The following is a 41,840-nucleotide window of genomic DNA, read 5'->3' on the forward strand; positions in this document are numbered from 1 at the left end:
GGCGGGAGGGAGCGCAGCATACGGCGTGCGGGAATGGGAAGCCGGAAGCTTTTTTTGTTGCGGGGGGGGGGCGTTTCGGTGACTTTCTTGGTCGTATAAGCTACACTAGAGCCAATTACGGGATGGGTTAGGGGCAGTATGGAGCGCTTGAAGGAGCTGTTCGTCGGCGTGAAGGCGCGCGATGCCGTGTTCATGAGCGGCTATGCGCTGTATTTGGTGTTCGGATACGTGTCGTTCGAGTCTCCGACGATGTTCGTGTCCATGGGCGGCTCGAACCTGCCGGCCCAGTCTTTGTTCCAGGTGGCCACGGTGGGCGCTCGCGTGCTGGTGTACGCATCGATGATCGCCGTCATGCGACGGCGCAGCCGCATCTCCACCCTCGCTTCGGCGTTTCTGTGCGCGGGCGTGGCGGCGGCGGGCTTTCTGGTCACGAGGATGGCGTTCGAGTTCGCCTCGTTCGTGCCATCGGAGGCGCTTCTGCCGTGGCTCATGTTCGGCGGTTTGCTGTACGGGGCGGGCGGCGCGCTGGTCACGCTTCTGTGGGCGCGGTTCTCGGGAACGCTCGATGTGCGTCGCGTCTACTTGTTCGTGCTGTTGAGCAACGCGCTCAGCCTGGTGCTCTACCTGTTCGTCACGCTCTTGCCGACATCGACGATCGCCCCGGCGGGAGCGGTGTTGTTCTTCGCGTCCGTTGCGTTTTGCAAGCGGTGCCTCGACATGCGCAGCCCCATCGAGGAGGAGTGCTCGGTTCCGGTGCTGAAAGGCGCGCTGCTGTCGCTGTGGCGTCCCATCCTGGGGACGGCCATCCTGTCGTTCATGAGCGGTCTGATGATCCAGGTGTCGATCCAGCAGAGCATACCCCTCGCGACGTTCCAGTACACGTCGATCATCACGCAGGGGGCGGTCGTCGTGGTTTTGCTGCTGCCCGCGCTGGTGGCGAAAAGCCAGCCGAGCCTGGGATCGGTGTACAAGGTGGCCCTGCCGCTTTCTGCGGCGGGATTTCTGCTTCTGCCGCTGATCTGGGACGGGGCTGGAGGGCTTGCCAACGCGTGCGCCCAGCTGGGGTCGCTGGTGGCCGGCATCATCTTATGGTGCATGACGGCGAGCGCGGTGCGCGACACGCGGCTTCCCGCAGGGCTTCTGTTCTCGTGCTCGCTTGTGTGCACGAACGGCGCGCAGCTGGCCGGAACGGTGGTGGGGACGCTGAACGCCCACACGTTCAGCGTCGGCGACCTCAAGCTGACGGCGGTGGCGCTGGTGGCGGTGTATCTGGTGGCCATGGTGTCGACGTTTCTGTTCAAGGACAAGGCGTTCTCGGGCGAAGAGGCGGCTCAACCGGTTCCTGCGACGGCCGCGCCCCAGGCTGCGTTGGAGGAGCGGTGTCGGGAGATCGTCGAGGGCTACGGGCTGACGCCGCGCGAGTCCGAGATTCTGAAGTATCTGGGGCAGGGACGGACGGTCCGGTCCATATCAGAGAAGCTCGTGGTGTCGGAGAACACGGTGAAGTACCACGTCAAATCCATTTACCAAAAGCTTGACGTGCATTCTCGCGACGAGGTGGTGGACCTTATCGAGCGTGAGGCATAGGCGCGCCGCAGGGTCGTTGTGAGGGCTGTGCGGTTCTGTGCTGTCCTTGTTCTGCGTTGCCGCTCGGATCGGCCGCTTTCGAGGCGGAAAGCGGCCGATCCGAGCGACCTCTCTGTCAAACCGGGATTGGTATAAGCCGGGTTGCCGAGCGAGGTCCTGCCGGCGCGTCGCAAGGCCCCTTTCCGCCAACGGGCGGGGTCCTCCGAAATGCTGGCAGGGCTTCGCGCGGTACTCGGTGAGCCGACCCGGCCCCTGCCGACCCTGGTTTACATAGGCCGGCCGGCACCGCCCCCTTCCCTTCCTCTCGGGGGCAGGGAGGGGAGCGGCGGAGATGCGGCGTGTGGGCCGCAAGAGGCGCAGCGTGCGGGCTGCAGGAGGCGGAGCGCGGTGGAGGCGTGATGGGTCGTTGGGGCGGGGGCGTCCGCTCGCTGCTGGGAGAGGGTCGTCCGATTGTCTGCGTGAGCGTCGGAGCGGACGGGGCTTTGCTCGTCGTCGGAGGCGGGCGGGGACGTCTGCGTGCCGCCAAGGGCGGGGCGCTCGATTGCCGCGCGTGCCGCCAAGGGCGGGCGGGGCGTCTGCTCGTCGGCCTATGGTTCTTTCCTGGTATCAGTTGACGAAGGGCTGCCTGCGCGTAGTAGGATGGTTGCAATATCGCGAATGCACGAGAGAAGGAGCGTGGAAATGAGTCAGAGCAACGCCGATCGAGCGAAAGAGTACCGAAGCCGTTTGTTTCCCGGGTTCGACTCGCCGCTGGCGGGCACCGATCCCGAGTTCGTCGAGCGCATGGACAGCTTTGCGTTCGGCGAAGTCCCCTACAGCGACGATCTGGACGACCGCACGCGCATGATGGCCATCCTGGCATCGCTTGTGGGCTCTCAGGCGGTCGATATGTTCAAGGCCATGGTGAAAGGCGCGTTCAATTTGGGCGTCACGCCGGTCGAGGTGAAGGAGATCGTCTACCAGGCCACGCCGTACGTGGGCATGGGCCGCATGCTGCCGTTTCTGTACGCGGCGAACGAGCTGTTGGAGCACCGCTTGGTGGAGCTGCCGCTTGAGGGGCAGGCCACCACGACCGAAGAGACGCGCCTTGAGGCCGGCGCGCAGAAGCAGGTGGACATCTTCGGGCCGCAGATGGCCGACTTCCACCAGTCGGGGCCTGAGGAGACGCGCCACATCAACCGTTGGCTGGCCGAGAACTGCTTCGGCGACTACTACACGCGCACGGGCTTGGACGACGCGCAGCGCGAGATGGTCACGTTCTGCCTCCTCATCGCCCAGGGCGGCTGCGAGCTGCAGGCGGTCAGCCATGCCAAGGCGAACATGCGCGTGGGCAACGATCGGGCGTTTTTGATCAAAGTGGTGTCGCAGTGCCTGCCCTACATCGGCTATCCGCGCAGCTTGAACGCTCTGCGCTGCATCGACGAGGCCGCCGAGGCGATGGGGGATGGCGGCGAATAGCACGTGGCGGCTGGTGGCTCCGGCTCTTCCATGGGCCGGAGCCGCCGTTGGCCCAATGCCCGCTTTCGCTCGGAACGCACGTTTGGGGTTGGTCGAGGAGCGCGTTTCGGGCGAAGACGGGCTTTCGCGTGCTGCGGTTTAGGAGGCGCGTGAGGACGTGCGCTCCACCAGGTCGATCAACTCCTGGTGAGAGTGCACGTCGAGCTTCGCGTAGATGTGGCTGACATGGGTTTTCACCGTGTTGTACGACACGGTGAGTTCGTCTTGGATGAATCGGACATTGCGTCCGCGCGCCAGGTACTCGAAGATCTCCTGCTCGCGGTCGGTGAGCCCGGCGGCCGCGCCGATGGCCGCGCACCGGTCGGCGATGGGGGACAGCGGGCTGTCGTCCGCATTTGACGATACGAGCGATGCAAGCGGCTCGACACCTTGGATGGTGTGCGAGAAGCTGAACGATTTCTGCACGAGCACCACGTACGTCACGATGCCGAACACGATGCAGGCCGCTATAAGGGACGTTGTGGTGGCGTCGGCCGCCATCTCGTTCGTGAACCGTCCGAAATTGGCGCCCAGCAGCGTGCCCCAAGACGCCATGGCATTGCCCCAGGCCAGCATCGGCAGCGCGTTCACCGTGTTTTTCGCTCCCAGCGCGATGAGCACGAAGTACATGAGGATCTCGAAGAACCCCGTGCCGCATGATAAGAGCGTGCTGATCAGCGTGCTCTTCGCCGTGGCGATGGACAGCACGAGAAATCCCGCCACCGAACACAGGATGGACAGCTGAAAGAACGCGTCGGGCGAGAAATCCCTGCGGCTGAGCATCACGTATCCCAGCACCAGCGCGAGCGGCACCAACGCGCCGAGCGCTAGCAGCGGCACGCGCTCCACTTCACCGAACGTGAGCGTGTAGCCGTAGATGAAGCGGAACAGCAGAAGCGTGACGAACAGCTGGTGACCGAACGGCAAAAACGACGACGGAGCTGTGACCGCAGCCTGTGCGGGCGAGCCTTCCGCGTACATCTGATTGAGCAGGGGGCGCGCGTACGGCGCGATGACGATCACCGTGACGAGGGGGACAACGCAGAACAAGGTGAGGTTGGCGGCTTCGGGCAGTGTGGCGAACACGCCGCGCAGTGCGTAGGCCAGCACATAGGCGAGCGTGACGCCGATGCCGAGGCGGCGCATGCCGAGGCCGACGCAGCCAATGCCCACGATGATGTTCGCAAGCCCTGCTCCCACGGTGACGAGCGCTGCGCCGCAGACGAGCACGGCAGGCAGCTGTCCGCACATGCTCACGATCACTGTGATCGACCCTACGATCATCGTGGATGTCGCCGCCATGAAAAGCCTGCGGCTTGTGAACGGGCGCGGGTGCCAGTACGACGCGAACGCAAGCGCCGTGAGGGCGAGGCCGCCGACGATGGCGCTGGCTTCGCGTGTTTGCAGATACACATGATCGAACAGGGGAAACGCGCTGTAGTTCAGCAGCCAGTAGCTGACAAACGATCCCATGAGCGCAAACGTGCATGCAAGAAAACGCGCAGGATGGGCAGACGGGGGCGCGTCGTGCGCCCGTGTCCGCGTTCCCGTTCCGCGCGGTATGACGAACGCGGCGGCCATGATGCTGACATCCCCTCCCCGGATCGCATCGTGCGATGACTAGGAGGCTATTCTATCAGGAGCTGTTCGCGCGGGGAGGCGCGGAGGGCAAAATCACCCGACTCGTATGAGGCGTCTCACTCGGGCGGCATGACGATTTTCGAGCGCGTTGCCCGTAAGGTTGAAGGCGACGCGGTCGATGCGCTTGGCCGCTTTGGCGCTGGAGACCAAAGGGATTCGAGCGTCTTGGAGGACTCTGAAGAGTTTGGAAGCGCGCGTTCGAAAGGAAGGGGAGCGTTATGACGAAAGAGGGCAAGGGGCTGAGCCGCCGCACATTTTTGGGATTGGGTGCCGCAGCCGCTGCGCTTGCGGGCGCAGGGTTGGCGGGGTGCGCGCCGCAAGCTGCGCCTTCGAAGGAGGACGAGGCCGCTGCGGCGGCGAACGACTGGCTGGGTGAGGAGCCCGAGATTCCCGAGGACGAGATCGTCGAAACGGTGGACACCGAGGTGCTCGTGTGCGGAGCGGGCACCTCGGGCTTGTTCGCCGCATGCGCGGCTGCCGAGGAGGGCGCGAAGGTCGTCTGCCTTGAGAAGGGTGCCATCGGCGGCGGCGTGCGCGACAACCTCGGCTCGATCAACAGCCGCTTGCAGAGGGAGGCGGGCTGCGAGATCGACGAGAACGAGATATGCAACGATCTCGTGCGTTACGCGAACGGATACTGCAACCCGCGCCTGTACCACTTGTGGGCGCAGAACTCCGGCGAGGCCATCGACTGGTATCAGGATCGTCTGGAGGAGGCTGGCTTCGAGCTGTTCTTCGAGGCTGCGAACAATGCCAAACCTTCGGTCTGCAAGCACTGGGCGACCGGCCATATTCCCAGTTGGCCAGCCGATGCCGAGTTCGCCGGTCTCAAGGACGTGGTGAACGGCAAGATCGTCTTGGGCGACTACGCCGAAAGCGTGGGCGTGGACTTCCGCTTCACCACGCCTCTCGTGAGGTTGCTGCACGAAGACGGCAAGGTGACCGGGGCCATCGCGGAGGGATCTGAGGGCTACGTCAGGATCAACGCCAGCAAGGGCGTCGTGGTGTGCACGGGCGGCTACGCGCGCAACGAGGACATGCTCAAGGCGCTGCAACCCCAGACGCTCGACAAATACTCGCTGTCCATCGCCATCGACGGCACCACGGGCGACGGCATCAAGGCGTGTTTGTGGGCGGGCGCGCACATGGACGAGGTGCATACGGCCATGGTGTTCGACCGCGTTGCCGTGAAGCCCGACGAGTTCGGCGGCTCGCAGACCACGGGCTCGCTGTTCTGGATGGGTTCGAATCCGTGGCTCAAGGTGAACCTCAACGGCGAGCGCTTCGCCAACGAGTCCGGTCCGTACGACTACATCCTGAACGCGGCGCTCACGCAGCCTCACCATACGGTGGTGGACATATGGGATTCGGATTACGAGACGTATTTGGAGCAGTTCGACATCCATGGCTGCGCACGTGTGTATCCCTTCGAGAACGGGGCGCCCACGAACATGACGCTCGAAGCGGTGAAGGGGCTCAACGACGGGCTGCTCGAGCAGGGCTACATCGTGAAGGCCGACACCATTGAGGAGCTGGCGGAGGGGCTGGGTATTCCCGCCGACAACCTCAAGAAGACGGTCGAGCGCCAGAACGAGAACTACGACAACCAGGTGGATCCCGATTTCGGCAAAGAGGCGTTCCGTTTGTCGCCTGTGCGCAAAGCGCCCTTCTACGGAGTGCGCACTTCGGGCTACATGCTGTGCACGCTCGACGGCATCACCATCAACGAGAGTTTCCAAGCCGTCAACGAGGCGGGCGAGGCTATCGAGGGCCTGTACGTGGCCGGTGTGGACTCCGGGTCGTATTACGCGGGCACGTATCCGAACCTGTCCACGGGCAACTGCTGCGGGCGTTCGGTGACGTTTGCGCGCATGATCGGCAAGGCGCTTGCCGCCAAGTAGCTGCGAGGGGGCGGCGTGCGTATCCGGCGTGGGATAGCGCACGCCGCCCTTTGTTGGGCGTTCGTCTCCGGCGCACTGTGCTCGGTGCGGCGTGCCGGCCCTTCTCTCGGGTGAAGACGGACGTTGCGCCGCACCCACCCCAAAAGCACAAGTGCTTTTGGGGTGGGTGCGCAGCGACTACTCCCGCAACGCCATTCGAGTTTTGATGATATGGACGTGCGGGAGGTAAACCGTTCACCAAACGCAAATTTTCCCCGTTTCGTGTCGGATCTGCTGTTAAACCAAGATTGATATAGGCCGGGTCGGCCCGGCGGGCGAGGCCCCGCCGGCATCGCAGAAGGCCCCCGTCCGTCGGGCGGGCGGGGGCCTTCCGAAACCCCGACCAGGGTAAACCCGGTTCAAGGATTGGCAAACATAGGCTCGTGTCAATTCTGGTTTAACAGAGACGCGTCGGATTGGCGTTTTCGGGCTTGGTCGACGCGTGAGCGTGAATGCGGGGGAGGGGCCCCTTCGGGTATTCGCGAGTTCCTTTTTTACGCGGTCTTCCGGTGGGTGTTCGGGGGCGTTTGTGCGCGGGACGATCTCGGCCATCGTTCGCTGAAGTGGCAGCTTTCGGGTTCGGGAGAGTTTCCGACGGGCGTTGCTCTAGGCGCGTTGCTTGCGAACGAGGTGCCCTTGGCGTTTGAGAAGATCTGCCGGCGATGCGCGGGAGCAGCGCGATGCGAAAGAGGCGCGAGTTTGATTTTGCTAGGCAGAACGCAAGCGAGGCCCCTGCGCGCAGGGGCCTCGCCGGACACGTGAAAGCGTGCAGCTTCGGGTTCGAGCGTTAGACGAACGCCACGGGGGCGGCGGCCATCACCACGAGGTAGCGCAGCAGGAAGCCGCCCACCACCACGCCGACGTCCGACAGGGCGCTCACGAGGTGGGCCTTGCGGCTCTCTTCGAATTCCTTGGGACTGACGAACAGAAGCCATGTCTCCAAAGCCGTGGGCAGCACGAGGCCGAACCCTACAAGCCCGAGCCAGAACATCAGCGCGTATTCGCCCGCAACGAGGGACGTCACCGTCTGCCAGCCCGCGTCGGACACGTAGCCGGTCACGAACAGAAGCGAGGCCAGAAGCAGCAGTTCGGCCACCGGCAGGCAGAAATGGAACTTCTTGAGCACGCCCACGCGGTTGAACTCCTCGGCGTGGAATCCCACCGAGGCGAGCAGCACCGAGGCCGCGCCGCTTGAAAACGCCGATACGAGGAACAGGGTGGGTAGAAGCGCGCTATTCCACAGCGAGTAAGGACGGCACACGCCCAGAAGCGCGCCGGTGTACATGGCCACGCACACCGCCAGCGCAAGGCCCGCCACGTTGACCCACTTCGGCACGCTGCGGCCCGCCAGGGTGAGCACGAGCGCCGCCAACGCCGCCAGCATGAACAGCGACAGGAACACCACGCCCCAGGTCATGACCGACAGGGGGTTGGAAAGCAGCAGGGCGAAGCGCAGCGGGTCGTGCAAGCCCGCCTCGGCGTCGAGCATGAGCAGCACAAGCCCGATGCCCACGGCGATAGGGGCGATCAGGTAGCCCGTGCGGCGCATGGAGGTCGCATCGGGATGCCGCCACGAAAGGAAGGCCGACGTGGCGAACGCGCCGGCTCCCAGTCCCGCGAGGAACAGGTACCAGATAATGGGGGCGCCCCATACGGGTTCAAAGGACATGGCTTCATCACCTCACGTAGTAGAACTTGGCATGGGACAGGTTCGGGGCGAGCGGCTGCGCGTTGTGCGCGGCGACGGCCTTGGCCACCTCGGAATCGGGGTCGTCCAAGTCGCCCCAGATGCGCACGTTGGCAGGACAGGCGGTCACGCAGTTGGTGGACGTCTCGTCGCCGCCAGCCACGCAGTAGCGGCACTTGTCGACGATGCCCGTGGCGTGGTCGAGCGTGCGTGCGCCGTAGGGGCACGCCGCCATGCAGTAGCGGCACCCGATGCAGCGGGTCGTGTCCATGTGCACGCCGCCGTCCGCGTCCTGCCACGTGGCCTTGGTGGGGCACACCTGAGCGCAGGGAGCGTCGTCGCACTGCATGCACTGCGTGGGGATCGTTTCGGTGTGCAGGTTGGGGTACTGGCCGGTCTCGCGCTCGTGGAACGTGATGAACGACACGTCGGCTGGCAGCCCGTTTTGGTTCTGGCAAGCGAGGCGGCACGCGTGGCAGCCCACGCACGCCTTCGCGTTGATGAACATTCCGTACGCCGTCATGGGATCACGCACCTTCCTTCTGCAGGGTCACGAGCGTTTCGTTGAGCATGGCCGCACCGGTGCCCGGCTCGTATTGGCAGGGGATGAGGCTTTGCAGGCGAGCGGAGAAGCCCTGGTCCTCGCGGCCGTAGTGGGGCGGCAGGTACACGGCGTCGGGGTGGATCTGCCCGGTCACCCGTGCTGTCGCCACCGTCTCGCCCGTGCCGGAGGTCACCTTGACGCGGTCGCCGTCGGCGATGCCGAGGGGCTCGGCTGTCTGGGGATTCACCCAGAGGCGATCGAGGCCGTTGTCGACGGCGTCTTTCCGCAAGCCCTCGGCGGCCAGCGTGTACGTGCGCACCTGGGTGAACTGGTCGCCCGTGATAAGGCGCAGCTTCCCATCGGAGGGCTGCACGGCGGGCTCCACCCACTCGGGCGTGGCACTGCGCTCGGCGGCGGCGAAGGCGTCGCAGGAGAACTCCACCTTGCCCGATGCCGACATCATGAAGGGCATCGAGCCGTACTGGAGGGTGCAGCCGGGAAGCTCCGCGACGCTCGCGCGCCGCAGCTCGTCGTAGGACACGCCGTAGGCTGCGCAGAGCGCTTCGTTGTAGTCGTCGAGCGTGAACGCGAAGTACTCGCTCAGGCCCAGATGGCCGGCCAGGTCGGTGACGATCTCGTAGATGGCCTTCGCATCGGGCGCCACCGGCTCGATAACCTGGTTGCGCAGCGTCGCCATGGACGTGACCGAGGTGGCGGTGCCCACGATGCCGGGGCGCTCGAGGAAGGTGAGGGCGGGCAGCACGTAGTCCGCGCGCTTCGCGGCGGGGGTGAGCTCGGTGGCGATGACCGCCTTGAACGGGATGGCGTCGAACGCTTCGGCCGTCCCTGCGGCGTCGGGCCAGTCGCTTACGGGGTCGCACTCGCAGAACACCGCAGCTTGCAGCCCCGCGCGCAGGCCGGCCTGGCAGCTTGTGGAGCGCGAGAGCGCGAAATCGCCCTCTCCGGCGGCCGGTGCGGAGGGCTGCCCGGTGGGGATGAACATCGTCTGGTCGAGCGCATCGTCGCCCAACCACGGCGAGGTGGGAAAGATGAGGCCGCCCTCTTGGTTGAAGTTTCCGAGCAGCGCGTTTAAGAGCAGAAGCGCGCGGATCTGCTCGGCGCTGTTGGCGTAGCCCGACCCGAGCGTGCCCGCCCACTGCAGATCGACGTAGCAATGCGGCGCGGCCTCGGCGAGCGCGCGGGCGATCTCCTCGATCTTCTCGGCGGCGATGCCGGTCTTCTCGCTTGCCCACGCGGGGGTGTACTGGGCGATGGCGCGGGCGTAGTCGTCGAACCCGTTGCCGTTCGCTTCGACGAACGCCTGGTCGTGCAGCCCGTTTTCCACGAGGAAGCACGAGACGCCCAAGAGGAACGCCAGCTCGGTTCCTGGCTTGATGGGCACCCATTCGGACGCGAGCGCGCCGAAGGAGCACAGGCGCGGATCGACCACGTACACAGTGCCCCCGTTCTCGCGCGCCTTGATGATCTCCTCGATCTCATGTGGACGGACACCCTCGTAGGATGACTTGTCCAGCAGCACGATGCACCTCGATTTGCCTGCGCTCGGCGCGGGGTAGGCTCCCATGACCGTGGGGATGACGGTGGAGATGTCGATGTCGGCGAGCGCGCTTTCGTCGTAGTAGTTCGCGGAGCCGAAGGCGCTCATGAGGCGCTTGGTGTAGTAGCTGTCGGTGCCGCGGCCGTCTTGGAACCAGCCCGTGCTTTGCGGGCCCGCCTCCTGCATGTGCTGAGCGATGTCGGAAAGCGCCTCGTCCCACGAGACTTCCTGGAAGCCGCCGGAGCCGTCTGCTTTGAGCGGCGTGCGCACGCGGTTCTCGGCGTAGGGCACCTTCACATAGCCCTGCCCGCGTCCGCACAGATAGCCTCCCGTGTGCGGATGCTCTTTCAGACCTTGCGCGCGCACGATGGTGCCGTTCTGCACGTACACGGCCATGCCGCAGAAGTTACCGCATCCCGCGCACAGCGTGGTGATGCGATCCTCTTCGACGTCTGCGCTTCCCCATGACCCTCCTGCGGCAAACGCTTGACCGGATGCGAGCGGTCCTCCCGTTGCGATCGCTCCTCCTGCGGAGGCGAGCATCGCGGCGCCCGCGCTCGCGGCGAGGAACCCCCGTCGCGAAACTGCCGTTTTCACCATACCGATCTCCTCTTCTTGCTCGGTTTCTTCTGGTGGCGGCTCCGGGCGGGTTCGATGCGGAATCCGCCCGAGCCGTGCGCACTGCAGCCGTGCGCGGGTTTCATTGTGAGGCTGCGAGCGGGTTGCTTCGTACCCTCTTCCCCGGTACGAAGCGCGTCTTCTGGGAACTTACCCTGAAAAAGGGTACACTTCCGCGGGCGTGCCAAGGTGTAACATGGGACAAGGGACGGTGATGCCGACGTGGCGTGCGGGCGTGCGGTGCGAGCGGGCGCTGCGCTTGGGGGCGGGCATGTTGACAAATCGTCTTGGCGAGCGTGCGGCGCGTCGTGCGGCCTTGCGGCAATTGGCGCAGCGTGTTGGCCGTTCTTGGGAATGCGCGACACGTTTGCGGTGCCATGGCGGTTGCGGGTGCGGCTGCGCACGCCATGTGGACGTTTCGCGTGAGGCATCTGGCATGGCGCGGACGCATGGGAGGCATCTTCGGCTATTGTCGGTGGTCATGCGAGGCGTGCCGGCGCGAGCGCGACGATGGCGATGCGATGCGCACGGACGTTGATCGCGCTTTCGCGGGATGCGCGTGCGACGTGGCGGTTGCGCGCGGATGCGCGGGTGCGAGGCGCGATGCGGACATGGCCGTCGCGGCATCTGCCCGCAGCACGCGTGCATGGCGTTCGCGGCACGTGAGGCAGTGTGGAGCGCAAGGCTGACGAAGGGGTACGGCCATGATGGATTCAGCATCGACGGTGGGGCACCGATGCGGGAGCGATGCCGCTTCAGGCGTTCGGCAGAATGCCCCATCGGGCAAGGGCGCGTCGCTTTTCCAATCGCGTTCGACGCGAAGATCGGTCAAGCGGGCGGTGCGCTCCTCTCTTCCCGTGATGTTGGGGCTTGCGTTCTCCAACGTGTGCTTCAACGTGGCGTTCAATGAGAGCACGGCCCACTTCGAGGATGCCCTGCGGGGCAACGCGCCCGTGTTCGTGGCGCTTGCGCTGATGGGGCTGTTCATGCTGGTGCTGTTTCGGCGTGCGGAGCCGTTGCGCCCCGAGACGGCGGCTGCGGGTGCCGTGGCGTGCATCGCCGCCCAGATTCTGTCTGCCGCGATGCTGGGATTGCTCGATCCGGTTTATGTCGACACCGATGCGGCGCGCATCCTGGCAACTTCGGTGATGGACGTGGGCGCTTTGGGGGCGCTTGGGTACTGGCTCAGGTGCGCGAGCGGGGCGTCGGCGACGGTGGCGGCGATCGTGGTGTTCGGCGCTGTCATCGTCAGCGCGCCGTTCATCTGCGCGGCGGCGTTCATGCCCTATGGGGCGGTGTACGTCATGTTGGGTTTGCTGGGCATCGCGCAGGCTGCGCTGCTGCTCTGGGCGAAGCGCCGTCCGATTCCAGCCGATGCGTCTGAAGGGGGGAGCGGGACGACGGCTTCGGCAGTCGGGTACTTCGGTTTGGCGCGCATGTTTGCCGACGATAAGCGGCTGCTTGTGGTCACGGCGGTAGGTATTTGGATTCTCGCGTTGGCCAAGGCTGTGATCAGGGTGTTTCCCTTCGGCACGCCCATTCCCTACACGACGTTCACGATTGCGGTGTACTTCGTGCTGAGCGTGGCGGTTGCTTCGGCGTTTCTGTGCGCGACGCTCGACAAGCGCAGCAATGCGATGTCCACCGGCATCTGGCTTATCATGCAGGGATTGGCCGCGTTGGCGCTGGTGCTGTGCGGGTTCTTTCCCGATCGCTTGGACGTAGGGCTTTCGTTCACCTATGTGCTGGATGTTCTGCTTTTGGCGTACACGTGGTACGTGGCGCTCGCGTTCATCGGGCACGGACGACAAGATCCCTACTACTATGTGGCTGGTGGCCTGATCGCGTTTCTGCTGCCTCGCTCGTTGACGAACGTGGTGATGCCGGTGGTTTTCGGCGGCATCGATTCTCCTGCGGCGACGGCGGCTGTTGCGGCGGCGCTTTTGCTGGCGTGCGCTCAATATCTGTTCTTGAGGCTTCCCCGGTTTCCCGTCGTGGCTCGGGGATTGGAGGCGCACGAGAAGCCGATGGGCCGCGCGGTCGAGCGCGTGTTCGGCGTGGAGGAGCCGCCTGACACGTCCATGGCCATGCGCATGGCCATCGCGCGAAGCCATGCGGGGCGCATGCGAGAGCGGTTTTTGCTGTCCGACCGTGAGACGGAGGTGCTGGCGCTGTACCTGCTCGGCTACACGCAGGAGAAGATTGCCGGGGAGCTGTTCTTGTCTCCCGGCACGGTGCACACCTACATCAAGCGCATATACGGCAAAACGAACTTCCACTCGCGCCAGGATGCGCTCGACTACATCGAACGTTACGCCGACTGAAGGGCGTCGGAAGACGCCGAGGGAGAGTGACGGGAGGCATCGGGGGGCGTTGGGAGACGCTGGGGATTTGAGGGGACGGGCTGCGGCTGCTTTTGCGTGCGAGCAGGAGATGATCGCACGATGTCGCCCAAATGCGCCGCCTTGTCCGCCGCGACCGCTTTCGTGTGCGCGCAGGAGATGATCGTTCGTTCGTGGGCGTTGGCGACGGAAAGCTTCGCAGCCTGTTTTGCGGTGCGGGATATCGATGCTACACTGATGGGCTAATCGCGTAGAACAGGATTGCAACACAATGGAAAAAGCGCTTTTCTTGGCGGCGTTCTTCTTCGCCTATACCGTGCAGGCCATCACGGGGTTCGCTGGCAACATCTTCGCCATGCCGGTGGGCACGACGCTTCTGGGGTTGGAGTCCACGGTGGCCGTGCTCAATGCGATGGGGGTCTTCGCATGCGGTTTGCTTGCGGTGACGAACCTGAAGAGCGTGAACTGGCGGGAGCTGGGGAAGATGCTCTCGGTGATGGCGGTGTTCATGTTTGTGGGCATCTGGCTGGACACGGTCATGCCGCTGCACGTGCTGTTGAAGCTGTACGGAGTTGTGCTTGTGGCCATCGGCGCGAAGAACCTGCTGCGTCCGCGGACGGGGTTTCTGCCTGAATGGGCGCTGTGGGTCGTGCTGGCGCTGGCGGGCCTCATCCAGGGCATGTTCGTGTCGGGAGGCGCGCTGCTCGTCATCTACGCGGTGCAGAAGCTGCGCGACCGCCAGCAGTTCCGCATCACGCTTTCTGCCGTATGGACTGTCCTCAACTTCCTCTACGCCGTCATCGCGTTTCGACAGGGGCATTACACGGGGGACGTGCTGCAGGTGGTGGCGCTTTGCATCCCGTTGGCCGTTGTCGCCACGGTTTTGGGTAGCAAGCTGCAGAAACGTATCAGCCAGGAGAGGTTCTTGAAGTTCACGTACGTGCTCATCCTGTGCATCGGCGGATTGCTGCTGGTGACGGGGTAGGGGCGGCGAGGTGAAAGAGCCCGTCTGCTTCCTGCTGCGTGGAGCGGATGGGTTGCGTTCGGGCGGGCGAATCCGGGTCTCGTGGTGGAGGGGTGAAGCCGAATCTCGTGGAAGAGGGGCGATATCGGGTTGCGTTCGGGCGGGCGAAGCCAGGTCTCGTGGCGGGTTTTGACGGAAATCCGCGTTTCGCCCCGCCGCGTGTCCCAAGGCGAGCGTTGCCGACCAGGGGATATGCGAAGCTCTTGCCGCATGGGCGATCAAAACGCCGGGGCCAATGATGGTTTTCCGTCAGAACCCGCCACAAGACCCGGCATTTTCTGGCGCGAAGGGGCGCGGGGCGGGAGAGCGCTGCGGGGTTCGGCGAAAAAGGGAGGGGCGGGAGCTCGAGACTCGTGTGTTGCTAGTTGGGTGCGAGGTGTTGCGGATGCTTTCATTGAAGGGGTGCCGGGGGATGCTTTTGCTCTACGAGGTCGATGAGCTCTTGTTTTGAATGAACGCTCAATTTCGCATAGATATTCTTGGTGTGCCCGCGCACTGTGTTGGGAGAGAGGTACAGCTCCTTGCCGATGTAGGTTGCGGATCGACCGCGTGCAAGGTACGACAGTATCTCCCTCTCGCGATTGGTGAGTCCTTGGCGTTCTGCGATTTGCTCGAAGTCGAGGTTGGGCGCGTTGTCGAAGGGGGTGTCGGTTCGAGGGGCGTTCTTGAGGGATCGTGCGCTTTCGATCAAATCGTTTTCTTTGGCGAAGCGCGTCGTGGGCAAAAGGGCGAACGAGAGGATCCAGATGGCCAAAGCGGCCACAAGGACGGCGGCAAGAGGTAGATCAAAATGTCCTTTTGTTCCTAGAAGAGATCCCAATTGCATTCCCAGAAGAACGGAAAGCCGAATGAGCACGATGGCGATGCCCATGAACGTATAAGGATTGAGTCGAGCTCGTGCTCCCTCATTCACAATCAGGCACATGACAGCGCACGATACGAATTTATGTCCCATGACGAGGGCGACGCTCAGAAACGGCAAATATTCTTGTCCGAGAAACGGCCACAGGATCAGCAAACCCGTGAATACGGGAAACAAGATTCGATACACGATGCTCACGTGCGGCAATCTGGGGGCGAAATGCACGACAAGGCAGAATACCACTTGGGCTATCAGCATGCCGAGATTGGAGGTGGAGGCCGATCCCTCGAAATCGATTCCCCCCACCAGCATGAAGCCCGAAACCGCATTCATGGCGCATCCGAGGACGAGGAGGCACACTAAGCCATCGCTGATCGAAGCGAGCGAACGTGCGTAATCGGGGACGGAGGCCGGTGGGGCGGCAGATGTTGAGGGATCGTCGCTGTTGGAGAGGCTTCCGAGGGCGTCTGCGGGCTTTTGACGATTCAGCATGCGAAATAGCAGCATGCTTACGATGGCAAGGCATGTGATTGCCGCAAGGTTGACCTCTGCGCAAGACCGTGAAAGCGCCAGAGGGAAGATGGTCCCCACGAGCATTCCGAGGGCAATGGCTTTTGGACTGACCGTCGATTCCATGTCGGCAAATGTTCCCATCCAGGCAAGGATGAGGGGAACCGACCCTACGGCGTACATCAGGCAGATGAGAGCAAGCCTGGGTATTGGCTGCATGGTGTCGAGAAGCCCCGAGAAGGAGAGCAGGTTCGTTGCAATGAAGCAAAGGGTAGGGGCAACAATGGGCATGCGGGGATGCTGCATCTGCTTTCGGTACGCGGCAATTGCAATGGCAAAGTTCAACCCGATGATGAAAAACGAACTTACAATGTTGAAGTCAATGTCCGACAGCAACATAAACGATTCCGATCCTGATGACATAGCTGTGGTGTATGCCATGATCTGAGCCGATTTGAAGAACCCAAATCCTGCTGCTGCGGCGAGCATCTCATGAGACCCTACGCGGCCCTCGGGACGTTTTCCTCGCATTCGTGAACTCATACCGCTCCCTCCTTGGCGCACAGTATACAAGGTGAAACGGTGACGGAAAGGGTGGTTGCGCACCAAGGCGGAGCAAATGCGAGCGATATCGAGAAAACACCCCAAAATGGGTTGGTGGATGGGGCGAATCAATGCAAAACGGGAGAAGGCGGGCGCGGCGCCGCATGTCATGCTTTTCGAGCGCACCGCGTGCAGATTCGGGCCCAATGAGGCGATTGCTTGCGGGCGCGCTCAAAGAAGGCGAAAGTCAAGGAGGTAGACAGTATGGTCAAGGCTATGACGCGTCGCATGTTTGTCGGAGCCGCGACAGGCGTTGGTTTGCTTGCGCTCGGGGGGCTTGCGGGCTGCGCACCTCAGGAAAGTGCCGAGACGGGTTCCTCTGCGCAGGGAACATGGGATGAAGAGGTTGATCTGCTGATCGCGGGTTGCGGTGGAGCTGGCATGGCGTGCGCCATCGAGGCGAAAGACAGCGGCGTTGAGAATGTCCTCATTGTGGAAAAGATGCCGCAGACGGGCGGCACCACGACGCTTTCCCAAGGCATGATCGCCGGATATGACACCAAGCTCCAAAAGGAGCAGGGCGTGTCGCTGACGTACGATGAGATGTACGCAAATCTGATGAATAACGCTTCGTACCATTTGGACCCCCTGTTGACGAAGATCACGGTGGAATCGTGCGGCCAGACGATCGATTGGCTGGCTGATCGTGTGAAGGTTCCTTTTACGGACAAGCTTGTGACCACGTACGGACCGCTGCCCATGATGCACGTGGTAGAGGATGGCGGCATGGGATTCAGCAAAGCCTTTACAGCTGTTCTTGAAGAATTGGGTGTAGAAGTGCGCATCAACACGCGACTCATGCGCATCGTGACGAACGCCGATGGGAGCGTAGCCGGTGTCGAAGTGGACGAGGACGGCAAAACGGTGCGCATAGGTGCGCGGGCCGTTATGGTGGCGACTGGCGGATACGCGCACAATCCTGAATTGGCCGCACGTCTTGACCCTGAGAAAGCGGGAACGTTCGGCATTGGCAACATCGCATGCGAGGGCGACGGTCTGATCGCCGCGTCGAACGTTGGTGCGGGGTTATCTCACACCAATGATATGATGTGCGTGCTGAAAGACTATACGATCATGAGCGAGCATGATGGCACGTCTGCTTCTGCCAACGTCAACGGATTCACCAACCTCGAGAACATGATCTTGGTAGGAGCCGGAGGAAGGCGGTTCTGCAACGAAGGAGGCAAGGGGTATATGAGCCAAGCGCTCAATGAACCCGTTTTCGACCAAATGCACCGTGACGGCAAAGGGTACGTTTGGATGATCTCGGATCAGGCGACCGTTGACGCGACCGAGGGAAAAACCCATCGTGGCGAGGACCTTTCGTATCTTACGGGTTCTGATGTCGTTGAATTCGCGCGAGCGCTTGAGGTGGATGCCGATGCGCTCGGGACTACCATCGACGAATACAACGCTGCGGTTGATGCCGGTGTGGACAGAGAGTTCGGTCGGTTCCCCACTGCCAAGCTCGTTGCGCCCTTCGTTGCGCTTCCTGTGGTGCCATGCGAGATCATCACGTACGGAGGGCTGATGCGAAACGAGAACGCCGAAGTCATTCGTGCCGATGGGACGGCTATTCCCGGCTTGTACACCGGAGGAGAAGCCAGCTGCAACTCCGCCTACATGGGATTCACCTTGTCGAATTGCTTTACGTGGGGGCGCAGAGCCGGTGCGAGTGCTGCTCGATATCTGGGAGTCGCAGGGTCGGAAGCCGTAGAATAAGGCTCGTCTGATACTGGCGGCTTTCGAGGCGCAGCAGCGAAGATCGTCCACGATTGGAGGAGGGGGTCATGAGACCCCCTCCTACTTCGTTTGCTAAGCTCCATGGTGTGGGCGAAGCCGGGTCTCGCGATAGGGGGGGATGAAGCCGGGCCTTGTAGCAGAGGGGCGAGACCGAGTTTGTGCTCGGGGGCGGGCGAATCCGGGTCTCGTGGCGGGTTTTGATGGAAATCCGCGTTTCGTCCCGCCGCGTGTCCCAAGGCGGGCGTTGCCGACCAGGGGATATGCGAAGCTCTTGCCGCATGGGCGATCAAAACGCCGGGGCCAATGACGGTTTTCCGCCAAAACCTGCCAAAAAGCCGGGGGGGGGGGGTGGCAGTGCGGCTTACTGGCGGTAGCGACGGCGTTGGCGTCAGATGCAGGAGCGCTGCCGCAGACGGCGAGCGTGTCGGCGCACGATAGCATCCATGTCGTACTCTTCGCCGATGTTGGTGACGTCGAAGGTGCTCGTGCAGTCGAGGAGCCATTCGTGCGTTTCGTACAATCGCGAAGCCAAGACGATGGCCTCGAGGTCGGTCAGCGCCGAGGTCGAGCGGTAGCCGGAACCTTGCCGATGCTCGAACCCATGCTCCGAGAGAAAAGCGCCGATCTGCCGATAGGCTTTGCGGCGACCGGGTTCGCCGAACGCTTTGCGCAGCTCGTTTGTGCGCAGGTCGAAGTTGACGGCCTTGTGGTGCCTTATCGAGCGCGCTGGACGGATCATGTCAGGCGGTCTTTCTGCGATTGCGAAGGAAGAACTCCTTCGCGTCCTCGACGCATGCGTCCTCCGGGTAATCGTCGCTGTTGTACCAGAGCCACGTGTCCACGTTGTCGAGGAACCAGTCGTAATCGCTGAGAATGAGCGCAGAACTCATGAATGCGACGAAGCCGTCTTCGTAGTCGTTGGGATAGTAGAAGCCGTTCTCTCCCTTCACCAATTTTCCTTCGTCCACAAGGATCTCGTCGATGAGGGCTTGCATTTTGTCGAGGTCGTGCATTCCCTCGCGGAGCACCTTCTCTTCGTCGAGCACGATCTGCATCTTCTTCATGGCTGCCTCCCTTGCGTTGCTCGCCTCCAGTATACGGCGGGTCGTCCAGCGGAACAATCCACGGAAGTTCTCCGAATGTTCGCACGGAACCGATGCGGTTCCGACGCGGACCCAGCGCGTTTCCAGCGAGTCGCCAACACTCCTCCGGCGCAATCCTCGCGCGGCCCCAACGCGGCTCTGACATCGATCCGCCAAAATCCCTACGCGCGCCCAGTGAGGATGTCGAAAAGCCCGCCCGTGCGGCAGCGTTCGATCGGCATCCAGCGGACGACTGCGCCGATCCGTTCAACATCGCCGAGGCCATCGCGTCGGCCAACCTTGCTGCGCGTGCTCTGTGACGGCTCCTCCTTCCCTCCTTCCCTTCCTTTCGCAGCGCTGCCTTCCTCGAAGGCGGCGCTGCGGTACAATAGGGATGGAACGCGGCGGCGCAAGGCTGCCGGCCAACGAAAGGAGCGGACATGGCACAGCGGTACACGCGTATTTTTGCAGCGCTCGACGGAGCGTCGACGCAGGAGGCGGTGGCTGAACGCGCGGTGGCGCTGGCGGCCGACGATCACGCGGAGCTTGTGTTCGGGCATGTCATCGATTCGGTTCCCTACGAAGCATCCGGCGTCGATTTCGAGGCGCTGTGCGCGGAGGGCAAGAAGCGCATCGAGGCCGATCTTGCCGACATCCTGGCCGAAGCGCGTGCCAACGCCGACATCCCGTCGGTGGAGCTGATCGTGCGGGCGGGCCGTATCACCGACACGCTCGGACACCAACTCATTGAGCCAGCGCAGCCCGACCTCGTCATCTGCGGCGAGCGCGGCCTGTCAAACATCAAGTACGCCTTCGTGGGCAGCGTGTCCACGTTCCTCATCCGTTCCATGCGCTGCGACGTGCTCGTGGTGAAACAAGATTGACGCGCCTGCTTTCGTACGTGCAGTGCCCGATTGTTCGCGAGTCGTTTCCTGCGGCCTTGCAGATCGAAGCGCGCAGGATCCGATTTGGGTGTTCGGCATCGTCGGATAGCGTGGGAAGATGCGAGGAGGCTTGAGCCCTGTGGGGGAGTTCGGCATCGGCCGCATGGCCGAATTGAACTGCGTGTCTGAGAAAGCGTTGCGGCTCTATCATCAGAAGGGGCTGCTCAATCCCGTTCGCATCGACGAGGCCACGGGGTATCGCTACTACTCCTACGAGCAGTGCTCGACGGTGGACATGATCCAGCAGCTGCAGAGCGTCGGCGCGTCGCTCGACGATATCAAACGCCTTCTTGATGGGCGGGATCCTTCCAAACTCGCCGAGATGTTGGAGGTCCGGCTGGCCTCCATCGACGCCGAGTTGCGGCAGTTGGGCATGGCGCGTCAGAACGCGTTGCAGCTGCTCGAAAGCTATCGGGTGTTCCAAGATCGTCCTTTGTGCAACCAGGTGATACTTGAGCATATTGCAGAGCGGAAGCTTGTGACGTTCGGCATATTCAATCCTCGCTCGCTAAGGCTTGTCGATGACACCGAGTCCTTCCTGCAAGAATGGGAGATCAACTTGCGGCTCACGAAGCGCCACATGCGCGATGCCGGCATGCCCCTGTCTCTGTTTCATCGGGTGGGCTGCCGGATAGCGCGGGCCGATCTGGTTCGACGGGACTTTCGCCTGGATGCGTCGTTCGTGTTTTTGGACGACGAGACTGCCGGGATGGTCGAAGGGGTGGAAACGCTTCCCGCAGGCACGTTCCTCACCTTGTACAAGGCTCGCTACACCGATGAGAATGGGCTCAACGCCGAGATGGTCGGGCTGAGCGAAATGCTCGATTTCGCGGAAGAGCGAGGGTTTGAGGTCGCAGGCGACTACTACGGAGAGATAGTGGCCGAAACGCCGGCCTTTCTATACGAGGGGCGCGAGATGCTGTTCAAATTGCAGATACCGGTCGTGCTGGCTCACTGAGCCCGCCCTCCCCCTCCTGCGAAGGCGAGAGGGGGGGGGCGGGCTCGAAGGTCGGCTCACTGCGATTCGACGGTGACGCAGGCAGGTTGTGGAGTGACCCTCCCGTCGAGGCAGACGGCTCGCACCAGCAAGCGGTATCTGCCCTTCTCGGGCGGTGTGAAGGCAAACGACCAGTTCACATTGCAGTCGGGATCGGTATGCGGCGTGGCGAACGAAGTCCAGGTGCGCCCGTTGTCGCATGAGAACTGCAGGGCGGCGATGGCTGCGCCGAAGTCCTGGGCGTATCCCTCGATCGTCACCGGCTGGCCGGCAGTGCCGCGCACCGTCCCTATCATCGCTCGCTGCTTCCGCTGAGAACCCCCACGTTGGGCAGATTCGCTGATTCTTGCGCGCCGGGCGCCGAGGGCGGGTGCTCTTCGTGCGTGATTTCAATGGACACGATGTCGCGCGCGAACGAGCGTGCGGACGTGGATCCGAGCCACAGTTGGTTGCCGCACCCCACGGCAGACGAGGCGTCCTCTCCGTTGATCGCGGTGACGATGATGCTGTAGCGTTGCGTGACGTAGCTCAGCGGCAAAGACACGCGGAATCCGTCGCGCGACGTGAAGGTGATGGTGTTGGCGTCTTCGTGTGGCTCGGCCTCGTCGAGGAGCGCTGCGAGTCTGAAGCCCGAAACAGCGGCGTTGGCGCTTGCCCGACCGTCGGCTGGGTTGCCGCCGCATGTGCATCCCATGGTTTTCGCGATGGGCGCTTTCTCCTCGAAGTCCTCGACGGAGGCAGCGAACTCGTGCTCCACGTCGCCTCGGACGGCGATGACGGAGATAGCCGAGGTGTCGCGTTCGGCCCGATTCGCGCCGTCCGCGGCAATGCCGACGGCTGGGTCGGCACAGAGAAACGCCGAAGGGCGGTAGAGGATCTTTGAGAGCTCAGCATTGCTTGCCAGAGCGTCCTGATTCCACTCGAACGATCCCTGCACGTTGCTGATGGCGCGTTCGTTTGAAGCGCGCGCGGCGTCTTGCATCGCGACGCCGACCGGTAAGCTCGCCTCCGGTGCTTCGAGAAGGGCGGCGCTTGCCGGATTGGCTGCGGCGTTGGCGAACGGTCCGGCAGCTGCGATCAGCGAACCGCCGGCCGCAAGGGCGATCAGGCTCTTTCTTGTGCTCATGGTGCGGCCTCCTTTAGTGCGACTTTGCATTGAACAGCACTTCGATCGGCTCTTCGGTGACACGCCCGTCTTCGGTGACTGAGCGAATGGAAAGCACATAGGCCGAATCGGTTTCCGGGGTGTAAGAGAAATGCCAGATGACCCACTGATCTTTCGTGGCGTCGGGCGTGTCGAAACGTGTCCAGGTCGCCCCTCCGTCCATCGAGAATTCCATCGCTATGATGTTCTCGTCCCACGCAGTGGCGTAGCCGGTGAATTCAAACGGCGCTCCCGTCTCCACGATCTGGCCTTCTTCAAAATCGAACAGGCCGACGTTGGGTTTGTTCTGATACCCGTTTTCGTCGGTGAAGGGCCAGCCGGTGGGCGTGTAGGTGTTGCCGTCGCCGGATTCTTTCGGCCAGCCGTTCCACTCGTGGAGCGATGCGGCCTCTTCCTGCGTGTTCACGACGATGTCCGACACCTCTTTGACGCTTGCGGGCGCTCCCGATCCGGGAACAATGAGCTGCATGGGGTAGCCGTGCTTCCACGACAACTTCTCTCCATCGATCTCGTAGGCGAGGTAAGCTTCCGTGAAGTTGGACATCTGCACGGATTCGGTGAAGCCGTCGGGCGCCATGGTGGTGAACGCGCCTGCATCGGGGCTGATGCCGGCCTCTTCGAACAACGCGCTCAGGGGGATGGCCGTGTACAGGCAGTTTCCGAGCAGCGGGCCGCCTGTGGGGTTCAGTGTGCAGTGCAGCGTGAAGGGGACTTCGACGCTTTCGAACGTCTCGATGAGCTGGGGCAGGGTGTAGGTGATCTCGTGATCGACCGCTCCGCTGATCGTGATGGTCCAGTTGTCGAACATCTCCTGATCGAGCGGCTTGTCGTCGGTCGTGTTCTCGGTGCGCAGGTAGTCGAGGTCGAAATAGTTCCATCCGAAGTCGAAAAGGTCTGACGCTGGTATGAGCTTGTCCTGGTCGTAAGAGAATTCTCCCGTCGCGTTGGCGATGGGCGTGATGCCGCGCAGCTGGTCGTGCTTGGCTTCATCCCACAACTGCATGCCGTCTCCGCTGCCGGTGCCCACGTGGCAGTTCCAGCATTCGGCCTTTTCCGAGGTGTTGTGAATGCCGTGGATGAGCGATCCGAACGATTCTTGATTCGTAAGGTAGCCGTAGCCGTAGGTGTGGCAGTCCTTGCACATTTGCACGGTCGTTTGAATTCCGAAGGGGTTGCGCAAATCGACATGAGGGTACGTCATGGCGGCGAGCGTTTCTGCCAAGTCGTCGTGGCAGGCGTTGCATCCTTTCTCGTCCGCTTTCAGATAATAGGTGTTGTAGGGCACGTTGTTCTCGGGCAGATGATAGGTGTACGAGCTGTCCAAGGCGGTCGTGACCTCTCCTTCGGTGGGCGTGCGTTGGACGAGCGTTCCGTCTTCGCGCTCTTTGACGATGGGGTTGTACGGGTCGGACTCGATGATGCTGACGGTTGACGCCGCCGCCGATAGTCCGGTCGTCGTTTCTCCTTCGTCGGTCTGACCGGGAGATGCTTGCTGCGGCGCGCAGCTCACGCAGACGGTGAGCAGGGTCACTCCCGCAATCGATCCCAGTGCGATGCGCGACTTGGCAAAGCCCATGGTTCCTCCTATCTTCGTTTTTGGTCCCGTCCTGACGACCCGGCGACTTTGCCGCTGCACGGCGTCCCCGTGCCGGTTCGTCTTTGCGAGCGTACTGCTTGACCCAAGGTGAGACTCAAGACTTCTCGTCCCGGAGACGGAGGTTTGTTTTTCGCGATGCGGGGCATTCGGGAGAGGAAACGCCCCTCTTTTTCGGCCGAATCCCGTCGAAGTCGAAGGCTGATGTCCTCAAATGGGTATAAAGATCTGTCCCAGGGGAAGACTTTTTGGAGGGGGAGGGAGCTTTGCGCAAAACGTGCTGCGGGTCGACTCGCTTCGACGGGGCGAGATGAATGCGAAACTCGTTCCGGTTTCTCGCCACTCCCATGAAAGGGCTCGTTTCGCCGTCTGCTTTCTAGGATGCATGGCGTGCTGTCGTCTCCGTTGCTTTTCGGGTTGTCTTCCGCGGGTGACCCTTCCTCTCTTCGAGTTGCGTTTCGCCCCGAAACCTCTGCCGCTTCGGCCCGTTTGTGCTACCCTGATGCAACGACACAACCGCTGGCGACGAGGAGTGATGCTGCATGGTGAACGAGAGGATGCACGGGCTGGGGGCCGAGCCGAGCGCGATTCGCGAGCTGTTCGCGTACGGGATGGCGCGCAAGGCCGAGATCGGCGACGAGAACGTGTTCGACTTCAGCATCGGCAACCCGAGCGTGCCCGCGCCCGACGCGGTGAAGGACGCCGCGCTCGCGCTGCTCGAGCAGCCGGCGGTGTCGCTGCACGGCTACTCGCCAGCGAGCGGCGTTCCCGAGGTGCGCGCGACCATCGCCGACAGCATCTGCCGCCGCTTCGGCATCGAGGCGTCGCCCGAGAACATCTACATGACCGTGGGCGCGGCGGCATCCATCGCCATCAGCGTGTCGGCGGTGACCGAGCCGGGCGACGAGGTCATCGTCATCAGCCCGTACTTCCCCGAGTACAAGGTGTGGATCGAGACGGCGGGCTGCACCTGCGTCGAGGTGCCCGCGCACGTGCCCGACTTCCAGCCAGACATCGACGCCTTGGCCGCGGCCATCGGGCCGAAGACGAGCGCCGTCATCATCAACACGCCCAACAACCCGGTGGGAGCGGTATACTCGCGCGCGAGCCTGGAGGCGTTGGCCGACCTGCTGAGCACGAAGGAGGCCGAGCTTGGACGCGAGCTGTACCTGATCAGCGACGAGCCGTACCGCGAGATCGTGTACGACGGCATCGAGGTGCCCTACGTGCCGAACGTGTACGCGCGCACGCTCGTGTGCTACTCGTATTCCAAGTCGCTCTCGCTGCCGGGCGAGCGCATCGGGTACATCTACGTATCCGACCGCATGGACAATGCCGCGCAGGTGGTGGCCGCCGTGGCCGGCGCGGGCCGCGCGCTCGGCTACATCTGCGCGCCGGTGCTGTTCCAGCGCGTGATCGCCGCGTGCGTGGACGAGCCGAGCGACGTGGCGTCCTATGCGGCGAATCGCGCGTTGCTCACCGAGGGCTTGGCGGCGCTCGGCTACGAGTTCGTGGAGCCGCAGGGCGCGTTCTACCTGTGGGTGCGCGCGCTCGAGGATGACGCGCAGACGTTCAGCGACCGCGCAAAGGCGCACGAGCTCTTGCTGGTCCCATCCGACAGCTTCGGCGTGGGCGGCTGGGTGCGCGTAAGCTACTGCATCGCGCGCGACACCATCGAGCGCTCGATGCCCGCGTTCAAAGCGCTCATGGAGGAGTACCGCGGGTAGTCGGGGCCCTTACAGATACGAGAGCGGAAGCGCCCACACCCCTCCGGGGAGGGGAAGCGGCGCTTTCGTTTGGCAGACAACCGCGCCGGGTTGGCGCTCGTATCCCTTGAACGTTTCGAGAAGGGGGAATGCCTTCGCATCGGCAGGGCGCGCCACCTCGGCTTTCTTTATCTCGACGGGGTACAGCCGCATGCCCTGCTCGATGACGAGGTCTATCTCGTGACCTCCGGAATCGCGGTAATAGTACAGCGTCGGCATGATGCCGCTTGCGTTGAGGAAGCTCTTCGCCACCTCTGCAATAACGTAGCCCTCGAAGAAGGCTCCGGCTTGCTGGCTGTTCTCAATCTCGCGAGGTGACGCGTATCCGCACAGGCGTGCGGCGAGCCCGGAGTTGAGAAAGTAGAGTTTAGGGGTCTTGACGAGCCGTTTCGTTGCGCTCGCGGTGAACGGCTTCAGAAGGTGCACGATGTTCGATGCCTCGAGGACGGAAAGCCACCGATCAATGGTTTGGAAGCTGGCGTCCGTCTTGTTGGCAAGGTCGGATTTGTTGAGCATTTGTCCATGAGACTGTGCGAGGATGCCCATGAAGCGATTGAACTTCGCCAGGTCGCCTACGTGGGCCAAATCGCGCACATCGCGTCTCACGTACGTTTCGATGTACGAATCGTAGTAGCGCGTGATGCTCATGGAATGATCGACGGCGAGCTCGGGGAGATCTCCGCGAAAGATGTCCTCCCAAACATCGGATTCCCCGCTTGCAATCGGGTTACGCCGCTCAACGTAGTCGCCCGTGGGCACAAAGGGCTCCTTGAATGGGTCGCGACGCAGCTCTCTTGAGGAAAGGCCGAGCATTTCCACGATGCCGGCCCGTCCGGCAAGGGATTCGTCGACCCCTTGCATCATTTGGAAACGCTGCGATCCCGTCAGGAAAAGGCGGCCTTTCGTGCGGGGCTGGGCATCTGCCTCCAACTTCACGTAGCGGAACAGACTGGGAGCGTATTGCACTTCGTCGATGATCGCCGGCTTGCTCAACGAACGCAAGAAACGCTCCGGCTCCTGTTCTGCCGAATCGAGCGCGTCAAGCCGGTCGAGGGTCGTGTACGAAGCGTCGGGAAGAAGCTCGCGGAGGAGCGTGGTCTTGCCCACTTGGCGGGGACCCGTCACCAGGGTGACGGGGAAGGTGCGAGCAGTCTCTTCGACCACGTTCGATAGGTGTCGAGGAATATAGTTCAATGCTCGCTCCCTTCGTCGTGCAATTTCACAAGTTGACTTTATGATTTGCATGAAGTGTAGATGCGAATTTGCATAAAGTCAAACACGCGAACTGTTAGCTGGCGGTTTGCTGCCGGGTGGAATGTTGGATGTTGAGGTATCTACAACAGCGCGAGCAGTTCGTCCACGGCTTCCGGTCGGGTGGCCCAGCTGGTGGCGAAGCGCACGACGGTGCGTCCGTCGGGTGTGCGCTCCCAGAAGCCGAACGACGCGTGGCGAGCGAGGCGTTCGCGGGCGGCGTCGTCCAGCACGACGAACTGCTGGTTCGTGGGCGAGGCGAGGTGCAGCTCGTAGCCCTTCGCGCGGAAGCCGTCGGCCAGGCGCTGCGCCAGCTCCACTGCGTGCCGTCCGGCGTTCTCGTAGCGCAGGGCCAGGGTGCCGTCCGGCCCTTCCTCCTGCTCGAACAGCACGTCGAACTGCAGCCCGAGGAAGCGTCCCTTCGCCAGCAGCGCCCCGCGCTTCTTCATGAGCGTGAAGAAGTGGTCGTCCAGCCCCGGCCTCGTGAACACCACGGCCTCGCCGCACAGCGCGCCCACCTTCGTGCCGCCGATGTAGAACGCGTCGCACAGGCGCGCGATGTCGGGCAGTGTGACGTCGGCGCCTGCGACGGCCAGGCCGTAGCCGAGGCGCGCACCGTCCATGAACAGGCGCATGCCGAAGTCGCGGCACACCTGCGCGAGCGCTTCCAGTTCTGCCAGCGAATACACGGTGCCGTACTCGGTGGGATGCGAGATATACACCGCGCCCGGTGCCACGATGTGCTCGCGGTTCTCGTCGGCCCAGTACGCCTCGCACAACGCGCGCACCTCGGCGGCGTCCAACTTGCCGTCGTGCTGCGGCAGCGGCAGCGTCTTGCGCCCGCACGCCTCCACGGCGCCGGCCTCATGGGCGGTGATGTGCCCGGTCGTGGCGCACACGATGCCTTCCCAAGGGCGCAGGATCTGGTCGGCTACGGCGGCGTTCGCCTGCGTGCCGCCCACGAGGAAGTACACGGCCGCGTCGGGCGCTTCGCACGCCTCGCGGATGCGCGCACGGGCGCGCTCGCACGCCTCGTCGGTGCCGTAGCCGCTCGTCTGGTCGAGGTTCGTGGCAACGAGGCGCTCGATGATGGCCGGGTGGGCGCCTTCCAGATAGTCGCTGTCGAAGTGGAGCATGGGGGCGGGTCCTTTCGTGAGGTCGGGTTGCGCTTTGGCGTGCGGTGTCTGCCCTGTCGCATGATACCGCGTTTCGCCCCTTCTTGCGCGTCCCTTGTTTGCTTTCGCCCGTTTCTGCTCGTTTCGCTCGTGTTGGTCGCAGGCGTTTCGGGTTCGCTTCTGTTGCTGCGCGCATCTGGAGGCACGGTGCGGCATTGGGTTGACGAAGTCCGCTTGCGTCCGTTTGCTGCCGCTTGCAGCTGGCCGCTGTCTTGCATGTGCGTCGCGCATGCCGGCTGACCGAACGCTTCGCGCTCGCTGCTCTTCGGGTCGCGCGTCACGCAAGCCGCCGTTGCGCTCTGCGCGCCCCTCCTTGTAGGCCCGCGTGCCGCGTGCTCGGCTAGTGCGTCTGCCGAGCATCGGGGAAGGGGCCATGCGCATCGGCCGTGCTCGCTGGGCGTTTGAGCGCATCGCGCTTGCGCTGCGTCTCCCGCTGCGCTCTCGCCGCCCATCCGCATCGCGCCCGCCGCCCGCCTGCTCGCGCGCCCATCCGCATCGCGCCCGCTGCCCGCCTGCTCGCGCGCCCATTCGCGCCGCCCTCCGTCCGCGCCGCCCGCGCCGTGGGCTACGCGCCCGCTTCGCTCACGACGCGTATTGCTCGAGGTAGTCGATGATCTCCTGCCGGGAGTGCAGACCCGTTTTCGCGTAGATGCGCTTGATGTGCGCGTGCGCGGTGCCCTGCGTGATGAACAGTTCCTCGGCCACGCGTTTCTGCGTGTGGCCGAGCGCGTACAGTGCGAGCACCTCCACCTCCCGCTCGGACAGTAGGAACTGCTTGCCCATCTCCTCGGCGTTGTGCTGCATGGACGCCTGCCGAAGTTCGGACATGCTCTCGTTCTCGTCGAGCGCCATCAGCTTCGCCAAAACGCCCGTGCTCGATTGCCGCGCGCCCGCGTGCTCCTGCTCGTCGGAGCTGCGGAGTGCGATGGCCAAAAACTGCACGAACACCACCTGCGTGGACAGCACGAGGAACCCGCCCATGACGGCGTTCATCAGCATGTCATTGGTGGAGATGGGATATGCCTCCATCAGTGCCACGCGCGACACCGCACGGCATCCCAGCCACACGAGCCAGGCGGCGATGGCGTAGTAGTACGGATCGCGCCAGCCGTAGCTCATGAACGCGATGATGACGTACCAGGTGAACGCCACCATCAGCGCGTTCAGCGTGGTGGTGAACACCGCTCCGATGTCGAGCATGTCGGGAAACGCCGCGTACGCGATGAGCGCCAGGCAGGCAAGAAGCTCCATGACAACGAACGCGCCCACGGTCATGACGTGCTGCTTGCGCATGAGCACGAGCACGATGAGCGTGCCGCTGACGATGACGGTCAGCACGCCGTACGCCATACGTGTGGTCGTTACGAATGCGATGGCCTCGCCGTTGGGATAGCCGCGCAAAAGCCCGATGACGATGGAAAGGCATCCGATGCCTATGGCCGTGGCCGCAAGCAGCTGCTTGCTTTGGATCACGGTTTTCGCGAAGCTGAAGTAATCGTGCGCGAGCGTGGGCGAGGCGATGCGGTAGGGCTGGGCGCGCTTTCGCGCCCACAGCATGCAGGGATACTGCACGAGCACGAGCGCCATGGCCGCCAGGTAGGCGGCGGTGTCAGGCAAAAATGCACACAGGCTGATCTCCACCTCGCTGAGGATGAGCGCGGAGAACACGAATACGACCGCCACCGTGGTGCTCGTGCCGCGCGCCCGGCGCAGCCAGTAGAAGATGGCGCCCGACGCGACGAGCGTGCAGAGGGCGCTCAGCGCGAACTGCGCTTCGTCGCTGCCCCCCCCCCCTCGCCGTTTTGAGCGCCGCCATAGCCAGCAGGCATAGCGCCTCGAGCGCGATGCACGTGCGAGCGAGCAGATTCGTGGCGCGCTTGCCGACGGTCTTTCCGGTGAACAGCAGGATGAAGAAGAACACCGCCAGCACGGCAAGCGCCACCAGCATGGCCCCGTCGGTGAGCAGACCTTGGTCGGTGCTCGTGTAGCTGCCGTAACTGGCTACGATGAGGCCCGCGCGCGAAAACGCCAGCCCCAGCACGAGCGGCCAGAGCATCGCGTAGCGGGTGAGCGCCCGCACCGCTTCTCCCAAGCGGGGTCGGGCGTTGCCGGTGGCATCCGAGCCGGCATGGACTGCGGTTTCCGACTGGGCGGCTCCTTGGGCGCGTCCTGCCGGTCTTGTCTTATCGGCAAAGGCACCGCCGGTTTGAGCGGCCTCTTGAGATGTTCGCGGCGTCAAAACTCGCCCCCCCCCCTCCTTTTGTGCGCATTGTCAAGCCAACGATAAACGCCATTGCGGACTATTGTAGTCAATTTTCCAGGCGAATGACACGTGCTCGGCACATTATCTTCGGGAAGGGGCGTTTGGATGCTGGTTGACTGAGTTGGACTTCCTTTCGGATGCTTCGCGCAGGGGAAATCCTCCTTTTATCCTCAAAGAGGGGATGAGGGACGCGTCCGTTTGGGCACTATGGGGTTGTGCGAGAGGAGCGGTCGGCCCGCGACGTGCGAAGCGCCGGAAGCGCCGGGAGCGCCGAGGGCGACGGCAGCGCTAGAGGGGCCGAGGGCACGGCAGCGCCAGAAGGGCCGAGGGCGCGGCAGCGCCGGAAAGGCTGCGAGCGTTGGATATCGGGCGTCGGGCGTCGGGTGCCGGGTGCCGGACGGCGTTGGGCGCGCGTCTGCGGCACGCGACGCGTGAACATGCGGGTGCGCGAAGCGCCGGGTCCGACCGTCGAGCGATAAGGAGCAAGCGCATGGGAGAGTCGAGAAACGTCTACGTCGAGCCGGATGAGCGCGCGGTCATCCGCACGGCCGACGTGTACCAAACCGAGGTGGAAGCCGGCACGGCGGGGTATTCCGACACGCTGCTGTCGGTGGTGGCCAATTTCAAGAACAGCGGCGCGCCCGAAGGGTTCAACGCCCAGTGCATGGTGGGGAAGTCGAAGCGCGGCGAGGTCGCGTTGCGCCTGTTCGCCGTCATCGACCCCGAGACGGAGACGTTCGTGCGCGCGGGCTTCAAGACGCGCGGTTGTCTGGCCATGACGGCGTGTGCGAGCGTCGTGTGCTCGATGATCGAGGGCAGGACGTTCGCCGAAGCCCTGGCCATCACGCCCGACGACGTGAAGGCGGCTCTTGACGGCGTGCCGTGGGACAAGCTTCACACCACATACTTCGCCGCCGAGGGGGTGCGGGCGCTCATCGGGGACTTCATCATCAACCGCGGTGGCGCGATCGCCGATCTCGATGCCGTGGTGCCGTGCGACGAGCTGTCCCTTTCCTGCGCCATGTGCGAGCACTGCTCGCTGCGCGACGCGCGCATTGAGCTGCAGTTCGGTCCGGCGGCCGACGAGGAGGCGTAGAGCATGGGGAGAGAGGCGGCGATGGGCGGCGCGGGCAGCGACGAGCTGGGGTTCGACGGCGCGAGCGGCGAAGAATGCGCGCCGAGGGCAGTGGGGACGACGGGGGTGTCGGACGAGGGTTCGTGCGCGACGGCATGTGCGCCTTCGCTTGTGCCCGACGCGTTGGATGCGGACGAGGTTCGGGCGGGTGTTGGCGACGGTGCGTTTGCCGAGGCTGGTGAGGATGCCGGGGCTGACGGGGTTGCCGAAGTTGACGAGTATGCCTTGCCCGCTGCCGAGGCCGAGGCCGAGGCCGAGGCGCGCGCCCGCGCGCTTGCCGAGCACAATGCCCTTGCGCGCGTGTTCGACGACGTGCGCGCTCAGTCTGCCAACAGCCGCCTCGTCACGCCCGCTCGCTGGGCCGAAATCGGCCTGGTTCCCGCGCACCTCACGCCCGACGAGTTCGAAATGCTCGTCTACGAGTACCTCGAGGACGATCGGGCTGCGCGTGCCGAGGCGGCCGCCGCTGCTGCCGAGCTCGAGCCTGCGCCCGTGTTCCGCACGGCCACGCGCGCCGTGGGCATCCCCGCTTTTTTGCGCTCTGCGGATGGGGAATCCGAGGGAGTGGAGGAGGAGGCGGGAGAGCCAGCGCGCGCGTCGCAGGACGAGGAGATGTGCGAGGCCGGGGACGGCGAGCCGGTCGGCAGGGGCGATGCCGGTGCGATTGGTGGTGGCACCGAAGGCGATGCGGCTGGTGCCAAAAGCTCCGGCGACCCTGACGGCGCGAGTAGTCCTGACGGCTCCGGCGGTGCCGGCAGTCCCGACGACCTTGGCAGATCTGGCAGCCTCGATGGCGCTGTCGGATCCGGTGGCTTTGGCGGCTCTGGCAGCGTCGGCGATTCCGACGACCCTTTCGCCGGCCTGAACATCCCCGCAGGGTATCGCCTGGAGGAGATCGAAGGCGAGTACGTACTGGTGGAGACTGGCGAGGGCGAGGACGATGTGGAGTTGGACATCGATTGCGAGCACATCGCCACGCTCGTGGGCGCGCACAGCTACTACGTGTACGACCGCACCATTATGACCGACACGTACGCACACTGGGCGTTTCTCGCCGCCGAGGACGACCGCGTGGTCACGTTCGTCGAGTGCGTGCGCGAGGACTCGCGCGTCTATCCGCGGCCGCTGGCGGCATCGAGCTTGAAGAACCCGCCGTTTCGCATGACCGACGAGGATATCGCTGCAACGTGGGAGGCCGTGCAGGCGTCCGGCGAGCACCCCGACATCGAGCGCACCGTCGCTTCGAACGGCGACGTGTACTTCTTCTCTACGAACCATCTTTCGCCCGCTTACGCCGCTTCGCTCGCCGAGTGGGACGCGGTGGAACGCCGCCTCCACATGTAGGCGGCCGCGCGCCTTGGGAGCGGGCGTGCAGCGAGGGCGCGTTCGGGATGGCGCGCGCCGGGGTGCGATGCGGATACGCGCTCGCGCGCCGCGGAAGCGCGTCTGCGTGCGGAGAAGGAGGGTTTGCGCTCGAGGAGTCTCCGCGCGCGATGCGTCTTCGCACCCGCGGAGAGGGGCGTGCGCTTCGCCTGATGGCTCGGCCTTGGGCGCGGGAGCGTGGAGTTCGCTTGTATCCCCGTTGGCGGGAGGGCTGCGGCGCTTTCTGGCTTTCGCGTTCGCCTCCCTGAACGGTTTTTGCTGCGCGGCTCTTCGCCAAGCAGCGCACCTGAGGGCGTCTCTCCGTGCGCCGCTCTGTCTCGTGCAGCCAGACGGCTCGTTTTTGGCCACGAAACCGCGTTTTGGCACGAATCGGAGCGATTTTCCCCTCCATCCGGCAGACGCAAGGGCTTCTCGTCAAGAAAATGCCAGGTCGCAGGTTTCCCTTCTGAGGCGAACGCTCGCAAGCCGTGCCAGAACGCGGTTTCGTGGCCAAAAATCACGAATTTTGCGACATGAAAGGCCGCAAGCGATTGCAGCGACCCGCCGCATCCGTCGCGTCGCCTGTTCCGCTCTGCATTTGCCCTGCGGCGGTGAGAGCGTGCGCGGGAAGGGCGGTAAAGAACGGCAATCGCGCGAATCCGCTCTTTCCGCACTTCTTCCGGGGAGGGGGCTTGCGCGCACGCTTCCAGCATTCCATGCGCTTGCATTCCGCGTCTTGCCGCGTACGCTCCACGTACGCGTCCGTGTGCTTTCGCACCTCACACAAGAAGGCCCCCGGCGATAACGCCGGGGGCCGCAAGAAGAGCCGGCAGACCGTGCGAATAGGGGGGGAGGGGCGCGGTCTGCGGCGTCGAGGGGGTCTGCTACGGCAGCAAGCCCAAGCCGTCGAGCTCTTCCTTGACGTCGGCCATGCCGTACTCGTCAAGGCAGGCAGCCGTCGGGCAACCCAACTGCTCGTCCCATCCGAACTTCGTGTATACCATGCTAAGCGCTGTCTGGAAGTCGTCGCGGTCCATCTTGTCGGTACCTTCGGTGAACGGCTCCTTGTCGGGGTCTTTGTCGAAGGCCCAGGCGGTGATCACGTCGTGGACGTTGCGCAGGTCATTGCAGCCGATGTTGCCGTTCTCGTCGGTCATGCCGCGCACCGTGTTCGCGCGCTGCAGCGTCATGATCTTGGCACCGGCCTTGTACAGGTCATCGGTGGTCATCTCTTCGCCGGTGACGGCCTTGAAGAACTTGGCCTCGAGGTCGAGGTCGCCGCGGTAGTTGCGGGCCTTCGTGGGGCTCATGGTCATCGGCCACACCCAGTTGCACAGCGTGAGCGAGTCGTGCAGCACGTCGGTGACGATGGACCACCACGCGAAGTTCGCCTTGTGGTCGTTCATGGGCGTGTAGTTCTTGTCCGGGTCGCACGCGTCCTCGCCGCCCCACACTTCGGCGGCGATCTCCTTCTTCAACTCGATGGGCAAGCCGCACCCCTGGAAGTTCACCGCGGAGTGGATCATGTCGTCGCGGTTGAACATCATGTTGTAGACGGCGCCCACCTGACCGAAGCACTCGATGGCGTGATGCACGGGCCAGCCGCGGTAGTTGATGAGCGTGGACTTCGAATTGTCGAACCACGCCTGCTCGCCCCAGCGCTCGCACCACACAAGCGGGCCGTGCGCGACGTAGGCCAGCTCGGAGTCGTTGCGCGCGATCTTCTCGAGGATCTCCACCATGACGGTGGGGTCGGCCACGTCGGCATTGAACTTCTCCCAATGGATGGAGTTGTACTCCTCCTCAGGCAGCACGCGCTTGAAAACGCCGGCGGTGTGGCAGTAGGCGATGTCGCGGTACAGCTGGGCGTAGTTGCACCAGATGCCCAGGTTGTCCATCATGTTCGATGTCGTGGTGTCCCACAGCACGGACAGGTCGCCCTTGCCCTCGTCTTTGAGGCCCATCTTGAGGAAGCCCTCCATGTAGGAGCTCACGGGGAAGTTCGCGGCGCAGGTGTTGCCCGCCGTCTCGTAGCCTGTTGTCTCCTTCGTGCCCTCCACGCGCAGGTCGGAGTAGCAATGGATGGGGCATCCGTGGCAGCCGTTCATCTTGACGGTGTACTTCTCGGCTGCGGCGCCCAGGTCCTTCGTGGACTTCATGCAGCGGTAGCCCACGGTGTTGATCTCTCCCGGCTTGGGCTCGCCCGTTTCGATGGGGTCGCCCTCGGCGGCTGCCCAGTACAGGCCCTTGCGCGCCGTCCAGCGGGAGCCCTTGTCGTAGTACTCCGCCCATTCCTGCTGGGTGGAGGGCACCACATGGTTGTTGTTCGAGCCGATGATCTCGCGCAGCATGTAGTCGGACAGCTCGGCCACGGTCTGCGGATCCTTGACGTTCACGGAGCCGTCGCCCTCGACGACGATGGCCTTCACCATCTTGGAGCCCATGACCGCGCCCACGCCGGCGCCCGCCGAGTGGTTGCGCGAGTTGATGATGACCGCGTAGGGCAGCAGGTTCTCGCCCGCCGGGCCGATGGCGGCCACGCACGCCTTGACGCTCTCCTTGCGGCACAGCGCCTCGGTGGCGGCGCGGGTGCCGAGGCCCCACACGTCGCTTGCGTCCTTGATGGTGACCTCGTCGTTCTTCACGTTGAGGTAGACCGGATGGTCGGAAGCGCCTTCCAGCACGATGGCGTCCCAGCCAGCCAGCTTGATCTTCGCGCCCAGCATGCCGCCGCAATGCGCGTCGATGACGAGGTGGTCTTTCGAGAACGTCGAAAGCGAACAGATGGTGGTGCGGCCGGCCAGGGGCACGCCGGAGGCCGTCAGCGGACCGACGGCGAACACGATCTTGTTCTCGGGCGAGAGGGGGTCGGTGCCGGCGGGCACCTCGTCGTACATGATCTTGTTGGCCAGGCCCATGCCGCCGATGTACTCTTTGTAGGGGTCGGTCGGCTGCGTCGTGACCGAGCCCGTGCTCAGATTGACGCGGAGGATCTTACCGGCCCATCCATACGATGTTTCGTCAGCCATGTTGCTTATCTCCCAGTCTGTAAGGATGCATGAGTTCCGTGTTGTGTGGGAACCTGCAGACGCAACGAGCGCTGACGGCATTCGTCGCTCGCAAGTATCGCCGGGTGCGTTTTCCCGCCGTACCCTCTTTGAGGGTAATTTGTCGAAATTCCCGGTCAAAGGCGAAATGCCCCTCAAAGAGGGGAGGGCGGGTTGGCGGGCGGCACCATACTGCGAGGCGTTGTGTGGGAGGAAAAGCAGACGAGCCGAGCGCGTGCGCGGGCTGCGCGCGAAATGCGAATCGCGTGCGAGCACTGCGTGCGGAAAGCTGGCGTGCCCGCGGTTGCGAAACGAGCCGCGGATGCGCAAGGCGGGCCGCAGAGCGCAAGCCGCGAGCCGCGTGCGAAGCGTGAAGCGCAGACGGCGTTTCCAAGACGAGACTCACCGAACCGATGTGAGGGAGGGAGCACTAGGCTATGTCAGATTCCCATCTGAACCAGAACACCTCCGAGGAGAAAACCGCCCAGGAGGCCGAATCCGCGACGAACGCGGCATCCGCATCCGAAGAGACGACCAAGCATAAGACGTTCACGCGTCGCACGGTGCTGGCCATGGCCGGCTGCGGCGTGGCCGGCCTCGTCGCCGGCGGCGTGCTGGCCTCGTGGGGCGTCACGTCCGCGTCCATCGCCTCGGGGCGCATCGAGATCCGCACCACGCCCACGAAGATGATCGTCACCGACCGCGCCCGCTGCTCGGGCTGCCAGCGCTGCGAGATGATGTGCACGCTGAAGAACGACGGCCGCGTGTGCCAGCACATCGCGCGCGTGCGCGTGTGGGACAACTACAACTTCGGCACGAACCCCGGCTCGGGCGACGGCTCGTACGCCAACTGCCAGTTCACGGTGGAGCACTGCAAGCAGTGCGCCGACGCCGCGTGCATGAACTACTGCCCGGTGCACGCCATCTACGCCAGCGAGGACAACGGCGCCCGCATGGTGGACACCGACCGCTGCATCGGCTGCGGCATGTGCGCGCAGGCGTGCCCGTGGAACATGCCGCGCATCGACAGCCAGTCCCGCGTGTCCACGAAGTGCATCTCGTGCGGTCGCTGCGCCGAGCAGTGCCCGAACGGCGCCATCAAGTTCATCGATTGGCAGGATATCGCCCAGAAGGTCATCGACCAGGGCGTTGTGAGGACGACGACCCTCGTGCAGGTGTAACACGCATCTGCCGAATGTGCCCGCTCGCCGCAGAGGCGGGCGTGCGAGCGCAAGGACGATCACAGGAAAGGAGGCAAGGCGATGATGGAGAGCGACGAGATGTTCGCGGTGCTGTCCGCGTGCTTCGCTCCCGTCGAGCGCGACGAATGGGCCCAGTTGACGGCGCAGCCGGTGTGGGCCGGTTTTCTGGATGCCGCGCGCAGGGCGCTGCAGGACGACGATGCGCTCGGCGAGCCGGCAAGCCCCATCAGCCGTGCGCGCATGCGCTGCCCCTTGCAGGACTTCCTTTCCGCAGGCGAGGTGAAGGCGCTGTTCGCGCCGCCGACGTACGACGAGAAGCGGGCGTTTGCCGCCCGCCACTTCACCGGAGGGCTGCCGGATTCGGCGGTTCCCGTGGAGTCGCTGTACGCGACGTGGTCGAACGGAGCGCTGCCGTCGCCGTTCTCGCGCTGCGCGGGCATGTACCAGGGAGATTCGGCGCGCTACATGAAGGACCTCGTCGAGCGCATGGGCATGGACGTGCCGCCGCAGTTTGCGGCCTGTCCGGACCATCTGGCGCTTGAGCTTGACCTGGCAGCCGTGCTGCTGCGATCCGGTGCGCGCGACGCCGCCCGCCAGTTCTTATCGGAGCGGCTTGCCTGGCTGACCGCCTATCGGATGCGGCTTTTGACGCTGGGCGCGGACGCGGGCTTCTACATCGGCCTGGTCGACGTGCTGGTGGGCATCCGAACGCAGCTGGCATCCGGCGCGGATGCGGTCGAGGCTCGCGCGGGGCGCAGGGCCGGAACCGAGGCTGAGACAGAGGTCGAAGCCAAAGCCGAGGTCGTTGCGGCGTCGAACACGAATCGTTCTCACACATGCATATAAGAGAGGAACACGCTATGTCAGAACACGCTATCACCAGGCGCAGCTTCCTGGCTGGCAGCGCCGGAGCGGTTGGGCTCGCGGCGACGGCTGGCTACATGGGCTTCGGCGCTTGGGAGCAGGCGCATGCCGCCGGAGGATGGAGAAGGGAAGTGACCACGGCGCATTCGCTGTGCAACTCCTGCTCGTCCAAGTGCGGCTTCACGGGATATGTGGAGGACGGCAGGCTGACCAAGATGATCGGCGACGTCGATCACCCGTATTGCGAGGGCACCCTGTGCGCCCGCGGGTACGGCTATGCGTCCATCGCCTATTCCGAAGACCGCCTGACCGACCCGCTCAAGAAAAACGACAAGGGAGAGTTCGAAGCCATCAGCTGGGAACAGGCCTACAGCGAGATCGCCGAGAAGGTGAAGGCCATCATCTCCTCCAACGGTCCCGAGGCGCTTGCCATGGTGCAGGATCCGCGGCCCTCCGGCAGCTACTACACGAAGCGCTTCATGCAGGCGCTGGGCAGCGCGAACGTGTACACGCACGGCGCTGCGTGCAACCTGTCGAAGAACAGCGGGTTCACGCAGGCCATCGGCGCGGGCGATTACGCAAGCGACGTTGCGAACAGCAAGATGACCATGTTCATCGGGCGCAGCTACGCCGACGCCATCCGTCCCAGCTCGGTGCACGACCTGCAGCGCGCTCGCGAGAACGGCGCCTACATCGTGCTGGTGGACCCGCGCTGCAACAACACCATCACGCTTGCCGACGAGTGGGTGCCCATCAACCCCGGCACCGACCTGGCGCTCGTGCTGGCCATGTCCAACGTGCTCATCAAAAACGGCCTGTACGACAAGGACTTCGTGGCCGAAAACGGCATCGGCTTCGACGAGTGGGCGGCGGCCATAGCCGACCACACCCCGCAGTGGGCCGAAGGCATCACGGGCATCCCCGCGTCCACCATCGAGCGCTTGGCCGTTCGGTTCGCGGAATGCGCTCCGGCGGCGTCCATCGAGCCCAGCTGGCGCGGCGCGTTCGGCTGCTCGTACGCGAACTCCGGCGAGACGGCGCGCGCCATCTGCCTGTTCAACACGCTTCTGGGCTGCTGGAACCAAAAGGGCGGCGCGCTGTTCCTTCCCAGCGTGTCTGCCGGCGAGGTGGATGCCGAGAAGTTCCCGGCGGTGCCGAAGCCCGAGGGGAAGATCCTCGGCTCCGAGGAGTATCCGCTTGCCTTGAGCAGCATGGGTGTGAACGTCATCCTGGCCGACAAGGCACGCGAAGGCGCGGTCAAGGGCCTGTTCTTCTACAACTCGAACATGGCGGCGGGCTACGCCAACCCCGATTACCTGGCCGAAAGCTTCTCCAACCTCGATCTGATGGTGGCCATCGACGTGCAGATGAGCGAGACGTGCATGCTCGCCGACTACGTGCTGCCCGACACGAGCTACCTCGAGCGCTTGGAACTGCCCGAGTTCGTGGGCGGCAAGGTGCCGGCGGTGACGCTGCGCGACCGCGTGATCGAGAAGGTGCATCCCAACACCAAGCCGGTGGACGAGATATTCTCCGAGCTGGCCGAGGCGTGCGGCGTGGGCGAGTACTTCCAGTTCACGGTGGACGAGCTGGCCGACGCGCAGCTGCGCACGGTGGGCTTGTCCCTCGAAGGGCTCAGGCAGGCGGGCGGCACGGCGCGCTTCCCCGAGAAGGAGTACAGCTACGGCGCAGCGGTGAAGTGGAAGACGCCCACGGGCAAGGTACAGTTCACGAGCGAGGCGTGCGAGAAGGCCGGGCTGTCCCCCGTGCCGGTGTGGGTGGACCCCCAGACCAAGCCGGCGGGCGGCAACCAGTTCCGCGTGATCGGCGGCAAGCAGGCCATCCACACCCACACGCAGACGGCCAACATAGAGCCGCTGATGGAGATCACCAAGAAGTACAACCTCGAACGCGTGTGGATGAACGCCGACAAGGCGGCCCAGCTGGGCATCGCCGACGGCGACGAGGTGGAGGTGTCCAACGAGGAGCACACGGGCCGCGTCCGCGTGAAGGTGACGCAGCGCATCAACCCCGAGGCCCTGTACGTTCCCAGCCACTACGGCTGCACCTCGCCTGACCAGCACACCGCGTACAACGTCGGTTTGCGCCAGATGGACTTCGTGCCGTTCAGCATAGAGCCGGGCTACGGTGGCGCGTGCACGCAGGAAGCGATCGTCACGGTCAAGAAGGCAGGTGCGTAATGGCTCGCTACGGAATGCTCATCAACACGAAGAAATGCATCGGCTGCTACGCCTGCCGCGTGGCGTGCCAGCGCCAAAACGACCTTCTGCCCAACGAGGACTTCATCCGCTACGAGGAGAAGGAGACGGGCACGTACCCCGCCGTGCGCGTGGAGACGGTTCCGCTGCAGTGCATGCACTGCGAGGACGCGCCGTGCGCCGCGGTGTGCCCGACCGGTGCGGCTTACATCGGCACGGACGGCATCGTGCAGGTTGACCATGGGCGCTGCATCGGCTGCAAGTACTGCATGGCCGCCTGCCCCTACCAGGTGCGCGTGTTCAACGAGGAGACGGGCACGGTGGACAAGTGCCGCTTCTGCACCGTGTCGGCCGAGACGTCGGGCACGCAGATGTGCTCGTGCGTGGAAGCGTGCCTGACGGGCGCGCGCCTGTTCGGCGATTTGGACGATCCTGAAAGCGACATCGCCCAGGAGATCGCCGCCACGAACGCGCAGCCCATCGCCGGCGATCTGACCAAAGCGAAAATCTTCTACGTGAGGTGATGAACGATGACGTTTGAACCTATCTGGGGTGCCATCATCGCGTGGTACCTGTTCCTCGCCGGCTTGGGCGGCGGCGCGTTCGTGACCTCGGCGTTCCTCGGCTGGAAGCATCCCGAGGCCGTCAAGATGCGCAAGATCGGGCACGTGATCGCGCCGGTCGTCGTCATCGTGGGCCTCGTGCTGCTCATGTTCGACGCCGAGGGCGGCTTGCACAACCCGCTGCGCTTCGCGCTGCTGCTGACGAACTTCGGCTCCGTGATGACCTGGGGCGTGGTGTTCTTGGCCGGCTTCACGGTGGTTGCGCTCGTGGTGGTGCTGCTCGATTTCCTGAAGCGGCCCGTGCCGGTGTGGCTCGACATCGTGGGCGTGGTGTTCGCGCTGTGCGTGGCCATGTACACGGGCGCCCTGCTGGGCGTGTGCAAGACGTTCCCTTTGTGGAACAACGCGCTTCTGCCCATCCTGTTCCTCGTGTCGGCGATGTCTGCCGGCATGGCGTCGGTGCTGCTCGTCAGCATCGTGAGGCATGCCGACGAGTTCAATCGCGTGGGCGTGCTCAAGAAGTTCCACTTCTGCCTGCCCATCATCGAGCTGGTGCTGGTGGCGTCGCTTCTGTTCGTCACGTCGAGCAATTCCACTGCGGGGTGGAACTCGGTGGTGTCTTTGGTGGCGGGCGAGTTCGCGCCGTGGTTCTGGGTTGGGCTTGTGCTGATCGGCCTGGTGCTGCCCACTGTTTTGGAGACGTGGCTTCTGTTCTTCAGCCCGAGGGAGTTCGAGGAGAGTCGCAAGGCGCATTGGATCAGCTTCGGGTCGGACGTGGGCGTGCTCGTTGGCGGCTTTTTGCTGCGCTACCTGGTGGTGGTCGCGGCGTTGCCGGTGACGATGGTGGTGCCCATGCTGTAGGGCCCGTTGCCGCGCGGGCGAGCCGCGGTGCGTGGCGGGCTGCGGGTTGCGTGCCACGGATTGCGAGTTGCGAGTTGCGTCGGGTGATGCTGACGGCGCGGTCCTCAAGCTGCGCGCCATGCGGCAGACGAATGTGGGGCCCCTGCGAAAGCGGGGGCCTTTTTGCATGGGAGGGGACGAGCGCGGGGGTGGGG

General features: G+C 64.0%; 31 protein-coding genes. 16 read left to right on the forward strand and 15 right to left on the reverse strand.

Going from position 1 to position 41,840, the window contains the following annotated elements:
- Positions 1 to 138: 138 nt before the first annotated feature.
- Together C2L80_RS04830 and C2L80_RS04835 are read left to right on the forward strand one after the other, a co-directional pair.
- Positions 139 to 1,587, forward strand: coding sequence for a helix-turn-helix transcriptional regulator (locus tag C2L80_RS04830; RefSeq protein ID WP_103262780.1), 1,449 nt, complete (start codon positions 139 to 141; stop codon positions 1,585 to 1,587).
- Between the two features lie 681 nt (positions 1,588 to 2,268).
- Positions 2,269 to 3,045, forward strand: a complete 777-nt coding sequence (locus C2L80_RS04835) for a carboxymuconolactone decarboxylase family protein (RefSeq protein WP_103262781.1) — start codon at positions 2,269 to 2,271, stop codon at positions 3,043 to 3,045.
- 138 nt (positions 3,046 to 3,183) lie between these two features.
- Here C2L80_RS04835 and C2L80_RS04840 read toward each other — a convergent pair whose 3' ends face one another.
- Entirely contained in the window at positions 3,184 to 4,557 is a 1,374-nt protein-coding gene (locus C2L80_RS04840; protein WP_239938716.1) for a response regulator transcription factor, read from the reverse strand.
- Positions 4,558 to 4,943: 386 nt separating this feature from the next.
- On the opposite strand from C2L80_RS04840, the gene C2L80_RS04845 reads away from it, so the two are divergent.
- On the forward strand, positions 4,944 to 6,626 hold the full coding sequence (locus tag C2L80_RS04845; protein WP_103262782.1) for an FAD-dependent oxidoreductase: 1,683 nt from the start codon (positions 4,944 to 4,946) through the stop codon (positions 6,624 to 6,626).
- An 826-nt stretch (positions 6,627 to 7,452) separates the two neighbouring features.
- Here the strand turns inward: C2L80_RS04845 and nrfD (C2L80_RS04850) are convergent.
- The 3 genes from nrfD (C2L80_RS04850) to C2L80_RS04860 are packed head-to-tail and all read right to left on the reverse strand — an operon-like array spanning position 7,453 to position 11,054.
- On the reverse strand, positions 7,453 to 8,334 hold the full coding sequence (nrfD, locus tag C2L80_RS04850; protein WP_092197509.1) for an NrfD/PsrC family molybdoenzyme membrane anchor subunit: 882 nt from the start codon (positions 8,332 to 8,334) through the stop codon (positions 7,453 to 7,455).
- A 7-nt stretch (positions 8,335 to 8,341) separates the two neighbouring features.
- The gene (locus tag C2L80_RS04855; protein ID WP_092197511.1) at positions 8,342 to 8,875 is read right to left on the reverse strand and encodes a 4Fe-4S dicluster domain-containing protein; all 534 of its coding nucleotides are present in this window, start codon (positions 8,873 to 8,875) and stop codon (positions 8,342 to 8,344) included.
- 4 nt (positions 8,876 to 8,879) lie between these two features.
- Complete coding sequence (locus C2L80_RS04860) at positions 8,880 to 11,054, reverse strand: molybdopterin-containing oxidoreductase family protein (protein ID WP_103262783.1); 2,175 nt, start codon at positions 11,052 to 11,054, stop codon at positions 8,880 to 8,882.
- Between the two features lie 722 nt (positions 11,055 to 11,776).
- Here C2L80_RS04860 and C2L80_RS04870 point away from each other — a divergent pair.
- Both C2L80_RS04870 and C2L80_RS04875 read left to right on the forward strand, forming a co-directional pair.
- Positions 11,777 to 13,396: a response regulator transcription factor gene (locus C2L80_RS04870; protein WP_092197515.1), complete on the forward strand. Its 1,620-nt coding sequence runs from the start codon at positions 11,777 to 11,779 to the stop codon at positions 13,394 to 13,396.
- A gap of 289 nt (positions 13,397 to 13,685) precedes the next feature.
- Positions 13,686 to 14,399 carry a sulfite exporter TauE/SafE family protein gene (locus C2L80_RS04875; protein WP_092197517.1) on the forward strand — a complete coding sequence of 238 codons (714 nt, stop codon included), beginning with the start codon at positions 13,686 to 13,688 and terminating at the stop codon, positions 14,397 to 14,399.
- 430 nt (positions 14,400 to 14,829) lie between these two features.
- Here the strand turns inward: C2L80_RS04875 and C2L80_RS04880 are convergent, their stop codons facing one another.
- Positions 14,830 to 16,353, reverse strand: a complete 1,524-nt coding sequence (locus C2L80_RS04880) for a response regulator transcription factor (protein ID WP_157941014.1) — start codon at positions 16,351 to 16,353, stop codon at positions 14,830 to 14,832.
- Positions 16,354 to 16,617: 264 nt separating this feature from the next.
- On the opposite strand from C2L80_RS04880, the gene C2L80_RS04885 reads away from it, so the two are divergent.
- Complete coding sequence (locus C2L80_RS04885) at positions 16,618 to 18,135, forward strand: FAD-dependent oxidoreductase (RefSeq protein WP_092196881.1); 1,518 nt, start codon at positions 16,618 to 16,620, stop codon at positions 18,133 to 18,135.
- Between the two features lie 409 nt (positions 18,136 to 18,544).
- On the opposite strand, the gene C2L80_RS04890 is transcribed toward C2L80_RS04885, so the two are convergent.
- Both C2L80_RS04890 and C2L80_RS04895 read right to left on the reverse strand, forming a co-directional pair.
- Positions 18,545 to 18,895, reverse strand: coding sequence for a hypothetical protein (locus C2L80_RS04890; protein ID WP_092198179.1), 351 nt, complete (start codon positions 18,893 to 18,895; stop codon positions 18,545 to 18,547).
- A gap of 1 nt (position 18,896) precedes the next feature.
- Complete coding sequence (locus C2L80_RS04895) at positions 18,897 to 19,220, reverse strand: hypothetical protein (RefSeq protein ID WP_092198182.1); 324 nt, start codon at positions 19,218 to 19,220, stop codon at positions 18,897 to 18,899.
- A 458-nt stretch (positions 19,221 to 19,678) separates the two neighbouring features.
- Between C2L80_RS04895 and C2L80_RS04900 the strand changes: the two genes are divergently transcribed.
- Positions 19,679 to 20,122, forward strand: a complete 444-nt coding sequence (locus tag C2L80_RS04900; protein ID WP_092198186.1) for a universal stress protein — start codon at positions 19,679 to 19,681, stop codon at positions 20,120 to 20,122.
- A 139-nt stretch (positions 20,123 to 20,261) separates the two neighbouring features.
- Entirely contained in the window at positions 20,262 to 21,140 is an 879-nt protein-coding gene (locus tag C2L80_RS04905) for a MerR family transcriptional regulator (RefSeq protein ID WP_239938722.1), read from the forward strand.
- 56 nt (positions 21,141 to 21,196) lie between these two features.
- Here C2L80_RS04905 and C2L80_RS04910 read toward each other — a convergent pair whose 3' ends face one another.
- The 3 genes from C2L80_RS04910 to C2L80_RS04920 are packed head-to-tail and all read right to left on the reverse strand — an operon-like array spanning position 21,197 to position 23,920.
- Entirely contained in the window at positions 21,197 to 21,475 is a 279-nt protein-coding gene (locus C2L80_RS04910; protein WP_092198192.1) for a molybdopterin-binding protein, read from the reverse strand.
- Positions 21,472 to 22,305: a molybdopterin-dependent oxidoreductase gene (locus C2L80_RS04915; RefSeq protein WP_092198195.1), complete on the reverse strand. Its 834-nt coding sequence runs from the start codon at positions 22,303 to 22,305 to the stop codon at positions 21,472 to 21,474. Before C2L80_RS04915 ends, C2L80_RS04910 begins: the two co-directional genes overlap by 4 nt.
- Positions 22,306 to 22,318: 13 nt before the next feature.
- Positions 22,319 to 23,920, reverse strand: a complete 1,602-nt coding sequence (locus C2L80_RS04920; RefSeq protein ID WP_092198198.1) for a molybdopterin-dependent oxidoreductase — start codon at positions 23,918 to 23,920, stop codon at positions 22,319 to 22,321.
- Positions 23,921 to 24,480: 560 nt separating this feature from the next.
- On the opposite strand from C2L80_RS04920, the gene C2L80_RS04925 reads away from it, so the two are divergent.
- The gene (locus tag C2L80_RS04925) at positions 24,481 to 25,665 is read left to right on the forward strand and encodes a pyridoxal phosphate-dependent aminotransferase (protein WP_087195896.1); all 1,185 of its coding nucleotides are present in this window, start codon (positions 24,481 to 24,483) and stop codon (positions 25,663 to 25,665) included.
- Between the two features lie 9 nt (positions 25,666 to 25,674).
- Here the strand turns inward: C2L80_RS04925 and C2L80_RS04930 are convergent, their stop codons facing one another.
- The 4 genes from C2L80_RS04930 to C2L80_RS14270 all read right to left on the reverse strand — a co-directional run bounded on the left by C2L80_RS04930 (position 25,675) and on the right by C2L80_RS14270 (position 30,210).
- Positions 25,675 to 26,898, reverse strand: a complete 1,224-nt coding sequence (locus C2L80_RS04930; protein ID WP_169998989.1) for an ATP-binding protein — start codon at positions 26,896 to 26,898, stop codon at positions 25,675 to 25,677.
- 140 nt (positions 26,899 to 27,038) lie between these two features.
- A complete protein-coding gene (locus C2L80_RS04935; protein WP_103262784.1) occupies positions 27,039 to 28,091 on the reverse strand; it encodes a threonine aldolase family protein in 1,053 nt (350 codons plus the stop codon).
- 621 nt (positions 28,092 to 28,712) lie between these two features.
- Positions 28,713 to 29,813, reverse strand: a complete 1,101-nt coding sequence (locus C2L80_RS04940) for a helix-turn-helix transcriptional regulator (protein ID WP_239938718.1) — start codon at positions 29,811 to 29,813, stop codon at positions 28,713 to 28,715.
- Positions 29,740 to 30,210 (reverse strand): hypothetical protein, encoded by a 471-nt coding sequence (locus C2L80_RS14270; RefSeq protein ID WP_239938720.1) that lies wholly within the window; start codon positions 30,208 to 30,210, stop codon positions 29,740 to 29,742. The genes C2L80_RS04940 and C2L80_RS14270 overlap by 74 nt, the downstream gene beginning before the upstream one ends.
- 673 nt (positions 30,211 to 30,883) lie before the next feature.
- Between C2L80_RS14270 and C2L80_RS04945 the strand changes: the two genes are divergently transcribed.
- Positions 30,884 to 31,489 carry an iron-sulfur cluster assembly scaffold protein gene (locus C2L80_RS04945; protein ID WP_103262785.1) on the forward strand — a complete coding sequence of 202 codons (606 nt, stop codon included), beginning with the start codon at positions 30,884 to 30,886 and terminating at the stop codon, positions 31,487 to 31,489.
- 3 nt (positions 31,490 to 31,492) lie between these two features.
- Positions 31,493 to 32,872, forward strand: a complete 1,380-nt coding sequence (locus tag C2L80_RS04950; protein WP_129589896.1) for a hypothetical protein — start codon at positions 31,493 to 31,495, stop codon at positions 32,870 to 32,872.
- A 902-nt stretch (positions 32,873 to 33,774) separates the two neighbouring features.
- Here C2L80_RS04950 and C2L80_RS04955 read toward each other — a convergent pair.
- On the reverse strand, positions 33,775 to 35,919 hold the full coding sequence (locus tag C2L80_RS04955) for an aldehyde ferredoxin oxidoreductase (protein ID WP_103262787.1): 2,145 nt from the start codon (positions 35,917 to 35,919) through the stop codon (positions 33,775 to 33,777).
- A 455-nt stretch (positions 35,920 to 36,374) separates the two neighbouring features.
- Here C2L80_RS04955 and C2L80_RS04960 point away from each other — a divergent pair, with 455 nt between their 5' ends.
- From C2L80_RS04960 to nrfD (C2L80_RS04980), 5 genes are all read left to right on the forward strand, one after another.
- A complete protein-coding gene (locus tag C2L80_RS04960) occupies positions 36,375 to 37,118 on the forward strand; it encodes a ferredoxin-like protein (protein ID WP_103262788.1) in 744 nt (247 codons plus the stop codon).
- 81 nt (positions 37,119 to 37,199) lie between these two features.
- A complete protein-coding gene (locus C2L80_RS04965; RefSeq protein ID WP_224759204.1) occupies positions 37,200 to 37,985 on the forward strand; it encodes a molecular chaperone TorD family protein in 786 nt (261 codons plus the stop codon).
- A gap of 14 nt (positions 37,986 to 37,999) precedes the next feature.
- Positions 38,000 to 40,204 (forward strand): molybdopterin-containing oxidoreductase family protein, encoded by a 2,205-nt coding sequence (locus tag C2L80_RS04970; protein ID WP_103262789.1) that lies wholly within the window; start codon positions 38,000 to 38,002, stop codon positions 40,202 to 40,204.
- Positions 40,204 to 40,746 carry a 4Fe-4S dicluster domain-containing protein gene (locus tag C2L80_RS04975; RefSeq protein ID WP_103262790.1) on the forward strand — a complete coding sequence of 181 codons (543 nt, stop codon included), beginning with the start codon at positions 40,204 to 40,206 and terminating at the stop codon, positions 40,744 to 40,746. The genes C2L80_RS04970 and C2L80_RS04975 overlap by 1 nt, the downstream gene beginning before the upstream one ends.
- Positions 40,747 to 40,752: 6 nt before the next feature.
- Positions 40,753 to 41,646 (forward strand): NrfD/PsrC family molybdoenzyme membrane anchor subunit, encoded by an 894-nt coding sequence (gene nrfD / locus C2L80_RS04980; RefSeq protein ID WP_087195908.1) that lies wholly within the window; start codon positions 40,753 to 40,755, stop codon positions 41,644 to 41,646.
- Positions 41,647 to 41,840 lie beyond the last annotated feature (194 nt).

Source organism: Rubneribacter badeniensis, from assembly GCF_002899695.1.
GTDB lineage: Bacteria > Actinomycetota > Coriobacteriia > Coriobacteriales > Eggerthellaceae > Rubneribacter > Rubneribacter badeniensis.

What these genes read in the sequence shown, in the direction of transcription:
- C2L80_RS04830 (WP_103262780.1), top strand. Translation starts at nt 139, where the DNA reads ATGGAGCGCTTGAAGGAGCTGTTCGTCGGCGTGAAGGCGCGCGATGCC.
- C2L80_RS04835 (WP_103262781.1), top strand. Translation starts at nt 2,269, where the DNA reads ATGAGTCAGAGCAACGCCGATCGAGCGAAAGAGTACCGAAGCCGTTTG.
- C2L80_RS04840 (WP_239938716.1), bottom strand. Translation starts at nt 4,557, where the DNA reads ATGGGATCGTTTGTCAGCTACTGGCTGCTGAACTACAGCGCGTTTCCC.
- C2L80_RS04845 (WP_103262782.1), top strand. Translation starts at nt 4,944, where the DNA reads ATGACGAAAGAGGGCAAGGGGCTGAGCCGCCGCACATTTTTGGGATTG.
- nrfD (WP_092197509.1), bottom strand. Translation starts at nt 8,334, where the DNA reads ATGTCCTTTGAACCCGTATGGGGCGCCCCCATTATCTGGTACCTGTTC.
- C2L80_RS04855 (WP_092197511.1), bottom strand. Translation starts at nt 8,875, where the DNA reads ATGACGGCGTACGGAATGTTCATCAACGCGAAGGCGTGCGTGGGCTGC.
- C2L80_RS04860 (WP_103262783.1), bottom strand. Translation starts at nt 11,054, where the DNA reads ATGGTGAAAACGGCAGTTTCGCGACGGGGGTTCCTCGCCGCGAGCGCG.
- C2L80_RS04870 (WP_092197515.1), top strand. Translation starts at nt 11,777, where the DNA reads ATGATGGATTCAGCATCGACGGTGGGGCACCGATGCGGGAGCGATGCC.
- C2L80_RS04875 (WP_092197517.1), top strand. Translation starts at nt 13,686, where the DNA reads ATGGAAAAAGCGCTTTTCTTGGCGGCGTTCTTCTTCGCCTATACCGTG.
- C2L80_RS04880 (WP_157941014.1), bottom strand. Translation starts at nt 16,353, where the DNA reads ATGAGTTCACGAATGCGAGGAAAACGTCCCGAGGGCCGCGTAGGGTCT.
- C2L80_RS04885 (WP_092196881.1), top strand. Translation starts at nt 16,618, where the DNA reads ATGGTCAAGGCTATGACGCGTCGCATGTTTGTCGGAGCCGCGACAGGC.
- C2L80_RS04890 (WP_092198179.1), bottom strand. Translation starts at nt 18,895, where the DNA reads ATGATCCGTCCAGCGCGCTCGATAAGGCACCACAAGGCCGTCAACTTC.
- C2L80_RS04895 (WP_092198182.1), bottom strand. Translation starts at nt 19,220, where the DNA reads ATGAAGAAGATGCAGATCGTGCTCGACGAAGAGAAGGTGCTCCGCGAG.
- C2L80_RS04900 (WP_092198186.1), top strand. Translation starts at nt 19,679, where the DNA reads ATGGCACAGCGGTACACGCGTATTTTTGCAGCGCTCGACGGAGCGTCG.
- C2L80_RS04910 (WP_092198192.1), bottom strand. Translation starts at nt 21,475, where the DNA reads ATGATAGGGACGGTGCGCGGCACTGCCGGCCAGCCGGTGACGATCGAG.
- C2L80_RS04915 (WP_092198195.1), bottom strand. Translation starts at nt 22,305, where the DNA reads ATGAGCACAAGAAAGAGCCTGATCGCCCTTGCGGCCGGCGGTTCGCTG.
- C2L80_RS04920 (WP_092198198.1), bottom strand. Translation starts at nt 23,920, where the DNA reads ATGGGCTTTGCCAAGTCGCGCATCGCACTGGGATCGATTGCGGGAGTG.
- C2L80_RS04925 (WP_087195896.1), top strand. Translation starts at nt 24,481, where the DNA reads ATGGTGAACGAGAGGATGCACGGGCTGGGGGCCGAGCCGAGCGCGATT.
- C2L80_RS04935 (WP_103262784.1), bottom strand. Translation starts at nt 28,091, where the DNA reads ATGCTCCACTTCGACAGCGACTATCTGGAAGGCGCCCACCCGGCCATC.
- C2L80_RS04945 (WP_103262785.1), top strand. Translation starts at nt 30,884, where the DNA reads ATGGGAGAGTCGAGAAACGTCTACGTCGAGCCGGATGAGCGCGCGGTC.
- C2L80_RS04950 (WP_129589896.1), top strand. Translation starts at nt 31,493, where the DNA reads ATGGGGAGAGAGGCGGCGATGGGCGGCGCGGGCAGCGACGAGCTGGGG.
- C2L80_RS04955 (WP_103262787.1), bottom strand. Translation starts at nt 35,919, where the DNA reads ATGGCTGACGAAACATCGTATGGATGGGCCGGTAAGATCCTCCGCGTC.
- C2L80_RS04960 (WP_103262788.1), top strand. Translation starts at nt 36,375, where the DNA reads ATGTCAGATTCCCATCTGAACCAGAACACCTCCGAGGAGAAAACCGCC.
- C2L80_RS04965 (WP_224759204.1), top strand. Translation starts at nt 37,200, where the DNA reads ATGATGGAGAGCGACGAGATGTTCGCGGTGCTGTCCGCGTGCTTCGCT.
- C2L80_RS04970 (WP_103262789.1), top strand. Translation starts at nt 38,000, where the DNA reads ATGTCAGAACACGCTATCACCAGGCGCAGCTTCCTGGCTGGCAGCGCC.
- C2L80_RS04975 (WP_103262790.1), top strand. Translation starts at nt 40,204, where the DNA reads ATGGCTCGCTACGGAATGCTCATCAACACGAAGAAATGCATCGGCTGC.
- nrfD (WP_087195908.1), top strand. Translation starts at nt 40,753, where the DNA reads ATGACGTTTGAACCTATCTGGGGTGCCATCATCGCGTGGTACCTGTTC.